Annotated in this window: 37 protein-coding genes and 1 pseudogene; 18 read left to right on the top strand and 20 right to left on the bottom strand. The window is 42.1% G+C overall.

The window, feature by feature from the left end; all coding sequences use genetic code 11:
- The 5 genes and pseudogenes from CZ367_RS15755 to CZ367_RS14380 form a co-directional block, all read right to left on the bottom strand.
- A pseudogene (locus CZ367_RS15755) lies at nt 1-246 on the bottom strand (hypothetical protein); the annotation flags it as partial.
- 321 nt (nt 247-567) lie between these two features.
- Nucleotides 568-912: an IS66 family insertion sequence element accessory protein TnpB gene (gene tnpB / locus CZ367_RS14400; protein WP_077197622.1), complete on the bottom strand. Its 345-nt coding sequence runs from the start codon at nt 910-912 to the stop codon at nt 568-570.
- Between the two features lie 468 nt (nt 913-1,380).
- A complete protein-coding gene (locus CZ367_RS14390; RefSeq protein ID WP_077197620.1) occupies nt 1,381-4,626 on the bottom strand; it encodes a S41 family peptidase in 3,246 nt (1,081 codons plus the stop codon).
- A 65-nt stretch (nt 4,627-4,691) separates the two neighbouring features.
- Entirely contained in the window at nt 4,692-6,479 is a 1,788-nt protein-coding gene (locus CZ367_RS14385) for an aminopeptidase P family protein (protein WP_077197619.1), read from the bottom strand.
- A 701-nt stretch (nt 6,480-7,180) separates the two neighbouring features.
- On the bottom strand, nt 7,181-8,710 hold the full coding sequence (locus CZ367_RS14380) for an OmpP1/FadL family transporter (RefSeq protein ID WP_077197618.1): 1,530 nt from the start codon (nt 8,708-8,710) through the stop codon (nt 7,181-7,183).
- A 660-nt stretch (nt 8,711-9,370) separates the two neighbouring features.
- Here CZ367_RS14380 and CZ367_RS14375 point away from each other — a divergent pair.
- Nucleotides 9,371-10,396: an IS110 family RNA-guided transposase gene (locus CZ367_RS14375; RefSeq protein WP_077195509.1), complete on the top strand. Its 1,026-nt coding sequence runs from the start codon at nt 9,371-9,373 to the stop codon at nt 10,394-10,396.
- 336 nt (nt 10,397-10,732) lie between these two features.
- Nucleotides 10,733-11,725, top strand: a complete 993-nt coding sequence (locus tag CZ367_RS14370; protein ID WP_077197617.1) for a malate dehydrogenase — start codon at nt 10,733-10,735, stop codon at nt 11,723-11,725.
- 184 nt (nt 11,726-11,909) lie between these two features.
- Here CZ367_RS14370 and CZ367_RS14365 read toward each other — a convergent pair whose 3' ends face one another.
- Nucleotides 11,910-12,842 (bottom strand): hypothetical protein, encoded by a 933-nt coding sequence (locus CZ367_RS14365; protein WP_077197616.1) that lies wholly within the window; start codon nt 12,840-12,842, stop codon nt 11,910-11,912.
- Between the two features lie 216 nt (nt 12,843-13,058).
- On the opposite strand from CZ367_RS14365, the gene CZ367_RS14360 reads away from it, so the two are divergent.
- The gene (locus tag CZ367_RS14360) at nt 13,059-13,445 is read left to right on the top strand and encodes a hypothetical protein (protein WP_077197615.1); all 387 of its coding nucleotides are present in this window, start codon (nt 13,059-13,061) and stop codon (nt 13,443-13,445) included.
- 125 nt (nt 13,446-13,570) lie between these two features.
- Nucleotides 13,571-13,960, top strand: a complete 390-nt coding sequence (locus tag CZ367_RS14355; RefSeq protein WP_077197614.1) for a hypothetical protein — start codon at nt 13,571-13,573, stop codon at nt 13,958-13,960.
- Between the two features lie 175 nt (nt 13,961-14,135).
- Here the strand turns inward: CZ367_RS14355 and CZ367_RS14350 are convergent, their stop codons facing one another.
- The 4 genes from CZ367_RS14350 to CZ367_RS14335 form a co-directional block, all read right to left on the bottom strand.
- A complete protein-coding gene (locus CZ367_RS14350) occupies nt 14,136-16,766 on the bottom strand; it encodes a TonB-dependent receptor (protein WP_237581884.1) in 2,631 nt (876 codons plus the stop codon).
- 89 nt (nt 16,767-16,855) lie between these two features.
- Nucleotides 16,856-17,791: a FecR family protein gene (locus CZ367_RS14345; RefSeq protein ID WP_077197613.1), complete on the bottom strand. Its 936-nt coding sequence runs from the start codon at nt 17,789-17,791 to the stop codon at nt 16,856-16,858.
- Nucleotides 17,788-18,336: an RNA polymerase sigma-70 factor gene (locus CZ367_RS14340; RefSeq protein ID WP_077197612.1), complete on the bottom strand. Its 549-nt coding sequence runs from the start codon at nt 18,334-18,336 to the stop codon at nt 17,788-17,790. The genes CZ367_RS14345 and CZ367_RS14340 overlap by 4 nt, the downstream gene beginning before the upstream one ends.
- 18 nt (nt 18,337-18,354) lie before the next feature.
- Nucleotides 18,355-18,978 (bottom strand): hypothetical protein, encoded by a 624-nt coding sequence (locus CZ367_RS14335; RefSeq protein WP_077197611.1) that lies wholly within the window; start codon nt 18,976-18,978, stop codon nt 18,355-18,357.
- A gap of 813 nt (nt 18,979-19,791) precedes the next feature.
- Here CZ367_RS14335 and CZ367_RS14330 point away from each other — a divergent pair.
- Together CZ367_RS14330 and CZ367_RS14325 are read left to right on the top strand one after the other, a co-directional pair.
- Nucleotides 19,792-20,634 (top strand): DUF3737 family protein, encoded by an 843-nt coding sequence (locus CZ367_RS14330; RefSeq protein ID WP_077197610.1) that lies wholly within the window; start codon nt 19,792-19,794, stop codon nt 20,632-20,634.
- Nucleotides 20,635-20,751: 117 nt separating this feature from the next.
- Nucleotides 20,752-21,915: a MalY/PatB family protein gene (locus CZ367_RS14325; protein ID WP_077197609.1), complete on the top strand. Its 1,164-nt coding sequence runs from the start codon at nt 20,752-20,754 to the stop codon at nt 21,913-21,915.
- Between the two features lie 99 nt (nt 21,916-22,014).
- Here CZ367_RS14325 and trpS read toward each other — a convergent pair whose 3' ends face one another.
- The 4 genes from trpS to gltX all read right to left on the bottom strand — a co-directional run bounded on the left by trpS (nt 22,015) and on the right by gltX (nt 26,560).
- The gene (trpS, locus tag CZ367_RS14320; protein WP_077197608.1) at nt 22,015-23,103 is read right to left on the bottom strand and encodes a tryptophan--tRNA ligase; all 1,089 of its coding nucleotides are present in this window, start codon (nt 23,101-23,103) and stop codon (nt 22,015-22,017) included.
- A gap of 131 nt (nt 23,104-23,234) precedes the next feature.
- Nucleotides 23,235-23,720 (bottom strand): DnaJ-like cysteine-rich domain-containing protein, encoded by a 486-nt coding sequence (locus tag CZ367_RS14315; protein ID WP_077197607.1) that lies wholly within the window; start codon nt 23,718-23,720, stop codon nt 23,235-23,237.
- Nucleotides 23,717-24,949, bottom strand: coding sequence for a 3-deoxy-D-manno-octulosonic acid transferase (locus tag CZ367_RS14310; protein WP_077197606.1), 1,233 nt, complete (start codon nt 24,947-24,949; stop codon nt 23,717-23,719). The genes CZ367_RS14315 and CZ367_RS14310 overlap by 4 nt, the downstream gene beginning before the upstream one ends.
- 93 nt (nt 24,950-25,042) lie before the next feature.
- Nucleotides 25,043-26,560: a glutamate--tRNA ligase gene (gene gltX, locus CZ367_RS14305; RefSeq protein ID WP_077197605.1), complete on the bottom strand. Its 1,518-nt coding sequence runs from the start codon at nt 26,558-26,560 to the stop codon at nt 25,043-25,045.
- A gap of 102 nt (nt 26,561-26,662) precedes the next feature.
- Here gltX and CZ367_RS14300 point away from each other — a divergent pair, with 102 nt between their 5' ends.
- A complete protein-coding gene (locus CZ367_RS14300) occupies nt 26,663-28,714 on the top strand; it encodes an HD family phosphohydrolase (protein WP_077197604.1) in 2,052 nt (683 codons plus the stop codon).
- Nucleotides 28,715-29,641: 927 nt separating this feature from the next.
- Here CZ367_RS14300 and priA read toward each other — a convergent pair.
- Nucleotides 29,642-32,059, bottom strand: a complete 2,418-nt coding sequence (priA, locus tag CZ367_RS14295; RefSeq protein ID WP_077197628.1) for a replication restart helicase PriA — start codon at nt 32,057-32,059, stop codon at nt 29,642-29,644.
- Between the two features lie 316 nt (nt 32,060-32,375).
- On the opposite strand from priA, the gene CZ367_RS14290 reads away from it, so the two are divergent.
- The 10 genes from CZ367_RS14290 to CZ367_RS14245 all read left to right on the top strand — a co-directional run bounded on the left by CZ367_RS14290 (nt 32,376) and on the right by CZ367_RS14245 (nt 43,288).
- Nucleotides 32,376-32,993 carry a hypothetical protein gene (locus tag CZ367_RS14290; RefSeq protein WP_077197603.1) on the top strand — a complete coding sequence of 206 codons (618 nt, stop codon included), beginning with the start codon at nt 32,376-32,378 and terminating at the stop codon, nt 32,991-32,993.
- A gap of 12 nt (nt 32,994-33,005) precedes the next feature.
- Nucleotides 33,006-33,563, top strand: coding sequence for a cob(I)yrinic acid a,c-diamide adenosyltransferase (locus CZ367_RS14285; RefSeq protein ID WP_077197602.1), 558 nt, complete (start codon nt 33,006-33,008; stop codon nt 33,561-33,563).
- A 47-nt stretch (nt 33,564-33,610) separates the two neighbouring features.
- The gene (locus CZ367_RS14280) at nt 33,611-33,832 is read left to right on the top strand and encodes a DUF2795 domain-containing protein (protein WP_077197601.1); all 222 of its coding nucleotides are present in this window, start codon (nt 33,611-33,613) and stop codon (nt 33,830-33,832) included.
- Between the two features lie 268 nt (nt 33,833-34,100).
- Nucleotides 34,101-36,203: a prolyl oligopeptidase family serine peptidase gene (locus CZ367_RS14275; protein ID WP_077197600.1), complete on the top strand. Its 2,103-nt coding sequence runs from the start codon at nt 34,101-34,103 to the stop codon at nt 36,201-36,203.
- A gap of 327 nt (nt 36,204-36,530) precedes the next feature.
- Nucleotides 36,531-37,472: a PorP/SprF family type IX secretion system membrane protein gene (locus CZ367_RS14270; protein ID WP_077197599.1), complete on the top strand. Its 942-nt coding sequence runs from the start codon at nt 36,531-36,533 to the stop codon at nt 37,470-37,472.
- Nucleotides 37,473-37,483: 11 nt separating this feature from the next.
- Nucleotides 37,484-38,974 (top strand): T9SS ring complex lipoprotein PorK/GldK, encoded by a 1,491-nt coding sequence (porK, locus tag CZ367_RS14265; RefSeq protein WP_077197598.1) that lies wholly within the window; start codon nt 37,484-37,486, stop codon nt 38,972-38,974.
- Nucleotides 38,974-39,759: a type IX secretion system motor protein PorL/GldL gene (gene porL / locus CZ367_RS14260; protein WP_077197597.1), complete on the top strand. Its 786-nt coding sequence runs from the start codon at nt 38,974-38,976 to the stop codon at nt 39,757-39,759. The genes porK and porL overlap by 1 nt, the downstream gene beginning before the upstream one ends.
- A gap of 74 nt (nt 39,760-39,833) precedes the next feature.
- The gene (porM, locus tag CZ367_RS14255; RefSeq protein ID WP_077197596.1) at nt 39,834-41,423 is read left to right on the top strand and encodes a type IX secretion system motor protein PorM/GldM; all 1,590 of its coding nucleotides are present in this window, start codon (nt 39,834-39,836) and stop codon (nt 41,421-41,423) included.
- 68 nt (nt 41,424-41,491) lie between these two features.
- On the top strand, nt 41,492-42,544 hold the full coding sequence (porN, locus tag CZ367_RS14250; protein ID WP_077197595.1) for a type IX secretion system ring subunit PorN/GldN: 1,053 nt from the start codon (nt 41,492-41,494) through the stop codon (nt 42,542-42,544).
- Between the two features lie 111 nt (nt 42,545-42,655).
- On the top strand, nt 42,656-43,288 hold the full coding sequence (locus CZ367_RS14245) for a porin family protein (protein ID WP_077197594.1): 633 nt from the start codon (nt 42,656-42,658) through the stop codon (nt 43,286-43,288).
- A 142-nt stretch (nt 43,289-43,430) separates the two neighbouring features.
- Here the strand turns inward: CZ367_RS14245 and CZ367_RS14240 are convergent, their stop codons facing one another.
- The 4 genes from CZ367_RS14240 to CZ367_RS14225 form a co-directional block, all read right to left on the bottom strand.
- On the bottom strand, nt 43,431-44,456 hold the full coding sequence (locus tag CZ367_RS14240; RefSeq protein ID WP_077196551.1) for an IS110 family RNA-guided transposase: 1,026 nt from the start codon (nt 44,454-44,456) through the stop codon (nt 43,431-43,433).
- A 525-nt stretch (nt 44,457-44,981) separates the two neighbouring features.
- Nucleotides 44,982-46,397, bottom strand: a complete 1,416-nt coding sequence (gene tnpC, locus CZ367_RS14560; RefSeq protein ID WP_237581882.1) for an IS66 family transposase — start codon at nt 46,395-46,397, stop codon at nt 44,982-44,984.
- Nucleotides 46,398-47,077: 680 nt separating this feature from the next.
- Nucleotides 47,078-48,592 (bottom strand): hypothetical protein, encoded by a 1,515-nt coding sequence (locus tag CZ367_RS14230; RefSeq protein WP_077197592.1) that lies wholly within the window; start codon nt 48,590-48,592, stop codon nt 47,078-47,080.
- Between the two features lie 62 nt (nt 48,593-48,654).
- The gene (locus CZ367_RS14225) at nt 48,655-51,456 is read right to left on the bottom strand and encodes a TonB-dependent receptor (protein WP_077197591.1); all 2,802 of its coding nucleotides are present in this window, start codon (nt 51,454-51,456) and stop codon (nt 48,655-48,657) included.
- Between the two features lie 729 nt (nt 51,457-52,185).
- Between CZ367_RS14225 and CZ367_RS14220 the strand changes: the two genes are divergently transcribed.
- Entirely contained in the window at nt 52,186-53,211 is a 1,026-nt protein-coding gene (locus CZ367_RS14220) for a transposase (RefSeq protein ID WP_237581880.1), read from the top strand.
- Between the two features lie 133 nt (nt 53,212-53,344).
- Here the strand turns inward: CZ367_RS14220 and CZ367_RS14215 are convergent.
- Nucleotides 53,345-53,741 (bottom strand): IS66 family transposase (locus CZ367_RS14215; protein ID WP_144006055.1); only part of this gene is annotated, 397 nt, incomplete at its 5' end.

Below are 53,741 nucleotides of genomic sequence, written 5' to 3'. Positions count from 1 at the left end.
AAAATAGCTCAAAATAAGCTCGCAAATCTCGAAGAAGTCTAACGACCGATTTGGGTTAAAACGCTCTGTAAGTGCAAAAGCAATCCTTCTCACCTGCAAGGCTGTGAGAGAAGGTTCAAAACCAATATTGAGCAGGATGAGCGAATGTACGTGTCCAGCCACGTCACGATACGACTCTTTAAGTCTATAATAAAGAGCCTTTTCACCAGTTGCCGGATTAAAACGTGTCTGTACATTTGCGTGCATAGGTGCAAAGTAACAAAAAAAAATTGATATGCTGGTGTCCTACAAATCAGATTTAGCCCGTATTCAGAAAACGCTACGGCTGATTATTAAGTACTTAGCAAACCTGAAACCCTCAAAACACACTGAAAATTTATGAAAAATAATTATGCCCGTTAAACTTGGGTTAAGTTCAGCATCCCTTTGCTCAAGAAGTTTAACAACAGCTTCCCGAGTGAGAGAATGGTAGTCAGATGTCATTGTGCAATAAGGCATATTCATCACATTATCAGTTCTTTATACGATGTAAAGTTACAAAAAATATCTGATACTGGCAAGAAAATACTAAGATTTATTGTATCTTTTTCTTCGGTAGCAATTAGGATTTATACCTTCTATATAGAGTACCAATTCGTCCCAGCGAAGTTCATAAAATCCAGTTCTCGCCCGTATGATTTTAGGACTCAGGCAACCCTGTGCCATCTGTTTATGATACACGACAAAACCACAGCGTTCCCAGTGCAGCAATTTAATTCGGTTACGGGATCGATTGTAGAAAACGTAGACAACACCATCAGAAGGATTGAAGTCATTGCTGCGTACCAATTGGGACAGGCGAACAATACCCTGACGCATGTCCACAGGAGTGCAACAAACCCGAAAAACATTTGTTTCGTTGAGTACAAACATAAGTTTTTCGGGCAAAGGTAGTAAAGCAAGAATGTTACACAAAGGCGGCTAATATTGGATGCTTACGTTTTATGTCAAAACGTAGACCTATTGTTTTGGGTTTCGAAATAGCCTGTTTTGCGCCACCAAAACCTATTGTTTTGAAAATATTGGCTCTATAACAAATCGTGTGGGTAGGTAACGAATATTTCTCGTCAACGTCTTCAAAAACAACCAAAAACAGCTCAAAATAAGCTCGCAAATCTCGAAGAAGTCTAACGACCGATTTGGGTTAAACCCAAAACCGTCGTTAGACCAGTTTAGCTGTTACTTCAAGTATTATTGAAACTTATGAGATGTCTTTTTGCCTTATTTTGGCTTTATTTTGCCTATATCGGCAGTCACATAGTCCGCTATGATCCTTTGATATATGCAAAATAAGCCTAAAAATACATTCTCATTCTAACGAGCGGTTTAGGTTAAATGTGCCTACTTCTTCATCATTTCTTCCACAGCACGTACCAATTGACGGTCGTAACCATTGATATAGTCTTCTGGTGTGTTGTAAACCTCAATATCAGGGTTGAGTGTTTGGTTTTCAGCAAACTTGCCATTCATATCTTGGCAGCCCACTTGTGGAATACCAAACACCATTCCATTGATGAGTGTTTCCCACCATACGGCAGTCATCGTACCTGCTACTGGCGCACCAATAAGTTTACCAATACCCAAATACTTGTATATCTGTGGGAAACCCTGACCATTACTGTAGTCGTCCTCGCAAATCATCACACACGATGGTTTGTTCCACTTATTGAATGGGTCGCTACCAATATACTTGCCGTGAGGAATAAACTTCTGATACTCCTTACCGCTAAGCAGCGTGCAAAGGTCATCGTGCAACCAACCACCACCATTGTGACGTTCGTCCACAATAACAGCCTTCTTGATTCTGTTCTCAGCACTCAACAATTCGCTATACACCGTGCGGAAACTTGGACTATCCATACCTCTGACGTGAACGTATGCAATCTTTCCACCCGAAATGCTATCTACGAGGGCACGATTACGGTCTACCCAACGCTTATAAAGCAAGTTTTCTTCAGCACCCTTGCTAATGGCTTTCACCGTTACATCAAAACGCTTCTTGGTCTTTGGATTGTAAACCGATACACGTACAGGGCGGTTGGTCTTACCGTCCAACATATAGTTGTAGTCCTTGCCTGCAAGGATAGGTTCGCCATCTATCTTTTCGATGATGCAACCAGCCTCAACTCCTGTTTTCTTTACGGCAAACGGACCACGCTTAATCACTTCTTCTACCTTGAGCCCATCACCCTCGTAAGCGTTATCGAAGAACAAACCAAGCGAAGCGGTATTCAAACTTGCGCCATAAGGACGGAAGCGTGCACCAGTGTGCGAAGCATTCAATTCGCCCAACAACTCTGAAAGCATCTCTTGGAAGTCGTAGTTGTTATTAATATAAGGTAGGAAGCGTTCGTATATCTTCTTATAACCTGCCCAATCTACACCGTGAATATCTTCCACATAGAACTTGTCGTACACTTGCTGCCATACGTGGTTGAAGATGTATTCACGTTCAGCAAATGGTTTGTAATCGAAACGTGCTTCAAAGTCTACATTTCCAATAGAGTTTTTACCAAGGTCAATCTTCTTGATGCTACCACGTGAGCAATAGTAAATGTTCTTGAAGTCTTTATCAGCCTCAAATGCACCACTACCAATGCCCTTCAATACAAGTTGTGTTTTGTTTTCTTTCAAGTCGTGTTTCCACAAGTCGTACCCACCTTCAAAAGCAGCTTGATAATACAATACGTCGCCATCAGGATTGAGCACAGCATCGCCAAGGTCTGACGAATTTACAGTAAGACGCACAACACGGTCACGACAGTTGTCTAAGTCGAACGCCAATGCTTTCACGTCCTCTTTCTTCTCATCTTTCTTGTCGGCTTTTGCGTTTTTCTTGCCTTTCTTCTTGTTCTTCTTGTCTTTTTCCTTTGCAGCTTCCTCTGCCTTCTTCTTTTCCTTTTCAGCAGCATCAGCCAAGCTACGTTCTTCCTTTGTCATGCGGAAACGCTCGTAAGCATCAAGGTCGAAGAACATAATGTAAACGTCATTCTCCGAGCCCCAACTTCCGTGACTGCGATAACCTGCACGGTCGCTGCTAAAGAGCATAGCCTTTCCGCCCAATACCCACTTAGCATAGCCATCGCCATAACCGCTTTGAGTCAAGTTGTAAATAGGTTTCTTGCCTGAAGCGTCCACCAAAGCCACATCAGGGTTATTCCAACCGCCATTGCCCATATAAGGTGCTAATATCCAACGGCTATCAGGACTCCATGAAAACCATATATCGCCATCTTGATAAGAATACACATCTTGACCATCGGTAGCCGTAACAACGTTTTTGCTCTTCAAGTCCATCACCTTCAGCGAAGCTCTATTTTCATAGTAAGCTATCTTCTTTCCGTCAGGACTATATTGTGGCATCTGCGATGTTTGGTTGGTATTGGTCAGTCGTTCCTCCACAAGGTCGGTAGCGTAAGCAAACTCTTTTTCCTTATCGCTCTTAATCTTAGTTTGGTAAATCTGCCAAAGTCCGTTACGTTCTGAAGCATATACAATGCTCTTTCCATCAGGCGAAACATCTACATTGCGCTCTTGTTCAGCTGTATTGGTTATCTGCTTTGTAGTCTTATAATCGAGTGATGTAACATACACATCGCCGTGAAGAATAAATGCTACTTCCTTTCCGTTAGGCGACACCTTGATTTCGGTTGCACCCGATGTACGCAATTGGCGGTCGAGCGATGACACTATCTGGTCGGTGGTGATACTGATGTTCACCTTCTTAGGTTCGCCATTGGCAGAAAGTGTATAGATTTCGCCATCATAGCCGTAGCACAATGTGCCGTTCTTAGCTGCAGTGAGGAAACGCACAGGGTTCTTCTTATGATGGGTCAGTTGTACCTTTCCTGTTCCGTCAATGTTGCGTTTGTACACATTGAATGTTCCATCTTCTTCGCTCAAGTAGTAATAAGCCGACGCATCGTTGCTCCATACGGGTGTACGGTCTTCACCTTCAAAGGTGGTCAGTTTCTTATACTTTCCTTTGCTATACATCCATATATCGCGAGCCACTGGCGAACGGTGGTGCTTTCTGAAGTTGTCTTCATAGCCTTTTTGGTCGTGATAAAGTATATCGCCTGCCGCATTTACGCTCACATCGCACATTGTCAAAGGTGAAAACAAGCGTGGTCTGCCGCCTTTAACACTTACCTCGTAGGTTTGTGGAAATACGCCCGATGCAAAGAAGATAGACTTTGCAGTAGGCATATTTGAAGCTGTAAACAACACTTTGTCGTTTCCAACAAAGGTCATTGGCAACTCGTTGCCGCTATTGGTGGTAAGACGCGTGGGCGCTCCACCTTCTTTCGCCATCACATAGATGTCTAAACTTCCTTCACGTGACGAAGCAAAAGCTATTTTCTGCCCGTCGTTGCTCCATACAGGATAAGCATCGTAAGCAGGGTTGGTGGTCAACTGTCGAGCACTACCGCCAGTCACTGGTACGGTAAAAATATCGCCTTGATAAGAAAAGGCGATAGTCTGCCCATCGGGAGAAATGGCACTATGGCGCATCCATAACGGATTGTTGTCTGCCGAAGCTGCCATTGATACTCCAAGAAGCATCATCGTTAAAATTTTCTTCATTATCTTTCTTTTGTTTTTACTGTTTATTCGTTAAGAAGAATATTATATTGTCTTTTTAAGTCTTTTTATACTGTTGCACAAGCTGCTTTCAACCACGCCTTTTCCTCATCGTTAAGATAAGGCGAAAGGGTATTGTACACTTTCTTATGGTATGCGTTGAGCCACTCTACTTCCTCTGTGGTCATCATTGAGAAGTCGATAGGAGCGGTATCAATAGGTGCAAGGGTAAGGGTTTCGAACTGTAGGAACTCGCCAAAGGCTGTTGTCTTGTAAGGCTGAATAACCAATGTATTCTCTATACGTACACCAAACTTGCCTTCAAGATAAATACCAGGCTCGTTGGTAACGGTCATTCCTGCCTTCAGCGGAGCTGGTCGCCATTCCATACGAATTTGGTGAGGGCCTTCGTGTACATTGAGGTAGCTACCCACGCCGTGACCTGTGCCGTGCATAAAGTTGTAGCCTTCGCGCCACATTGCACCACGTGCAAAGGCGTCAATCTGCGAACCGCAAGCCCCAGCAGGGAATTTGCAAAGGTCTAACTGTATATGTCCTTTCAGCACAAGGGTATATATCTTCTTTTGCTCATCGGTTACATCGCCCAAAGCTATCGTTCGGGTAATGTCGGTTGTGCCGTCCAAGTATTGCGCACCACTGTCTATGAGCACCAATCCGTGAGGCGCTACGGGTATATCGGTTTCGGGTGTAGCCTCGTAATGCACAATAGCTCCGTGCGCTTCATAGCCTACAATGGTATCGAACGAAATGCCTTTAAACAGGTCTTGTTCAGCACGGAATGCGGTCAACTTCTTGTCTAATGATATTTCGGTTTCGCCACCAGCCTCAACAGCGGGTTTCAACCACTTCAAGAATTTCACCATTGCCACGCCATCGCGTATCATAGCTTGGCGGAAGCCTTCCACTTCCACTTCGTTCTTTACAGCCTTCATTGCTGGAATAGGCGATGGGGCAACGAGGGTAAGCACTTCTTCCACAGCGTTGAACACTTGGAAATTGAGCTGATTGCCATCTAAGAGCAAATTGCTACCATTGTATGCAGCCAATTCGGAAAGCACTTCATCGTATCGCTTCACCTCTACGCCTTCGTTAGCCAAATATGCACGTACCTCATCGGTCAACTTATCGGCATCAACAAAGAGTTTAGCGGTCTTTGCTCCAATAAGCAGATAAGCCACAAACACAGGGTTGCAGTGTACATCGCTACCACGCAGATTGAGCGTCCACGCTATTTCGTCAAGCGCAGAAACCATAATGCCATCAGCATACTGAGCAGCCAACGCCTCACGAATACGAGCCAACTTTGAGGTTGTGCTTTCGCCAGCATACGCTATTGGTTGCAGTTCTATCTTATTTTTAGGAATAGAGGGGCGGTCGGTCCACAACTCTGCCAAGGGATCGAAGTCGGTTTGTACAAAGAAGTTGCCCAATTCGCCTAATGCACCCACAAGTTCGGTAACAAAGGCGTTGGAACATACCCAACCATCGACACCAATATTTACATCGTCGCAACCTTCAAACTCGCTTGCCAACCATTCAGCTATTGAGGGTGTGCCTGCAATGCGCTCTTTCATCAGTACAAACTCTGTGTCTGCAAGCTGTTCGGTAGCAGCAATAAAGTAGCGTGAGTCTGTCCATAAGGCTGCACGCTTTAGGGTAACAACTGCTGTACCTGCCGAGCCATCGAAACCCGAAATCCACTCCCTACCCTTCCAATGGTCAGGTATGTATTCGCCTTGATGAGGGTCGGTACTTGGAAAGATAAAAGCCGAAATACCTACACGTTGCATCACGTTGCGCAATTCGGTTATGCGGTCATTGATTGTATTTGTCATATCATTGCTAAATTTAGTAAAGCAAAGATAATAAAAAGGAATGAAACAAGCAAACTGTAAAGCCGAAAATCTAAATACTATGATTCTTTTAACAACTTGTATTACATTTTGTCAATAATCTCTTCGACAGAAATTCTTTAACAAAAAGAAAGGGTGTTTTAACACTTAAAACAGCGAAAGAGCATTGTTTGATACTTCTTATTTTATATTCTATAACACAGATAGCCTACTTATATCGTATCAAAGTTGAACTCTGATAATGCCAAACATATATGTTTGAGGGGCTCAAAGTTGAACTTTGGCACGGTCAGCGTTGAACTTTGGTAGGCTAAAATATCAAAAAAAGAGAGTAAAAATATTCTTTATCACACATTTAGACACCTATATTTCCGCTTCTAAAGACTTGTTTTCTTGCACATTTCATTGCACATATTCATATCTCTCTGTAAAACAATAGCTTGCAATTGCACACGCATATTTCGCTTATTTGCGTACAACTTCCCTTGCGTGCGCACTTACGAGAAATATGATAGTTGGATTTAACACTTTTGATAGTATTAATAGAAGAAAAGAAAAAATAAAGCGAAAAAGAGAAAAAGGTGCAAATGGGTAACGGAATGGGATAGTTAGAAAAAACGCTCTAAGTATCACGAGGAAACTTAGAGCGTTTAATATATTAATTAAAACCGAGATTTAGAGGCTTAGAACTTAATATCGAGACCTACGCCAAGTACCTTATTAGTACGTGTAAAGTCGTCAACATTCTGTGCCTTCATAGGGCCTACGGCAGAAGGAATTGTGGTTTCGTATTCCTTCTTGAAGTTTTCGTAGTCGGTAAAGAAGTAAGCCACATTCAAATGGGCATTCTTTGCCACTTTAATTTTAGCACCGAAACCAAGGCTGTAACTGCTGGTTACATAGCTGAGGTCGGATAAGTACTGACCATCGCCCAAGCCATAACGTGTAGACTGTCCGCCTGCACTAAGGGTAATGGCTGGAGTTACGTCCCATTCTACACCTGCAAGGTATTCGCGTGTGTTGCTCTTGATGAGGCGTTGCTTGTCGTTAGCCATACGTGCGTCCTTGTCGAAATAGTAGTGGAAACTTGCCATAAGGCGCAAATTGTCGAGTACTGAGTATTGTGTACCTACTGCCAAGATGCCAGGAAGGTCGTTAGGGGTGTTCACACCATCACGGAACATACCTGTATCGTCGCGTTTGGTATCGTTCTGAATGTTAAACTTGGTGGTAAACTCGTAGCGTGCACCAAAGTTCCATTTGCCTGTGCGGTAGTCGATACCAATGATTGGAGTGATACCCCAACCACGTTGTGTACAATCGAGATACTTGTCTTTTACCTTTTCTTTTGTCTCATTTACTTCCTTAAGTTTGCCTTCAACCATCTTTGCAGCACCCTCAAGTTTAGCCTTGGTAGCAGGGTCGGTTGCAGCAGCTGCCTGAGAAGCATACTGAGAAGCAAGCTGGGTAAGTCCTACAGCGGTTTCAGAGAAGAAGTCGTAGAGGTTTCTGTTTTGTCCACCTATATTTGCAGAGATGTTGAGGATATTGCCTTCGTACTTATTGTAAATATAGTTGAAACGTGCACCACCATATACAGCGAGGTTGTCGTTCACCTTATAAGTTGTACCCAACTGCAATCCGAAGTCGTACTGCTGACCTTTGATATAACTACTTACGCTATATCCAGGAGTAGGACTCTTGAGATCCTTGCTATAAAGCAAAGCAGGAAGCATAGAAATGCTACGCTCGAATGAAGGCAAACCTGCATTGAAAGTAGCCTTGCCACCGCCACCAACAATTCCAAAACCTAACTGGAAGCCCCACTTATCGTAGTTTTTAGCAATCTGGAAACTTGGAAGCACAGGCACAGATGCCTTACCTACAAATTGCTTTTCACCATTTTCGTTACCACCATTCAATTTGAAAGGTTGATAAAAAGGAGTGCCTTGCAATGCAGGGAGGGTCATACTTGAGGTAATGGTGCGAGTTTGATACACATTCTGAACGTTGAATGATACGTGAAAACCATTCTCAAGGAATGCTACACCAGCAGGGTTGCTATATACACCATCAATACCTATTGTACCCACACGGGCAAAGTTACGATTGAACGCAATGTTGTGATTGGTGTTAGTAAGATAACCACCTGCTTGAACTGCTGAAGCTATTGCCAATAAACCTACAATAGCACACGCTTTTCTTTGTTTCATAATCCTTATAAAATTAGTAATATACTTCTTAAAAGTGGTTGCAAAGTTACATATATTGTTCTAAAGCTCTATTATATTTGCACATTTATTTTTTATTTGTGCAAATATCTGCGAACCATAGACCATATTACACCTTATTATATAATAAGACAAAGAAAATTAGAACAACGATTTTGGGCACTATAAATGTATTAAACCCAAATCGTCATTAGTCCGAAAAGACTTTTTAAAGCGTTTAGATGTTATGCTTTTCTTCGTCTTTGCACCTTATTTTGGCTCTTTTCGTTTGTTTTTTCAGTTGTTTAGCGCGCTAAACGTCTTCAAAAACAAACGAAAATAGCTCAAAATAAGCTCGCAAATCTCGAAGAAGTCTAACGACCTCTAAGTTTGCAGAAGAATGCGACGCAGTCGCATAAACATTAAATAATCAAGGTAAAACTATGATTGCTAAAGACAGTTTCGTACCTTTGTTGTAAAAAGGTAGAATCGGTCTGTCGAAGAGGTAAACCAGCTAATGACCCAGCTAAAAGCTATAAATCGTTTCGGACCTCATCGACATAGTTGCAAAGACCAGATAGAAAGTTATCGACACGAAGCCTATTTAGAGTTCCAGTCCATACAACTATCGACCAATTCTACTTAATAAAATTGTACAAATATATGAAGAATTTATTTATCGGAGTTGATTTTTCGAAAGAAAAAGTTGATGTGGCTATCATTTTTGCAGACGGTCTGACAGAAACGGCCCCAAGAGTGTTCAACGAGTTCAAGACAACAGTGTCTGGCTACAAGCAACTGGTCAAGTGGGTGGAGAAGAATTCCTACGGCATCGACCCCTCCCTGTGGCTCTTCTGCGGTGAAAATACTGGCGACTACAGCAAAGGACTATGCAACTTCCTCTACGGCAAAGGCTACGACATGTGGCTTGAGAACGCCAAGAGCATCAAGGACGCATCAGGTCTCAGACGATTGAAGTCTGACCGCGCCGACGCCTCGATGATTGCAGAATACGCTATGAGAAATCACGACAAAGCCGTTATGTACGAGCCACTTAGCGAGTCACTTGCACAACTACGAGAGCTGTTTCTGTATCGTCAAATGGTGGTACGCCATAGATGCAGCTTTCAGGTGCGTAGAGGCGAGAAGAAGCTCACCATGGAGAAATCGCCTATCAAGACGATGATCTCGCAGAGCGGAAGGCATATCGTGTCAGAACTCAACAAGGAAGTTGCGAAGATAGACAAGCGAATCGCCGAGCTCATTAAGTCGGACGAAGAGCTCACCGAGGTGTTCACAATCGTGACCTCGGTGCCTGGCATAGGAACGCAGAACGCTGTCTGTCTGATGGTGTATACAGACAACTTCCGTCGTTTCAACTACGACTCGCGCAAGATTGCCTGCTATTACGGCTTAGCCCCATTCGGAAAAGACTCTGGCACCAGTGTGCATTCTGATCCGCATGTACATTATATGGCGAACCGCCAGATAAAGGCCATGCTGACACAAGCTGCACTGGCTGCCGTCAAATTCAATCCCGTTATGGCGAGGTACTATATGCGCCTCGTGGAACGAGGAAAGAAGAAGCAAGTTGCATTGAACAATGTCAAGAACAAACTTGTGCATTTGGTCACTGCAATGGTTAGAAACCGCCAAACATTCACCCCTGATTATAAAATCTCAGCATAAATTGAAAATAATGGTCAAAACATTTGGATTTTAACATAGAAAGCGATTTGGGTTAAACAGACAAAAAAGGAGAAGCTTTAGCTTTCATAACGATATTTTTAAAGTTTCATTACAAAACATAAGAGCGAAAAAAAGAAGCGTCTAACGAAAGAGTGATATAAATTAGCGGTGTATAGAACGTGTTTTGATAAGTACAGATAGCAAAACTTAGACTTTTGCATAAAATAACAAATTAGAGTTGAAATTATGCGATTATTTAGTTTGAATTTATTAAATTTGCAGATAATAAAAGAATAGAGGATTATCAATAATTAATAAATAAAAAAACAAACAATTATGTCATTTCTAACAAACGAGAAACTTGTTATCGTCGGTGCAGGCGGTATGATTGGTTCAAACATGGCTCAGAGCGTACTTACACTCGGTTTAACTCCTAACGTATGTCTCTATGACATCTACGAACCAGGACTTCACGGTGTGGCAGACGAAATTGCTCACTGCGGTTTCCCTGGTGCTAACGTTACTTGGACTACTAACCCAGAAGAAGCATTCACAGGTGCTAAGTATATCATTTCTTCAGGTGGTGCGCCACGTAAGGAAGGTATGACTCGCGAAGACCTCCTCAAAGGCAACTGCCAGATTGCTGCTGAATTTGGTGAAAACATTAAGAAGTACTGCCCAGAAGTAAAGCACGTTGTAGTAATCTTCAACCCTGCTGACGTTACAGCACTTACTGCACTTATCCACTCTGGATTGAAGCCAAACCAACTTACATCTTTGGCAGCACTCGACTCTACTCGTTTGCAACAAGCATTGGCTCTTGAATTTGGTGTACAGCAAGATAAGGTAACTGGTGCACACACATACGGTGGTCACGGTGAACAGATGGCTGTATTTGCATCAAAGGTTAAGATTGATGGAAAGCCATTGGCTGAAATGAATTTGTCTGAAGAACGTTGGGCAGAAGTAAAGCACAACACTATTCAGGGCGGTTCACGCATTATCAAACTTCGTGGTCGTAGCTCATTCCAAAGCCCTGCACACAATGCAGTGAAGATGATTGAGGCTGCTATGGGTGGTGAGAAGTTTACTCTTCCTGCAGGTTGCTACGTTAACGACGATAAGCTCGGCTTCAAGAACGTTATGATGGCTATGCCTACAACTATCGACACAACTGGTGTTCACTACGAAATGCCAACTGGCACAGATGAAGAAATGGCAGCATTGAAGGCTTCATACGAACACCTCTGCAAGATGCGTGAGGAGATTGTAGGTTTGGGTATCATCCCTGCTGTTGAGGAGTGGAAGAAGGATAACGCTAACCTCTAACCACAAGAAATTAGGGCTCGGACGAACAAAAGGATTATCGTTATTTAACAGAAGTGGTAGTTTGGATTTCCTAAACACTCAATGTTAATAACGAAAGCTATAGTTCGGACGAACACAAGATAAAACAAAAGGCAACCAAACATCGTCGTTGGTTGCCTTTTTCTATGTATTCTATTTCTAAAAATTAGTGTTGCGAAGTGTGTTTCAACAAGGTTAGTGTTGTCTTACCTGACATTCCGCCAGCATTTTCACCTGGCTCTCCGCTACCCAACTCCATTTTATAAGAGAGAAACTTTAGAAGTCCGTTAGGTAAAAATTTGTAGTCCTCAAATTCGAAGAACGTAATATCAACATAGTCTAACTCGTCTTCACCCTCTGAACCTTCCTCGTTTTCAACCATAGCAAGGTCGATTCCCACGCTTTCGCCATCTTTTCCTTTCATCATATCTATCTTTGTTTTGAGCCAAATGCCGCCATCATCCATCTTAGCAATGGTATAATTGGTGGTAACAGAATCGACTGTTTGCGACCGACCATACATCAATGGTTTGCCATAGTACTTAAACATAGCTGGAATTTCTTCAAACACTGTACTTACTAAGTCGTTGTCCCACTTTTCTCGGATAACACTATCAGCTGCCTCATCTGTTATTTTTTCTTTTGAAAGTTCCTCTGCCCATTTCTTTAAAGTTGGTCGCACCTTTTTAAGACATAGCGTGGTGATTTCTTCAGCATTGTCTATTTTAGCCAATTTACCCGACCTTTCTACCGTAAGATGTATAGGCAGACGAAGCATATCTTTAGTGTAGAACTCCGCAAACTGCTTTAAAAAAGGCATTTCTTTTATTTCGTCAGCATCAAATGCTAAATCTATTGCTTTTAGAACATAGTCTATTTTAAAGTTACCATTCGCATCTACATCTTTCACAATGAGGTCGTACACGTGTTTAGAAGGATTTGTGGGTTCTTCAGAACCTAATATAACGCTGCTTCCAGTAAATTCATAAGTGAGCGTATCACCCACGTTGAACTTGGGAAGGAGCGTAAAAGTGCTCTGTGAAAATGCAGAGAACACGCCTAAGAAAAGGAGTAGTAAAGTAAGATAGGGTTTCTTCATAAATCTTATTTTTAATGTTATGTAAGTTAATAATTCACATCTTGTGCGTTACAAAGTTATAAGATATTTTGCAAACGTGCGCAAAAAGTATTTGTTTTTTCGTTCTATTCAAGTTTTTAGATTATCTTTGCAGCCATTCTCACGAAGCCTTGCAATACTTGCAAAACAAGTGTTAACAGCTTTGAAAGAGATGTTGTAAAATTGATAAATGGAAAGATGAAACAACGTTGGCTACATATAATGCTGCTATTCTTGCTAATGACCATGGGTTGTTGGCAACAAAAAGCGAGCGCAACCAACGTTTCTGACGACCAAGAGTTGGTGGAACACTGGCTAACGTTCAGCAAAAGCCAGCAAAAACAACAAGCTATGATAAGTGATGCATCGCAATTGATGCACCTTTGCAGTTCACGTCCTGAACGTATTGTTTCTACCTCTTACACTTCATTTAGCAATAACACAACACGTACAAAACCATATTTTATTTTTAAAGATGTATTCTTTAGGCATTATAAAGACTTGCAGGCGTCTCCGACAAGTAGAATAATGCTTGTGCCGCAGTCGGACTATTACGTTTTTCGACTTCGGCATTTGATTATTTAGATATTGATTGTTATTGGGGAAACATTGAACGTTTTTGGTTTAATTAGCAATACCAACAGTTCTAAAATCTCAAACTCAAACCATCAATATCACAAATAATCAACAACAAACACTTTAATTTTAAAATGGCAAATATCAATAGTTTACAGATGGGCGATGTCCTATCTACCGATTTACGTATATCTATCAAGAAGTCTTTATTCAGCAAAAAGGCAGTTTATAACCCAACCAATAGCACCATAAAGTGCGACAAGAAGGAGTATTCGGCCGAAGTTGGCAGCAAAATAGCTCAATTCCTTCGTGGCAATAGTTCAGACATCGTAGCACGAGCACAGAATGTTGAACACCTTCAAGAGTCAGGTTTAGGCAATTATCTTTTAGAATTAGCAGTCTCAGACGACCATCAATTTGCTGCAATATGCCTATATCAATTTGATCAATTGCGCTACAAAGCAATCACAGAAATTCTATATTTTGAAGGAGAAGAAGCAAAGGTTATTGCAGAAAAGTTCTAACAAAGCAATCAAATAAGCTTCACTTCTCAAATTAGAACATAGAATTATAAAAAGGAGTTTGTGCAAAGCTAAGTTTATAAAAGCGTAATTTGCATTGTGCAAACTCCTTTCTTCATAGTGCAAAGTTTAACCCTTTTTATCTTAAACCACCTTTTAGAACTCAAAAGTAATCGAATTAGAACTTGAAAGTTATCGACCCAAACGGCACACGCTTTCCATTCACTTTGTACGAGAAGTAGTACAACATTTCGTCTTCGGACGGATTTCCAAAGACATTGTATAAACCTAAGCGTACCAACAGCTTATACCCTTTGAACTCTGTACGATACGAATAACTTGCATCAATGCGGTATCTGAACGGGTCTTTCATCGTTCTAAAGCTCTCCAAAGTATTGCCCAAATCAAGATAGAATGGGTCGTAGAGTATCTTACCCGAATGGAAATTACCCCCTACAGTTACTGCCGAGCATTTTCCTATATCGTATGTTACAACAGCATTTATCACGTGTGGCATATCGTAAAGCGAAGGTAGTTTTCCTCGCTCTTTAATTTTATCGAACCATTCTTTGCTCTTTGACAACGTATAAGACAATTGCCAAGTTAATCGACGCCACTTGTTAAACATATAAAAGTTCAACCCATAAGCCTCTCCATCGCCCGACATTATGTACTTGTCCCATTGACTGTCCAACACGTTGCTATTGGGGCTAAGGGTCAAGATGTTGTTTCTTCGACGGTAATAAGCACTCAATTCCACCGTTCCCTGTGGGAAATAATGCCTCCACCCTGCCTCGTAATGGATAGATTTGCAAGGCTTAAAGTTGTTGATACTTGGCATAAAGAAGTCGAACGATGCGGTTATATCAGCCAAAGGCACGTGATGATGGAACTGTTCCATACGTGAAACACTCACAAAGAGCAAGTCGTTGTTGCCCAATGAGGACTTTAGCGAGATACGAGGCTGAAGACTGCCATATTTACGCGACGACTTTGGCAGATAAAGCACGTAGTTTAAGCCCATTTGTGCATACAGCCAATCGGTCAATCGCAGACGTGTATCATAGAATAAAGACAACTGTTTCACCTCTTCTTTCAATGCTCCTGTGCCCAAGCCAAAGGTTGCCAACTTATATTTCTCTAAACTTGCTTTCATTCCCCATCGCATTGTGTAAAATCCTCCAGGGTGATATGTAAACTCTGTGTTCAAGAAATAAGCATCAATACCACTCTTCAGCTTAGGTATGGTATCGAGCCCAAACTCCTTAGCGTTAGCACTATTGTCATTTACACAGAAAGCCAACGATGTAGTATTGGAGAACTTTGGACTAAGAATAGTGTTGAAATGGAGTGCATACATTTGATTGTTCCAATGCAGCATAGGCGATGAACTGCTCTGTTCAGGGAACTTATAGTCGTTTGTAGAGTTATATACGGTGAGCTTTAACGAGGTAACAGAGTCTATATCCCACGCAAGTTTTAAATTCAAATCGCTGAACGTATGGTTCATTTTTTCCTTACTTGTTAGAAAGCTATCAAAGAAGTTGAGCCAACTATGCCGCCCTGCCACAAGGTACGACAGTTTGTTTTTCACGATAGGACCTTCCAACACTGCCGATGCAGAAGGCATTTCCAAAGAGAGCGTATTGGCAAACTGTTGCTTATTACCATCGCGCAACCGCACATCTGTAACCGATGAAAGACGCCCTTCGTATTGCGTAGGAATGAAACTATTGTAGAACGACACACTCTTAATAGCATCACCATTAAAGAGCGGAAGCATAGAGTTCAAGTGGTTCACATTGTGCATTGGGAAACCTTCCAACAAAGTAATATTTTCGTCCGTACCACCTCCAAACACGTTCATACCCGAATTAGCAGTAGCAATAGATACACCTGGTAAACTTCTAATTTGCGAGAACAAGTCGGAATTAGTAAACGAAATCATATTAGAAGGTGCAACATCGCTCATCTCTTCGTTGCTCTTACGGCGTTGCACTTTCACGTTTTTAATTTCGTAAGGAATAGAAGCCAACTTGATAGAGAGCATCGTGTCGGCATCTACAGAGAAATGTTTTTCGCAAGAAGCATAACCCAAATAAGAGGCTACCAACTTGCATTTGCCTCGCCCAACATTGATATTGAACACGCCATTCGCATCGGTTTGCACAAAGCGCACCATTCCACTGGCATCAGTAAGATATATCTGTGCAGCGTGCAACTTCTCGTTTGTAACCTCTTCGGCTACAACGCCTGTAATATTGACAGCCAACGAGCGAATGACCGAGATGTAAAGTTCGTTCTCCTTACGGTGATGCAACTGATAGTCATAATCCTTCAACAGCACCTTTAAGAGCTGTCCAATGGTGATTTCACCACTGCGTTCGAACTTCACTTCACGACTTAAATTAAGCGAAAGAAAGGCGTATGTTATCTTTACTTGGGTTTGTTCGGCTATAAGCTGAAACCATTTGCCCACCGTAGCAGGCTTATTGTCAATGTGCAACACCCTGTCTTCCAATGCCAAGGGTAGGGCTTCTGTTTTTATAGGTATATCGTTCTTGTCTCCTACCTGAATGAGCAGTTTTCGATCGGGCAATGCTATAAGTTTGTAGTCGTAACCTTGCAGCAAAACAGCCAACAACTGTTCCACCTTCATTCGTCCTGCTACCCCTACCCCAACTTTCTTCTTGGTATCAATAAGCATCGCATTATACGAAAGCGTGATGTGTGCTTGTCGCTCAATTCTATTAAACCAAGTATGCACAGAAGCAGAAGAAGCATCAAACCTGATTACTTCTTCTGCCACTGTGCTTTGCCCTTTCACCGATAAGGAGGAAAAGACCAGCATAAGCATCAACAGAATTTTATGCATTGGCCACAAGGGTTTTCAGCTCATTATCTGTACATTTTAAAGTGCAAAGGAGAAATAGAATCGTACTTACAATTACAGAGTAGCGACAATTCTTTCACCACATTGCTTGGGTTGCTCAAACTTAATCGGGTTGCAATCTTATTATTATCTAAGCCTTCGCCTAAGTCTATCTTCACATCCATCTCGCTTTCAAGTTGGGCTATTACAGTTGTAATAGGTGTATTTTCGAAAACAAGACTTACGTTTGTTACCTTTGCATCGCTCTTTTTCACATCAGAGAGTTTGCCTGCTTCGTAAGACACGCGCTCGCCTTTGGTCAATACCACATCATCGTTACCACTTGTTACTCTTACTCTACCCGTAGCCACCGTAACCTCTTGGTTGGCAGCCTTTTCAGAATTAATAGTAAACGATGTTCCCAAAACTTCTACCTTCAATTCGCCAGTTTCTACAGCAAAAGGCTCGTCTTGGTGCTTTACATCAAAGAAGGCTTTACCCTTAAGTTCTACATTTCTTGTTCCATCGCTTTCCGTGTAAGCCAACTCTGCATTAGGCGAAAGCTTTACTGTAGACCCATCAGGGAGGGTAATGGTTTTAATGGTTTGGGTAGCGTTAGCAAAAGTTACATCAGTGGTGAAGAACTGGTTGTAAACCATTGTACCTATGCCAAAGAGCAAAAGCAATGATGCCGCTACTGCCAAAACTGGATAAAGTCGGCGCAAAAGGGTTGGCTTTTTCTCTACTTCTAATCGAGCCTCAACCTTTTGCCAAGCTGCAGCAGTATCGACGGAGAATATACGTTCTGCGCCTTCAAGGTCGTTCATCAAGCTTTCCATCTTGGCGAACTCGTTGTTATGTTCTTGTATGTATTTGTCCAACGACTGTTGTTCATCGGCTGCCAAGGCTTCACCCACCAATTGGCGTGCCAATATATCGTCTACACATTCCATCGTTCTCATAGTTTATATGTTATGAAGTTTGCGATTAAGTAAAGCAGAATAGTTGCACGATTGGACACAAACGAGCGCAATATCTTAATTGCCTTTCCCATCTGGCTTTCTACCGTTTTTTCAGAGATGTCCAACTTAGCTGCTATCTCTTTATATTTCATCTTTTGTAGTTTACTCATCATAAAGATTTCCCTGCACTTTGGCGACATACGCTCCAACAAATGTTCCAACAGTTCGTTGAGGTCGCGTGTAGGTTCTTCCTCATCGGTTATGGTGGCCAAGGCTGCCGACTCTTCAGCTGCCGAAACCTTATCAAAGGTTCGCCCTTGACGCAAGAAAGTAAGACAATTATTGCGAACAGAGATTTTGATGTAAGCCAAAAACTCTTCTTCCGACAACAAGTCTTTTTCTTTATTCCAAACGTTCACAAAGAGCTCTTGTACAATGTCTTCGCAATCGTCGGCATTGGAAACATACCCGTATGCTATTCTGCACAACATAGAGTAGTATTTCTCAAATCTTATTTTAAACTTTTCTTTTCGTTCGTCAACCATAAATAAATTTATGCTGCGTCAGAATCGAAGGCTTAGTCCGCCTGTAACAAATCCTCGATAGCCTACTCCTGCTTCAAGAAAGCCACCTATGTGGTTGTTTCCTATGCGGAGGGCAATGGGATTTACCTGAAAGGCAAAATCAACATCGGCAACGTGCTTCGTAACGGCATACTCTATACCACGCCTTGTTAGGCCTTTTTCCGATGTGGAAGTGATGTCTATTCCTGTTGCAAGCGAACCATAAAGCTCCACTACACCTCGCTTATAATATAGAAATTCGCCCACAGGCATCACCATAAAGTTGCTCTGTGTGCGTCTTATATCTTCGCTTCCACTTCCTTGCCAGTCGTATGTACTCGTTACTGTGACCAAACCTAAATCAATACCAATTCTGAGTCTGTTTATACTATAACGATAACCTACACTGAACACTCCCGTTGCTTCGTCTTTTTTACGAGTAGTGCCGCTCACAGCATTGCCCAAACCAATCCCCCAAAAACTTGCTTTGCCAAGGGTTTGCCCATCGCTATAACCTATCCGAAACTCGTTCTTGCGAGGCATTTCGGTAGCATCGGTTTGCGCAAAAGCTACGCCGTAAGTCAGTAGGCAGCACAAAGATAGTGCGAAAATTTTAAATTTCATTATCTTTTACTACGTAAAATGTTTATTTTGTCATTTATTAAGCTACACAGTAGGCTGCGCTTTAACTATAAAACGATGAAACATACAAAAACCCCTATATGGTGTGGAAGATTTTTTCATAAAAATCAAATAAATAATAGAGATTGAACTAAAAACTTCATTATTTGATGTGTTTTATAGCTAACTTCCTCATTTTAAGGAAATATAGAAGAAGTATTTTTATCTTCAAAAACGTAAAAGTAAGAAATCTTTCATCATCGTTCATACAACTACATTTTAACATTTAAAAGAGCGAAATAGAAGTTGTAAAATAAATTATATTACGCTTTACGTTTTCACGTTTCATCTTTCTATTTCTCAAAGTTCAACTTTGACAACCCCAAACATATATGTTTTGCACCCTCATAGTTGAACTTTGACAAGGTCAGACATATATGTTTTACGCTCATTTTTAACCCTTTCGTAACCTATACTGTTCTATACGGCTGGTAAAAGCCTTATGTTTCGTTGCACAGAGATACCCCATAAGTGTACAACTTGCAGACTATCAGTTTATTACCAATGCACGCACATATTTTGCACGTGTGCAATAAAAAGTTCAGAAGCTGATTTTGCGACTATTCTCAGCAGAGTATTTAACACTATTAACTTTCATTAAACAAACGAAGTTAGTTGCAGAAAACGAAATTAAAGTTTAAAGTTTTGCAATTCGGGAAATATTTTAATAATTTCCTATGGATAATAGTTTTTTATTCGTATATTTGCAAAATAGATAATAAACTAAAAACTTCAAAAGGAAGATAAATTCAAAAGATGGAAATTATAAAAGATAAGAAGTTTGGCGGTGAACGCCCTCTCTTTGGCGCAAAAAACGTGCGTATGGAGAACATTGAGATTGTTGATGGAGAGTCGGGCATCAAGTGTTGTGAGAATTTAGAGTGTGATAACTCTAAGTTTTATGGCAAATATCCTTGGTGGCACGTTGACAAGAGTGTTATTACCAATTGTTATTTTGCCCCTGGTTCACGCTCTGCCATTTGGTATTCTACCGATATGGTGATGCGCGACTGCGTAATTGACGGCCCTAAGTTCTTCCGTGAGATGAAGAATGTAGAGCTTGAAAACGTGAAAATTACCGATGCTGACGAAACTTTCTGGAAGGTGGACGGCTTGAAGCTCAAGAATGTAGAGTTGCACGATGGCACTTATCCTTTTATGTTCAGCAATAATATATATGTAGACGGATTGGTTTCCGATTCAAAATATGTGTTCCAATACTGCAAGAATGTAGAGGTGCACAACGCAAAGATTACCACCAAGGACTCGTTCTGGGAGTGCGAGAACGTTACAGTTTACGACTCTGTGCTCGATGGTGAATATTTGGCTTGGCACAGCAAGAACGTGAAACTTGTACGCTGTCACATCAGTGGCGAACAACCTTTGTGTTATTTGGACGGTATTGTATTGGAAGATTGCACCTTTGATGCAGCTTGCGACCGTGCCTTTGAAGACAGCCGCAACATTGACGCAAAGATAAAGGGCGCAATTACTGAAATCAAAAATCCTATTTCAGGAAAAATTGTAGCCGAAAAGGTGGGCAAAGTGACTTACGATGAGTTTGCCAAGGGTAAAGATTGTGTGATAGAGGAAGCCTAAAAAGCGTTCTTAGAATTTTTATTGGGTTGGTCAGATAGGTCGGACCCGTCCGACTTGTCCGACCCGTCCGACCCGTCCGACAAGTCTGACATTCCCATTAATTAATCATTAACCAGAATGAAGAAATACAATTTTGATGAAATCATCAACCGTCGTGGCACAAACAGCGTGAAATGGGACGAGGAGAAAGAGGACGGAATTATTCCGCTTTGGGTAGCCGATATGGATTTTGCCGCTGCTCCTGCCATTCGCAAAGCCGTGGAAGAACGTGCTAAACACGGCGTATTTGGCTATGCCCTTGTAGGCGATAGTTATTACGAGGCTATTACAAGTTGGTTTAAGCGTCGCCACAATTGGGAAATAGATAAAGAATGGATTATTTATACCACGGGCGTTATTCCTGCCATTAGTGCCGCTATCCACGCTTTGACTATGCCAGGCGAGAAGGTTCTCATTCAAACACCTGTTTACAACTGCTTCTACTCTTGTATTCGCAATCAGGGTACACAAGTGTTAGAAAGTCCGTTGAAGCGTGAAGGCGATACATACGTTGTAGATTGGGACAATTTTGAAACAAAGTGTGCCGACGAAAAGACCACGTTATTCTTGCTTTGCAATCCGCACAATCCTGCAGGACGTGTGTGGACAAAAGACGAATTGGCACGTATGAACGACATTTGTATGCGCCACGATGTGAAAGTGATTAGTGATGAGATCCATTGCGAGCTGATTATGCCGAGCTATACCTTTACACCTTTTGCCACAGTGAGCAACGAGTGTCAGCAAAACAGCGTTATATGCAACTCGCCAACTAAGAATTTCAACATTGCGGGCTTACAGATTGCCAACATTATTTGTGCTAATAAGGAGTGGTACAGGCGTATTAATCGTGCTATCAATATTTTTGAGGTGTGCGATGTCAATCCTTTCGGGCCAATAGCCTTAGAGGCTGCATATAACGAGAGCGAAGACTGGGTGAACGAACTGATGGACTACGTGGCTGACAATTATGCTTTGCTAAAAGAAACATTCCAAAAAGAATTGCCTGCGTATGAGGTGATAAAATTGGAAGGTACATATCTGGCTTGGGTAGACATCAATGCGAGTGGTTTTTCGGCTGATGCGCTCGCTAACAAACTGGTGCACGAAGGCAAGGTACAAGTAAACGCTGGTACTATCTATGGCGATCGTGATGGCGAGGGGTATATAAGAATAAACCTTGCTTGTCCACGTGCTACATTGGAAGAGGGCTTGAGAAGAATTGTAAAAGTACTGAAATAATCCTCATTCGGTAGACCTTCTCAACCTAAGAGATACAAAAATCCCACTCAAAGTTTGCACCTTGAGTGGGATTTTTGTACGAGTTTATTTTTGTAGTTCTTAATCTTTTTTGAAGCGTTCTGCCTGGCTGCGGATTAGCTCAGCATCATCAAAGTAATTGATTTGCATAGCTGCTTTCACTTCAGCCATTGTCTGTGCTGCGGTTTCACGTGCTGCGTCAGAGCCTTTACGGAGAATGTTGTAGATTTCAGGAATGTCTTGTTCAAATTCATGACGACGTGCACGAATTGGGTCGAGCATCTTGTTGAGAACGTTATTGAGCAACTTCTTACACTTCATATCGCCAATGCCACCTGCTGTATAAGCAGCTTTCAATTCGTCAAGATTGGCAAATTCAGGCCAAAACTCTGCAAAGTCTTCGTCTGTTGAGAAGGCATCAAGATAGGTAAACACAGCATTGCCTTCCACGTGACCTGGGTCTGAAACGTTCAAGTGGGTAGGATCGGTGTACATTCCCCTCACCTTCGACCATACTGTATCAGCATCGTCAGAAAGGTAAATACAATTGCCAAGGCTCTTGCTCATCTTCTCTTTACCATCAGTACCAGGGAGGCGACGAGCCGTAACATTCTCAGGAAGCATAATATTAGGTTCAACAAGCACAGGAGCATAGATGGTGTTGAAACGGCGAACTATCTCGCGAGCCACTTCCAACATTGGTTCTTGGTCTTCGCCAGCTGGAACTGTCGTAGCTTTAAATGCTGCTATGTCGGCTGCCTGAGATACAGGATAGCTGAAGAAACCCATAGGAATGTTTGCCTCAAAGTTGCGCATCTTTATCTCTGTCTTCACCGTTGGGTTGCGCTGAACACGACTTACACTGATGAGATTCATAAAGAACGTGGTGAGTTCGGCTATCTCTGGTATCTGACTTTGTATAAAAAGCGTACACTTGGTTGGGTCTAAGCCTACCGAAAGATAGTCTAATGCCACCTCGATGATGTTCTGACGAATCTTTTCAGGGTTCTCTGCGTTGTCTGTCAGTGCTTGTACGTCTGCCATAAAGACAAACATCTTATCGAAGTCGCCTGCGTTTTGGAGTTCTACACGACGGCGCAACGAACCTATATAGTGTCCAAGGTGAAGTTTGCCCGTTGGGCGGTCACCAGTTAAAATTACTTTTCCCATATCTATATTCTTTCTTTTTCGTTAGTCTGTTTTGGTGGGTTCAAAAGGTTGAAAGTGCTTTCTTGCCTACTGATATTCTTTTGCTTGATGATAAAAGTTGGAAGTATCATTTACCATTGATCAAGTTATTATTACCCAATAGTAGCAGTATCGACTACCTCTTCTTGCACAGGAGCATTGTGTTTGATTGTATCTTTCTTCTCCTCTTGTGGTATTTCGGGTCTCACCATTGTATCGATGGTTTCCACAGGCACAACCTCTTGCTCTATTTGGTAAGGTATCGTGTCTGTAATAGCCGCATTGGGGTCGGGTTCGGGTGCATCTGCAGGTTTCAACCACACAAAGTATGCGGCAACAGCAATTGCAACGACAAAGAGTCCAATGATAACTCCATAGAGCACTGTGCGGTCTTTTTGAGGCGTAGTAGATGATGGCTGAGAAGTAGAAGATGCAACGTTGTTGCGTTGTGCATCAAACTCTTCGCCAGCAGAGATCACAGGTAGCGTTATTTCCATTATGCCCTTGCAGTGCGGACATTGACATTCTATGGTTTCTCCTTCACCTGCATTGATTATAAACTGTGTGCCACAATTGTCGCAAGTTATCTGATATTTCATAATTCGATGGTTGATAAAATCTTTTCGGTTGCTCCTGCGAGGCTCTGCACGTATGTGTGAGCTGCTTCACCACTTTGTTTTAATGTATCAGCATTGGTTGTCAAGGTCTCAAACGTGTGTTCAAAGCTTGCGTAATCGCTCACTTCATAACCTCCACGGGCTGCCTTTAAGCCCTGTGCTTCCACAAATTGCTTATTATTAGGCCCAAAGAGGACGGGCATTCCCCACACCGCTGCCTCAAGAACGTTGTGAATACCAACACCGAAACCTCCACCCACATAAGCCACATCACCATAATGATAAATGGAAGAGAGTAAGCCAAAGCAATCTATAATCAATACATCAGCCTCAGCAGCTTCATCTTCGGTGGTTTGTGTGTAGCGTACCACCTTCTTATCTTTTATCCTATCAATGATTTGAGATAGATGGTTTTCGCCTATAACGTGCGGTGCGATGATGAGTTTCCACGCTTTATGTGTATTGAAATATTGCAAGAATATTTCTTCATCAGGCAACCAAGACGAGCCTGCAACGAACACAGGGCGGTCAGCCTTCAACCCTACAAAGCTTTCAACCAATGGTAGTTTTTTGCTCGCTTGCTGTATTTGAAGCACACGATCGAATCGTGTGTCGCCAACGACCTCAACCGCATCTATACCAATACGACCTAACAGAGCCTTACTCTCGTCATTCTGCACATAAAAGCGTGTGAAACAGCGCAATACAGCTGTATATTGCTTTCCGTACCATTGAAAGAAAATCTGATTGGGACGGAATATACTCGACACACTATACACGGGTACGCCTCTGTGACGTAGAATGTGAAGATAGTTGTACCAGAACTCGTACTTGATAAAGAACGCCATTACGGGGCGCACTATTCGCAAAAAGCGTTGTGCATTCGTTACTGTATCAATTGGAAGATAGGTAACTATGTCTGCTCCGTCATAGTTTTTTCGCACCTCATAGCCCGATGGAGAGAAGAAGGTGAGCAATACTTTGTATTCAGGATATTGCTTTCTTATCTGTTCTATCAAGGGTCTACCTTGCTCAAACTCGCCCAATGAGGCAGCATGAAACCACACATATTTCGCATTAGGGTCAACTTTCTCTCGTAAAACATCAAACGAAGCTCGCTCGCCTTTCCACATTTGCTTCACCTTTTGGTTAAACAAACTGTAGATAGCAATGCCTATTTGGATTGCATACATTATTATATTGTATAACATAAGCTGCGTTTAATCTCTTTTTTATACGAAAGAATTGTTTTATTTATGTGATGAGCAACTCGCTGCAAATGAGCTTTGACGTTTGGAAAGATATTATCCCAAAACTTCGATAGCCTTGTGAAGACGGCGCAAAGTTTCGTCTTTGCCCAAGAAGGCTGTAATATCGAACATTCCAGGGCCTTTGCCAATGCCTACCAAAGCAAGGCGGAACGCATTCATTATATCGCCCAACTTGTAGCCTTTGTCCTCAACCCACTTCATCACAACGGGTTCTTGACCCTCAATAGAGAAGTCTTCTATATCTGCTAAAACCTGCGAAAGCTCTTGCATCTGCTGTCCAGAATATTCCTTCCAACGCTTTTTCACGGTCTTTTCATCATATCCTGTAGGCGGCATAAAGAAGAATGAGCACAGATCCCATAGTTCTGTTACGAAGCTAACACGGTCTTTCATCAAGTGCACCACCTGTGTTACTTCGGTCAATGATGCATCTACACCATTGTTAGCCACAATAGGAGCAAAGAGTTTAGCTATCTCTTCATCGCTCTTTTTCAATACATATTCGTGGTTGAACCACATTCCTTTCTGATAATCAAACTTAGCTCCAGCCTTTGAGCAACGAGTAATATCGAATGCTGCTACCAACTCGTCAAGGGTAAAGAGCTCTTGTTCGGTGCCTGGATTCCAACCCAATAAAGCAAGGAAGTTGACCACAGCTTCAGGGAAGTAGCCACTTTCACGATAACCAGAGCTAATTTCACCTGTCTTAGGGTCTTTCCATTGCAATGGAAAGACTGGAAAACCTAATCTATCACCATCACGCTTGCTGAGTTTACCCTTGCCCTCTGGTTTGAGCAACAATGGTAAATGGGCAAATCGAGGCATACTTTCTTCCCAGTCAAAAGCACGATACAACAACACGTGCAATGGTGCACTTGGCAACCATTCTTCACCTCTAATAACGTGACTGACCTCCATCAAGTGGTCGTCAACGATGTTGGCAAGGTGATAAGTTGGCAATTCGTCAGCACTCTTATAAAGCACTTTATCGTCAAGAATATCAGTTTTCACACGCACTTCGCCACGTATCATATCGTCAACACGCACCTCTTCGCCTGGATTTATTTTGAAACGAACTACGTATTGCTCACCATCTTCAATGAGTTTATCCACCTCTTCTTTCGCCATCGTCAACGAGTTGCGCATCTGCATACGAGTACGAGCATCGTATTGGAAATTTTTTATCTCCTCACGCTTTGCCGCCAACTCTTCAGGTGTATCAAAAGCGATGTAAGCCTTATCAGCTTCCAAAAGTTGATTAACGTATGTTTTGTAAATATCACGGCGTTCGCTCTGACGATAAGGACCATAGTTTCCTCCGAAACTTACACCTTCGTCAAACTTTATACCCAACCATTCGAAAGCCTCAAGAATATATTCTTCCGCTCCTGGGACAAAACGATTAGAGTCTGTATCCTCAATACGGAAGATTAATTCGCCTCCGTGCTGACGTGCAAAGAGGTAATTGTACAAGGCGGTACGTACTCCGCCAATATGTAAAGCTCCAGTTGGACTTGGTGCAAAACGCACTCTGACTTTTCTTTCTGCCATTGCTTAATTTCTATTTTTTGTGCAAAATTAGTTATTTTTTTCGACTATACGCTTTTTTTTGTGTATTTTCGCATATTGAACAAATAAGACAAGATATACACAATGATAAAATTTAATAATCCCGATAGCCTTTTTTGGCGCAATTTCATTTCAAGAAGCATATTGGTACTCATCGTAGTAACGCTGATAGTACTCTTTCTTCCACGCTCGCAAAACCGAATGTACCATTACGATGAGGGCAAACCTTGGGTTTACGGGCAGCTCATTGCAAAGTTTGATTTCCCTATTTTCAAAACCGAGGAAACACTCAAACACGAGCGCGACTCTATTATGCAACACTTCATACCTTATTACAATGCTGACGCAAGTGTGGCTAATAAGAAGATAGAAGAATTTCGCAACAAGTATCAGTCGGGTATATTGGGACTATCTACAGACTATGTAGACCATGTGGCAAGTCGTTTGCAACAGCTATACGATGCAGGTATTGTAAGTTCCACGCAGTCCAAATCGCTCAGAAAAGATACCAACAACGTAATACACGTAGTAACAGGAAAGCAGGCGATAACCAAGTCGGCAGCAAATGTCTACACCACTTTAGAAGCATACGAACAAATATTTGCCGACCCACAATTGGCAGTTAACCGCACCATACTGCAACAGTGCAACCTCAATGAATATATAGAACCCAACCTCATCTACGATAAAAAACGAAGCGAAAGCGAAATGAACGACCTTCTTAGCCTCATTCCACAAGCATCAGGAATGGTTATGGAGGGACAGCGCATCATAGACCGAGGCGATATTGTAGATGCTAAAACATTCCTTGTATTAAATTCGTTTGAACAAGCCACCGCTAAACGCAGCGAAACCCAAGACCAAATCACCACCACCTTTATAGGACAAGCCATACACGTGTTTATTCTTGTCTTCCTCTTTACGGTGTATTTGGCACTCTTCCGCCGAGAATATTTCAGCAAAATACGTTCTACTCTCTTGCTCTACTCGCTCATAGTAATCTTCCCTGTGCTCACCTCGCTAATGATGCGACACAACATTTTGAGCGTGTATGTCCTTCCTTTCACGATGGCAGCCATCTTTATCCGAGTGTTTATGGATACCCGTACAGCCTTCATTTCGCATACGGTAATGATACTCATTTCGGCAATTGCCGTGAAATACCAATACGAATTTATCGTCGTACAACTCGTTGCAGGATTGTTAGCCATCTACTCTTTGCGCGAACTATCCAAACGTAGTCAGATATTCTTAACCGCACTTTTGGTCACAATAGGTTATGCTACAACTTACCTCTCTATACAGTTGCTGCAAGCCAACAACCTCTCTGCTTTGGACGAAACGATGTATATCCACTTCACAGTAAATGGATTTCTTCTTCTCTTTACCTATCCATTGATGTTGGTCATCGAAAAAACCTTCGGTTTTGTCTCAACTGTAACAATGTTTGAACTGTCAAACACTAACAATGCCTTACTCCGTCGCCTTAGCGAAATAGCCCCAGGCACCTTCCAACATTCCATCACAGTGGGCAATCTTGGTACAGAGATTGCCAATAAGATTGGTGCAAAAGGGCAATTGGTACGTACAGGCGCACTCTATCACGACATCGGAAAAATGCAAAACCCTGTTTTCTTCACCGAGAACCAAGCAGGTATCAATCCGCACGACAAGATTTCCGACCTTGAGAGCGCACGCATCATTATCAATCACGTTACAGAAGGATTGCGATTGGCGGAAGAATACAACCTCCCCAAGGTTATCAAAGAATTTATAACCACCCATCACGGAACAGGACTTGTAAAGTATTTCTACATCAATTACAAGAACACCCACCCCGACGAAGAGATAGACGAAGCTCCATTCCGTTATCCCGGTCCAAATCCGACAACGCGCGAACAAGCCATATTGATGATGAGCGACACCGTGGAAGCTGCATCTCGTTCGCTCCCCGAATACACCGAAGAAAGCATTAGTGCATTGGTCAACAAGCTCATCGACAACCAAATGGCCGAGGGATATTTCACCGAATGCCCCATCACCTTCCGTGACATCAACATAGCCAAAAAAGTTCTGATAGACCGTCTCAAGGCTATGTACCACACCCGAATACAATATCCACAGCTTAAAGTGTAGATACAAAGGGGAGTTGACACGTTCAATTCCCCTTTTTATTTTCTACTCTTTCTACACACCTTTGTTTAACTTAAATTTACCTATATCTGCAGTCACATAGCCCGCTATGCTCCTTTGATATATGCAAAATAAATCTCAAAATAATCGCAAAATACATTCTCATTCTAACGACCGATTTGGGTTAAAGAAAGATGTGTATAAAGAGCAGTTTATTTTGCCTATTTCATAAATCGTATACAAACGTTAATTCTGTTAAATCCTTTACTGAGAATAGTCGCAAAATCAGCTTTCGAACTTTTTATTACGTACGTGCAAAATATGTGCGTGCAAATGTAATAGTTTGATAGCCTGCAAGTTATACACTTATGGGGTACCTCTGTGCAATGAAACATAAGGCTTTTACCCGCTATATAGAACAGTATAGGTTGCGAAAGGACAAAAAGCGAGCGTAAAACATATATGTCTGACCTTGCCAAAGTTCAACTATGAGGGTGCAAAACATATATGTTTGGGATTGCCAAAGTTGAACTTTGAGAAATAAAAAGATGAAATGTGAAAACGCAAAACATAATATAATTTATTTTACAACCTTTATTTCGCTCTTTTAAATGTTAAAATGTGGGTGAGGAGGAAATCAACAAAGCTATTCTCGTTCTAAGTTTTATCAATCGCAGAGATAGGATTTATTTTACAGATAAATATACAGTTAAGCCCAAATCGGTCGTTAGACTTCTTCGAGATTTGCGAGCTTATTTTGAGCTATTTTTGTTTGTTTTTGAAGACGTTTAGCGAGCTAAATAACTGAAAAAACAAACGAAAAGAGCCAAAATAAGGTGCAAAGACGAAGAAAAGCATAACAGCTAAATGCTTTAAAAAGCCTTTGCGGGCTAATGAGCGATTTGGGTTAAGCGAGTGTTCTTTTATCCTTTACAATGGGTCAACATCATAATATACGGTCAATGCGCCATAGCGTTTTTCTGCCATCATTGCATCTTTTACTTGACGTAGATAGTTCTTGGCAAGGCGATAGTCTAACCCATTTTCCAGTTTCAATACTATTTTGCGAATATGCAGGGTCTTTATACGTGCTACGGCTGGTTTGTCTGGTCCTAAAACACGAGTACCAAAGAGTTCGCGGAGGCGTGAGCCCATTTCTAAGGCTGCCGAGTTTACTGTGTCATCATTGCGGTGCTTCAGATAGACATACACCAAATGATAGAACGGAGGATAATGAAATTCTTTGCGTTCTTCTAATAATGAGGCATAAAAACCGCTGTAATCGTTGCGTACTACTTGTTGAATAACGGGCAAATCGTGGTTTTTGGTCTGCAAAATCACAAGCCCCCGTTTGCCTTTTCTGCCTGCACGACCACTCACTTGGCTCATCATCATAAAAGCGTGTTCGTAAGAACGGAAGTCAGGATAGTTGAGCATTGTGTCAGCATTGAGTATTCCCACAACCGAAACCTTATCAAAGTCTAACCCTTTAGAAATCATTTGCGTTCCAATGAGCAAGTTGGTTTTCCCTGAAGAGAAATCGTTGATAATCCGTTCGTAGGCATTTTTGGTGCGTGTAGTGTCTAAATCCATTCGTGAGACACGTGCTTCGGGGAATATATTCATTATCTCGTCCTCTATCTTCTCTGTTCCATAACCTCGTCCACGTATTTCCTTGCTTTCGCAGTTTGGACAATGGTCGGGCACACGATAGGTGTAACCGCAGTAATGGCACGTAAGCAACGACATATTCTTGTGATAGGTTAGCGACACATCACAGTTCGGACACTTAGGCACCCACCCACATACGTGACACTCTACCATAGGTGCAAAGCCTCGTCGGTTTTGGAATAGTATGGCTTGTTCGCCATTCTCTAAAGCTGTACGTACAGCCGCAAGCAGTCGAGGAGAGAACATACTCTTCATCATTTTTCGACGTTGGAGGTCTTTCACGTCTACCACTTCTATTTCGGGCATCTGTATGTCTTGATAGCGAGTAGCAAGGGTTACCATTCCATACTTGCCTTGTTGCGCATTGTAGTAGCTTTCCATTGACGGAGTAGCTGTACCGAGCAGGGTTTTAGCTCCATACATCTGTGCTAAGACTATGGCTGCCGAACGTGCGTGATAGCGTGGTGCAGGGTCTTGCTGTTTAAAGCTCGTCTCATGTTCTTCGTCTATGATAACCAAACCCAATTGTTTGAAAGGTAAGAATACTGCACTTCTCGCACCAAGGATAACATCGTATGGGTGGGCAGAGAGCTGTTTTTGCCATATTTCCACACGCTCTGCATCGCTATAACGACTGTGGTATATTCCCAACCGATGGCCAAACACACGCTTTAAACGTTCCATAATTTGCACCGTAAGAGCTATTTCTGGCAAGAGATAAAGCACCTGTTGATGGTCATTAATGGCTTTCTGAATAAGATGGATATAGATTTCGGTCTTGCCCGATGAGGTTACACCGTGAAGAAGCGTAACGTTGTGGCTCATCATTTGCAACAACAATTGATTATAAGCCGTGGTTTGCGCCTCGTTCAGTGGTTTTATGCGTTCTTCGTCAGCTGTCTCTCCGCAACCAAGTCTGCCCACTTCACGCTGATAAGTGCGCAGAATGTGCTTGTCTATAAGGTTGCGAAACAGGGTTATTGTGCTATGTGTGGTGTTCAGAAGTTCTTCTTGTGTAACTCGTTTTAGGCGCAATGTGTCGACATTGGTCGTCGTTACATCTTCAAGAAGTAGGGTTGCATCGGCTGCAATGCCCGACAATTCAAGATAAGCAATGAGTATTTTCTGTTGCTTTGTGGCACGTTTCAAACTGTCTAAAGCTATGTGCAAGGCTTGTTCGTTGCGGTATCGTTCGTCAAGGCAGACGTATGTTTCCATCTTAGGTCGATAGCCGTCTTCTGCTTTTAGCCCTGAAGGGAGCGCAGCCTTGTACACATCGCCCAAAGGAGACATATAGTAGTCGGCTACCCAGTGCCATAAACGCAGTTGTTGAGGCAAGAGTACGGGCTCGTTGTCCATCACAGAAAGTATCTCTTTGTAGTTTACAGACTTTCTTGGTTTAGTCTTTGCTCCTGTTGGTTCAACCTTTGTCGTTGTTAGCTCAACTTTTGCCGTTGTTGGCTCTATCTTTGTTTCTGTTGGTTCAGTTTTTGCTTCTGTTTCATCAATGTTTAAAGGCGCAGGCATCGAGTTGCACACTCCTACATACATCTTAGTTTTGCCAAAAGGTACAAGCACTCGCACCCCAATCTGCACCTTTTTTTCCATTACTTCGGGTACAGCGTATGTAAAAGTTCCTTCTAAAGGAAGTGGTAAAATGACTTCGATGTAGTTCATTGCAGTAAGCACACAACGTTAAATCTGTATATTTCGTGATGCAAATAACCATCTCTCGTTGGTAAAACTTTCAGTTCCACCCGTTATAATGATGTTGCAAACGAGTTCTAATTATGTTAGAAAACAATTATAATGATATTGCGAACAAGTTACAATTATGTTAGAAACGAGCTATAACAATGTTGCAAACGAGGGCAAAGGTACTTATTTTAACTGATAAAATGGGCGGAACACAATGATTTTATCGGTCTGATACTTCTCATTTTCATAATTTTTATGTAAGTTTGCACCACTTATAAAAAATAGAGAAACATAGATGTTGCCTTACGAAATAAAAAGAATAGCGATATGGTTGCAGCGTATGAAGTATGCGCAAGGATTTGGTATACAGTCGCCTTCCGCTTTTTCGTTTGACAGGAAGGTGATAAACGACCATAATAAGTACGAGGCTTACACACAACTATTGGCTTCAGGCAAGGTAACAAGTCGTTTGGAACACAAGAAAGCACGACTGCTTTTTCGGCTTAGTCGCTTTGCTCAAGCTCACTCGTTCGTGTTCTTCCCCTCTGTCATTCCCAATTACGAAAGTTATATCAAGGCTGCCTGCCCCAAAACAAGGGTAGTTTCAGTCGCAATAGAGGATAAGCCAGAACCAATAAAGGATAAGTTAGAGCCCATAGAAGACAAATCAGAACCAATGGTTTATTATCTTTCGCTCGCCGATAACTACCAACAATGGTACGAAACCTTGAGAATGGTGATAAACGAACAAAGTTTTCTTATCGTAGACGATATTAATAAAAACCCCGTAACCAAAACTTTCTGGCAGCGCATTGTAGCCGATGAACGGGTAAGCTTTTCTTACGACTTATACTATTTAGGCATTGCCTTCTTTGATAAGCGACCTAAACAAAATTATATCATAAACTTTTAAAGCTCCAACACGATGAGTAAAGTATATACAAAGACAGGCGATAAGGGTACAACAAGCCTTATTGGCGGAACAAGAGTAAAGAAATGCGACCCGCGCATCGATTCTTACGGGACAATAGACGAGCTTAACGCACAAATAGGGTTGCTCTCAACCTACATTACAGAGGAAGAAACACTTACGTTGATTGCCGAAATGCAAAATGTATTGTTCAACATCGGTTGCAATCTCGCTATGGGTGAAGACTTTAAAAAGGAGCTTAAAGAATCGTCAGTTCCACCTGTACTCATCGAACACGTAGAGCAAAGCATCGATCGTATGCAAGGTATCATTCCCGAGCTGCATTGTTTCGTTATCCCAGGGGGCAGTCGTTCGGCTTCCATTGCTCACGTTTGCCGCACCGTCTGTCGTCGTGCCGAACGCCTCATCATAGCTTTAGATGAGACTTCGCCTGTCGATGCGAATGTATTGACATACATCAACCGCTTGTCAGACTATTTCTTTATTCTCTCACGTTATCTCAACTTTATAGAGAAAGTAGATGAGAAAAAATGGGAAAATCCTTGTAAATAAGAAAATAAGTGTTATTTTTGCACGCAATTACAAATAATATTAAACCTATGTATTGGACATTAGAATTAGCATCAAAGTTAGAGGACGCACCTTGGCCAGCAACAAAAGACGAATTGATTGACTATGCAATGCGTTCTGGTTGCCCACTCGAGGTACTTGAAAATCTCCAAGAAATAGAAGACGAAGGAGATGTATATGAAAGCATTGAAGATATTTGGCCCGATTATCCATCGAAGGACGACTTCTTATGGAATGAGGACGAATATTAAAAAGAAGAAGTAAACCCATCGCAAAGATTTTGTGGTGGGTTTTTGGATTTTAGTCGGACTGGTCAGACGGGTCGGACGGGTCGGACGGGTCTGACCATTCTAAAAAACCGCTAACACCTTATTAAGATGCTCTTTAACACCTTTAAACTTGCCTAAGTCCACTAAAAACAAATATTATTTCTTATCTTTGTAAGCAGAAAAACTTAATCAACAATAAATCTGAGAAAGATAAACAAAGCAATTGAAACAAAAATTCTATAACTAAAATATGAAAAAAACATTATTCTTGTCAGCATTTGTACTGGCATCAACAACTATGATGGGACAAAAGATTACCTATCCTAAAGCACCGCACGACGCAACAGTGGACGAATATTTTGGCACTAAAATAGCCGACCCTTATCGTCCTTTAGAAAACGACCGCAGTGCAGAAACCACCGCTTGGGTAGAGGCTGAAAACGCTGTAACTAACGCTTATTTAAGCAAAATACCCTTCCGTGGCAAACTGTTGAAGCGTCTTAAAGAGGTAGCCAACTATGAACGTGTGCGCATACCTTTTGAGAAGCACGGCAAATGGTATATGTATCTGAACAACGGACTGCAAAACCAAAGTGTGCTTTACCAAATGGACAAACTCGGAGGCGAGAAGCGTGTGTTTCTCGACCCTAACCAACTGAGCACCGATGGCACAGTGGCTTTACAAGGTATATCGTTCTCTAACAACGGCAAATATTTAGCTTACGTCATCTCACGCAGCGGTAGCGACTGGCAAGAAATATACGTCAAGGATGTAGCAACAGGCAAAGACCTTACCGACCACATAGAGTGGGCTAAGTTTGGCGGAGCTGTATGGTATGGAGACGGCTTCTATTACTCGGCTTACGATGCACCTCAAAAGGGCAAAGAGTTTAGCAGCAAGAACGAGGTACACAAGGTGTATTACCACAAGATAGGCACACCACAGAGCGAAGACCAACTGTTTTATCAGAACCCATCACGCCCATTGTGTTTCTATCACGTAAGTGTGAACAAGGACGAAACCGTTATGTTCCTCTACGAAAGTGGTGGTGGCTCGGGCAACAACCTCTTCATACGCGACCTTCGTCGTCCTAACCAGCAATTTACACAGCTCACCGACAATATGGAGTTGCAATACACCCCTGTCGAAATCATTGGCGACAAGGCTTATATCTTTACCAACAACGGTGCGCCAAAGAATAGATTGATGGTAGCCGATGTAAAAAATCCTGCTTTCAACAATTGGAAAGAGGTGCTGCCAGAGGGTGAAAGCGTATTGGAAGATGTAACTTTCATAGATGGAAAGATTGTTGCAACCTACGCAAAGGACGCTGCAAGCCACGCCTATCTTTACACCTTGGACGGTAAACAGCTTCGCGAGATAGCTCTCCCTGGGGTAGGTAATGCAAGCTTCTCTGGAAAGATAGACAGCAAGGAATGTTTTTATAGCTTCTCTTCGTTCACTACCCCTGCCACTATCTACAAGTACGACATCGCTGCAAACAAGAGTAGCGTGTACACCGCTCCAAAGGTAAAGTTTGACACACGTGCTTTCACCACCGAACAAGTGTTCTTCCAAAGCAAGGACGGTACACGTGTACCAATGTTCATTACCTATAAGAAGGGCTTGAAGCGCAATGGCAACAACCCTGTATTCCTCTATGGTTACGGCGGCTTCAATGTTGCCCTTCACCCAACGTTCTCTCCAATGCGCATACCATTCCTTGAAAATGGCGGTATATACGCCCAAGTTACCCTCCGTGGTGGTAGCGAGTATGGCGAAGAATGGCATCTTGCAGGAACAAAGATGAACAAGCAAAATGTATTCGACGACTTTATCTCGGCAGCCGAATATCTCATTGACAACAAGTACAGCAGCAAAGAGCGTATGGCTATTGTAGGTGGTAGCAATGGCGGATTGCTCGTAGGTGCGTGTATGACACAACGCCCCGACCTCTTTAAGGTGTGTATTCCGCAAGTAGGCGTTATGGATATGCTTCGTTACCATAAGTTTACCATCGGTTGGAACTGGGCTCCCGACTATGGAACAAGTGCCGACAGCAAAGAAATGTTTGAGTATCTCCGAGCTTACTCCCCACTCCACAACCTCAAGCCAGGCACACACTACCCTGCTACCCTCGTTACCACAGCCGACCACGACGACCGTGTAGTGCCTGCCCACTCGTTCAAGTTTGCAGCAACATTGCAAGACTGCCAAGGCGGCAATGCACCTACGCTTATCCGCATCGACAGCAAAGCTGGTCACGGTAGCGGCAAACCATTGAGCAAACAATTGGAAGAACAAGCCGATGTGTACAGCTTCATTTTGTACAATATGGGCTTAAAGTACTAAAAACGCTATCGGATTAATCGACAAGCAAAAACAAAGCGTGAACTATCATCGTTCGTAACGAACCTAAAAGTTCACGCTTTATTCATTTGCAGCAACTCATAGCAAGTTCGCAAATCAACCAATATCTCTTGATGCACAATTTATGACCTATATTACAAATAGGACAAACGAGAAGCAAGCAATACTCAATATAGAGCAATAAATAAACCTTTACGACAAGATGAACAAAACAATTTTATGTATAAAAGACTGACGATGTGTACAATATTAAAAATATTTTATTCGCTTCATAATGCAATAAATCTTTTTCCATAACGTTATTTATTCGTGTTGAAACGTTTAATACTCATAATAAGCCTCTTTGTCTCGGCTGCAACAAATGTAGCTTGGGCGCAATACGATGCCTCCTTTAGTCACTATTGGGCTATGGAGCCATCGTTCAACCCTGCTGCAGTGGGCAAAGGCAACAAGCTAAATGTGGTGGGAGCTTACGCAATGAATTTTGCAGGCTATCGCAACAAACCAAAGGTGATGTATGTAGGCGCAGACATGCCGCTCTACTTTATGAAGCAATACCACGGTGTGGGTACATCGATAATGAACGACAAGATAGGTCTGTTCACCCATCAACGCATTGCAGGACAATATGCTTATCGTAAAGATCTTTTTGGAGGTATGCTCTCGGCAGGTGTGCAGTTGGGACTGATATTAGAGAAGTTTGACGGGTCGAAACTCGATTTGGAAGACGCCAACGACCCTGCATTTGCACGTGCAGAAGTGACGGGGCAGTCGCTCGATATGGGTTTCGGTGCTTACTATACCCATAAGGATTGGTATGTGGGCGTATCGGCACAACATGTAAACGCTCCAATGGTGGCATTAGGTGAAAAGAACGATTTGCAGATAGACCGCACCTATTATTTAATGGGCGGATACAATATAAAGTTTAGAAATCCGTTCTTATCTATACCAACCTCTGTATTGGCACGCTATGATGGTAAAGCATATAGAGCTGATGTTACGGCTCGATTGCAATATACCAACGATAAAAAGGTGATGTACGGAGGCATATCGTATAGCCCTACAAACTCGGTTACAGGCTTTATTGGTGGAAGCTTTCACGGCATAAACATCGGCTATAGCTACGAAATGTACACAGGTACAGCTGATGTAGGAAACGGCAGCCACGAACTATTTGTAAGTTATCAAACAGATATAAACCTTCAGAAAAAAGGCAGAAACAAACATAAAAGTGTAAGATTTCTATAGAAATAAGAGATATGAAAATGAAGAAAAGTATATTCACGCTTTGTCTTAGCGCAATAGTACTCGCGTCGCTTAGCAGCTGTTTTGGTGGCAAGTCGGCATCATCATTGGGTAGAGGTGGAGAAGTAACTGGTGTAGGTGGTGGAAAATCGTTCCGCGAACCAGCTCCCTTCGGTATGACGATGGTAAAAAGAGGTTGGTTGAAGATGGGTGTAGAAAAGCAAGATAGCCTTTGGGGAAAAGAAACTCCAACAAAGGACATATCTGTTGATGGGTTTTGGATGGACGAAACAGAAGTTACAAACTCAGAATACAAGCAGTTTGTAGAATGGGTGAAGGACTCTATTCTTCGCACACGATTGGCAGACCCAGCATACGGTGGCGATGAAACCTATATGATAACCGAAGACAAGAATGGCGACCCTGTAAAGCCTCACTTGGACTGGAGCAAGCGTCTACCACGCAAGCCTACAGAAGACGAATTGCGTGCGTTTGAAAGTCTTTATACCATAAATCCTGTAACAGGAGAAAAGAGCATTGATGCAAAACAACTAAACTACCGTTACGAGATATACGATTACACCACAGCAGCACTCCGCCGCAATCGTTTGCGCCCAGAGGAACGCAATCTGAATACTGATGTTACGGTAGACCCTAACGAGGTAGTTATGATTTCTAAAGATACAGCCTACATTGACGATGAAGGCGTAATACATCAAGAAACCATCAACCGACCATTGTCTGGTCCTTGGGACTTCTTGAATACATACATTGTCAATGTTTATCCTGACACAACCTGCTGGGTGAACGATTTCCGTAATTCGGAAAACGAAACTTATCTTCGCAATTACTTTAGCAATTCCACTTATAACGATTTCCCTGTTGTAGGTGTAACGTGGGAACAAGCTAATGCGTTCTGCGCTTGGCGTACCGACTATTTGCTCAAGGGTTTGGGCAAGGAAGCACGCTTTGTACAACGCTATCGCCTTCCTACCGAAGCAGAATGGGAATACGCAGCTCGTGGTAAGAATCAAGACGAGTTCCCTTGGGAAAACCAAGATGTGAAGAGTGGTAACGGCTGTTTCTATGCCAACTTTAAGCCTGATAGGGGTAATTACACCAAAGACGGCAACTTGATAACCAGCAGAGCTGGAATTTATAGTGCCAACTCGAACGGCTTGTACGATATGGCAGGTAACGTGGCAGAATGGACAAGCACCATCTATACCGAGGCTGGCGTAGAAGCAATGAACGACCTCAACCCGCAATTAGAGTACAAGGCGGCAAAGGAAGACCCTTACCGATTGAAGAAAAAGAGTGTGCGTGGTGGTAGCTGGAAAGACCCTGAGAGCTATATCCGAAGTGCTTGGCGCACTTGGGAATACCAAAACCAACCACGTAGTTACATAGGATTTAGATGCGTACGCAGCTTGGCAAGCTCGTCAAGCGAGGCTGCAAAGCAAGCAATGAAAGCAAGTAAGAAAAGTAAAAAACGTAGAAAATAATGACACAGTACAGTAAATATAATGTTGTGTATCGTCTGCAAAAATGGATTGATACCGTTCCTGGGCAAACCTTCTTGAACTATGGTTATAGTTGGGGTGCAGCCGTCGTAATCTTGGGTGCATTGTTTAAGCTTACCCACTTGCCAGGTGCAAACATTTGGTTGTATCTCGGTATGGGTACTGAAGTCATTGTGTTCTTCCTCTCGGCTTTCGATAGACCTTTCGACAAGACTGATGACGGAAAAGAAATACCTACTCACTTTGAAGAAGAAGAGTTGGAAGACGAAGCACAAGCGGCTTACGCCCCACAAATACAGACCAACACAACAGCTATGAACGTGGGTGAAGTGGCTCGACAAACGATGCCAACAGCCGATGCAATTGCGGCAGCTGTAGTAAATCAGCAAAGCCAAGTAATCGCTAATGCGGAACAACAGACTCCTGAAATGGTAGAGGCACAAACCAACTATGTGGATGCACTGAAGAGTCTGACTGATATGTTGGGTAAAGTAAGTCACCAGAGCGAACGCCTAACACGTGATAGTGAGGAAATGGAAAACCTTAATCGTACGCTTACAGGCATTACAAAGGTTTACGAAATGCAACTCAAGGGCGCAAGTCAGCAGATTGGCACTATCGACCAAATAAACGAACAGACACGCAAGATGGCTCAACAAATAGAGCAACTCAACAAGGTTTACGCACGTATGATTGAGGCAATGACCGTGAATATGCGTGTGGCAGCTCCTACAACACCAGCTCCACAACCCACGGGAGAAGAGTAAAAGTAAGCCCAAAAGAGAGGTACTGTAGGTTGCACAGCTACAGAACGTGTTATAATAACTTAGAAACAAGGTAAATGGCAATCATAAAGAAAAAGGTTTCCCCACGTCAGAAGATGATCAACTTGATGTACATCGTTCTGATGGCAATGCTTGCATTGAACGTCTCTACGGAGGTGCTCAACGGTTTCTCTGTAGTGGAGGAAAGCCTAAACCGCACCACGGGAAACTCTACAAAGGAGAATTCTGCTATCTTCAACGAAATAGAGAAGATGATGCAGAAAAACCCTCAAAAGGTGAAGGAATGGTTTGCTATGGCTTCGACCGTAAGAAATATGAGCGACTCGTTGTACAACTACGCTCAACAACTGAAGGTAGACATAGCAAAAGAGGCTGACGGTGAAGACGGAAACCCACTACATATAAAGAATAAAGACAACTTGGAAGCAGCAAGCTACGTAATGTTGGCTCCAGGAACAGGCCAAGGACACAAACTATTCAATGCTATCAACAGCTATCGCACACGCATCTTAAAGTTTGTTACCGACCCTCGTCAAAAGAATTTAATAGCAAGCAACCTCTCAACAGATGTTCCTAAAAGCACACTGAATAAAAACTGGGAGGAATATATGTTTGAAGATATGCCTGTGGCGGCAGCTATTACATTGCTCTCAAAATTGCAGAGTGATATTCGTTACGCTGAAGGTGAAGTGCTGCACACATTGGTGGCAAACATTGGACTAAAGGATTTGCGTGTAAACAAGTTGGAAGCTTTCGTTGTACCAAGTCAGACTCGTCTTTACCCTGGCGAAACACTTACAGCACAAATGTTTATGGCTGCAGTAGACTCTACGCAGCAACCACAAGTGTATGTGAATGGTCAACTCATCAAAGGCAACCAAGTCACAGTGAAAGCTGGTGCACCTGGCAAACACACTCTATCGGGATATATCTTGATAAAAGACCTTGTGGGTAACGTTATCAAAAGAAACTTCTCGCAAGACTATTGGGTAACAGGCGGTCCTCAACCTGAGCGTTACATCAGCCCAGATGGTATGCAAAAGACACCAGCCTTTGAAGGTATGGCGACAATTGCTGCCGACTTGATGAACGTACTGTACGCAGGATTTGATAACCCTATCACCATAAGTATTCCGAACACAGCACAAAGCGAGGTGCAAGCAACAATGACAGGTGGATCCTTAGTGGCTCGTGGCGGCGGTAAGTTTGTGGCACGCCCTACAAGCGTTGGAAAAAACGTTACCATATCGGTATCGGCAAAAGGACGTGCAATAGGCAAATACGAGTTCCGTGTACGCAAATTGCCAGATCCGTCTCCTTATATTACTATGGGTAGCGACCGCTTTAAGAGTGGCGCATTATCAAAAGCTGCACTAATGGCAGCACCTGGCATCAAGGCTGCTATTGACGATGGCTTGTTGGACATCCCATTTACAGTAACCAGTTTCCGCACCGTATTCTTCGATAATATGGGCAATGCAGTTCCTTTAGCAAGCAATGGCGCACAATTCTCTGCACAACAGAAAGAGCAGTTCCGCCACTTGAGCCGCAACAAGCGCTTCTATATAACCAATGTTGTGGTACACGGTCCTGACGGCACAACACGCACGCTCAACGGACGCAATATGGAGGTAATAGTTCAATAATAAAAATAGATAATCAACGTTCATTCTTCGATTGTCGAAGTACTAACGATTTATAGACGATATAGACAATGAAACGAATAGCATTAATAGTATGTGTTGCTTTAGTAGCTTTAGGTGTGAGTGCACAACCTGCACGCCGTCGTACAGAGCAACAACAGAAAAGAAAATCGAATACAAACACGATAACTACTCGTGCACAGATTTCGTTCCCTACCACTACTCCAATGAACGAAGATGTGGTGTGGAGACGTGACATCTATCGTGAACTAAACCTCGTGGAAGATGCTAACGCTGGGCTCTACTACCCTACTGAACCTGTAGGCTCACAAATGAACCTGTTCACCTATATCTTCAAATTGATGATGATGGGACCACGCAATGGAGGTATCTCGGCATACGAATACCGTATGGATGGCAATGAGGTATTTACCGATTCTGCACGCATCAAGCCTTTGCAGTTCTTGGACAACTATCACATCTATTACGAACGCACCAATCGTGGTATTCGTCTTGACAACAGCGACATACCATCTGCAGAAGTGAAAGGTTACTACCTAAAAGAAAGTGCATATTACGACCAAGGTACATCTACATTCCATCGCAAGGTTATAGCCCTCTGCCCTATTATGGCACGTGCCGATGAGTTTGGAGACGGCGAAGTGAAGTATCCACTCTTTTGGGTGAAATATGACGACTTAGCACCTTTCCTCTCAAAGCAAACCATTATGACGAGCAATCTCAATAATGCAGCAACAATGAGTGTGGAAGACTACTTCACAATGAATCGTTATCAAGGCAAGATATACAAAACTACCAATATGCTCGGCAGAACGCTTTCGCAGTATTGCCCAACCGACTCAGCAATGACAGCTGAACAAAAGAAGATAGAAAAAGAATTGGTAGACTTTGAAAAGAATATCTTTGGCGACCAAGCAAAACGTGACAGTTTGGACAGCATTGCAGCAACAAAAGAAAACGTCAAGACTACGAAACGTAATCGTCGCACACGTAGAGGTGGAGGAGAAACAACTTCAGCGACTTCAACTAAGAAGAGCAAAACTACACGCAATACTTCTACCAATAATTCAGCACGTGTTTCGGTACGCCGTCAGCGACATTAAGCCAAAGACAAGATGCAATGAGAATAAATTCAAAGGAAATATAAGTTTAATCCAAACGCTCTTAGCAGCTACCCAATAGTAGTTGTTAAGAGCGGTCTTATTTTTAGTAATATGAAGAAAATATTCACTTTAGCCCTCGTTTCATTGGGCTTATTCGCAGCAATAGCAGCAAACGCACAAAGCGTTAAGTTTGGTATCAAAGGTGGTTTGAACGTTACAGATATGCACCTTAGCAGCAAAGTATTCAAGAAGTCTAACCAGATGGGTGGCTTTGTTGGACCAACCGCTAAGTTCTCACTTCCTATCGTAGGTTTGGGCATTGACGCATCTGCACTCTACGATTACCGCTCAGCAAAGGTAAATACTCCATTAGGAACTGAAGAGACTATCAAGCAGCAACAATTGGCAATCCCTGTAAACCTCCGTTATTCTATTGGCTTGGGAAGCACAGTCAACTTACACTTCTTTGCAGGTCCACAATGGGGACTTAATATTGGTGATAAAGATTTCAAATGGGATAAGCAAAGCAGTTACTCATTGAAAAAGAGCAATTTCAGCGTAAATGCAGGTCTTGGTGTTACCGTTATGGGTAATTTGGAAATCAGCGCAAACTACAATATCGCTTGTGGAAAAACTGCTGAAATAGAGCCTTTAAAATTGGCAGAAGACCTTACAAAAGACCTCGTTAAGAAAGAAAGCAGCCGCAATAATTCTTGGCAAATTGGCATAGCTTACTTCTTCTAAGAAATTGCTGAACAGTACAAATAAAAGAACCTATTTTCAAGGAGAATGGGTTCTTTTTTTATGCTCAATAGAATTTAGAACATCATTAACCCCAAATCGCTTTCTATGTTAAAATCCAAATGTTTTGACCATTATTTTCAATTTATGCTGAGATTTTATAATCAGGGGTGAATGTTTGGCGGTTTCTAACCATTGCAGTGACCAAATGCACAAGTTTGTTCTTGACATTGTTCAATGCAACTTGCTTCTTCTTTCCGCGTTCCACGAGGCGCATATAGTACCTCGCCATAACGGGATTGAATTTGACGGCAGCCAGTGCAGCTTGTGTCAGCATGGCCTTTATCTGGCGGTTCGCCATATAATGTACATGCGGATCAGAATGCACACTGGTGCCAGAGTCTTTTCCGAATGGGGCTAAGCCGTAATAGCAGGCAATCTTGCGCGAGTCGTAGTTGAAACGACGGAAGTTGTCTGTATACACCATCAGACAGACAGCGTTCTGCGTTCCTATGCCAGGCACCGAGGTCACGATTGTGAACACCTCGGTGAGCTCTTCGTCCGACTTAATGAGCTCGGCGATTCGCTTGTCTATCTTCTCTACTTCCTTGTTGAGTTCTGACAGGATATGCCTTCCGCTCTGCGAGATCATCGTCTTGATAGGCGATTTCTCCATAGTGAGCTTCTTCTCGCCTCTACGCACCTGAAAGCTGCATCTATGGCGTACCACCATTTGACGATACAGAAACAGCTCTCGTAGTTGTGCAAGTGACTCGCTAAGTGGCTCGTACATAACGGCTTTGTCGTGATTTCTCATAGCGTATTCTGCAATCATCGAGGCGTCGGCGCGGTCAGACTTCAATCGTCTGAGACCTGATGCGTCCTTGATGCTCTTGGCGTTCTCAAGCCACATGTCGTAGCCTTTGCCGTAGAGGAAGTTGCATAGTCCTTTGCTGTAGTCGCCAGTATTTTCACCGCAGAAGAGCCACAGGGAAGGATCGATGCCGTAGGAATTCTTCTCCACCCACTTGACCAGTTGCTTGTAGCCAGACACTGTTGTCTTGAACTCGTTGAACACTCTTGGGGCCGTTTCTGTCAGACCGTCTGCAAAAATGATAGCCACATCAACTTTTTCTTTCGAAAAATCAACTCCGATAAATAAATTCTTCATATATTTGTACAATTTTATTAAGTAGAATTGGTCGATAGTTGTATGGACTAGAACTCTAAATAGGCTTCGTGTCGATAACTTTCTATCTGGTCTTTGCAACTATGTCGATGAGGTCCGAAACGATTTATAGCTTTTAGCTGGGTCGTTAGCTGGTTTACCTCTTCGACAGACCGATTCTACCTTTTTACAACAAAGGTACGAAACTGTCTTTAGCAATCATAGTTTTACCTTGATTATTTAATGTTTATGCGACTGCGTCGCATTCTTCTGCAAACTTAGAGGTCGTTAGACTTCTTCGAGATTTGCGAGCTTATTTTGAGCTGTTTTTGGTTGTTCTTGAAGACGTTTAGCGAGCTAAACAACTGAAAAACAAACGAAAAGAGCCAAAATAAGGTGCAAAGACGAAGAAAAGCATAACATCTAAACGCTTTAAAAAGCCTTTGCGGGCTAATGACCTCTAAGTTTGCAGAAGAATGCGATGCAGTGTAACTACTCAGTACCCCTATAGAAATAGGTATGCTGCCTTTACCCTTGCAAATTAGCAAGGGCGAGCAGTACGTCAAATTTGGAATTGCCGTTTTTCTTGGCGGTGTCAGTCACCGAATGCAGTTTCATGTAGATGTCAGCACCAGCGTCTGTTCTGAAGCAACCACTTACTTTCTGCTTGACTTTTATGTTCCTCACGCCTCTCTCACTGGCATTGTTGTCATATGGAACTCGCTTATCGGTGAGGAAGGTGAAGATGTAGTCATGGCATTTGTAGAGTCCTTTTTTCAAGGCGTTGAAGTCCTTGTGTAAGTGATTGGTGCTTTCTTCAAGCAGTCTGTCGAGCCTTTCGTAGAAACCGGCTGCAGCCTTTTTGACTTTCTCCATCGTTTTGCTTTTCCTTAGGTGAATCGCATTCTGCAACAACTCCGTAAGTCTCGTTGACCATGTCTGGTTCTTATCCAGGTCTGTGAGATATTGTATGTTCCTCAATAGATGCGCAATGCATACCTGATGTCCTTTGACGTTCAGCCTGAAATAGGTACTGTGCCTGTCCGTCACGAGCGTGACATCAGGAAGGTCGTTGGGGAAATGCTTCCTCGTTGCGGCCTTGCCGCGGGATTTGTCCTGGAAGAGATAGGTGAGATTGTCGTTCTGGAAGACCCATGCCCAATGGTGCTCCCCACCGACGTACAGCCCAGTCTCGTCGGCGCCAGCGACTTCGGCCTCTTCGATACGGTCGCGTATTTCCCTATAGGCATTCTCCGATTTCTTTCCCATCCGGGTCAGTATGTTCTGCACCGTTCCCTGGCTGATATGAAGATGGAATACATCGCGCAACATCTCGCACAGCCTTGCAAAGGGGATGTACTGGGAATGTCCGAAGTAAGCAATTATGGCATTTAGATTAGGGCCGTATGAAATGCGGCTGGTATACTTCTTTGAGGCTCTGCACTTGTTCGTGTGCCCGCATTTGCAGCGTTTGCCGAGCAGCACGTGCTCCGTAGTGGTGGGTTGTATGGAGGGAATGTCGACAACCTGCGACTTGCCAATCACCTCGGCCTCCACATCAGCGAGTGACTCGCCACAACACTCGCACACATCATCAGGATGGTGGTGGACAATAAAATCTGGATCTTCATTGGTCTCAAGGAAATGCCCCTCATGCCCGGGCTGACCGCCTGTCTTCCTGTCGCTCTTCTTCCTGAGCGACTTAGTGTGACGAACAATCTGGTTTCCTATTGAGTCTTGGGTGGGCGGAATACTACTGTTGCTACTGTCCTTTGGTGGTTCCTCATACTTTGACAGGCGTTGCCTCAGATCCCGTATGGTTTTATCCTTCTGGTTTACGAGACGGTTGAGACGGCTTATTTCGGTATCCTGGTCGGATACCTTCTTCTCCAACGAAGCAAATCTGTTTTCTATCGTCTGGAGTACATCTGCCTTGTCTGTCACTTGCTCATTCACGCTGCAAATATACTACGTAAATTCATTTCCTGCAAGAGTATTAGAAAACTTAAACAGTTGAGATACAGATTGTTAAATGTAATATGGCGACTTTTAACAAAGCCTACCCCAAGGCGCGTAGGGGACTATGTTGAGTCTCCGAAAATAGATACAAAACACTGGTACATAGGCGAATAAGCGTGCTTTTGCTACCATCAAAAGGTATTTCACATCCTCTCGGGCAGCCGTTCGTTTACTATTTGGAGCGGTTAGTTTTAACACTTCGGATTACTCTCTGATGGATTTACCATAGGGGTACTGAGTAGTTACTAAAATACACAAATTCAACATTTTGTTGGGCATTTTTCGCTTTTGTGAACTTTATCGTAACAGTTACCAATTGCAAATAGAATAAAGTTTAGAAATGCAAATATTCATTTACTATCTGATATTAATGAAATTAGAATAACTGGTGCATTTTGTCAAACGTTATAATTTTTCGTTGGGATTCAGTTTCGACTCTATCATAAGATGATAGTATTGTCCAAATCTGAATCCGACAAATTCTATCAATATAGGCTGTTTTGTCTTTCAAACAATATATTAGAAAAGCAAGCAAACTTGGTTTTAAAACCTCACTTGCTTGCCTAAAAAATTGAATTATGTCAGTTAAAAATTATTCTTGCCCATTAATAGTCTGCATTCTGTGGGTCGAACTCAGTCCAACCTGCTGTCCAATCGTCGTTTGCAGAGAAAGCTCCAACGTAAGGAACAGAGATGAAACCTGTAAGATTTTGGAATGAAGCTGCATTGAGGATAGGACTTGCTGCAAGTGGTGTGTAACCGTTCATTCCTACAAGTGTTTCCCATGTTGGCAAGATATTATTGCCACTTTGAGCCTTAAAGAAAGTTGATGTGAATGAAGGCTTTGTTGGGTCGGTTACCTTGTTTTTGTAATCAGTTACCAACTCATCTTTGTAGATTTTGTTGTAATCTGAACCAACAATATCCATACCTGCAAGCCAAATGTTGTTCAATTTCAATGCACCAGCTGTTGCTGCTTGTTGGGTTGCACCCTTTTCATTATCTAAGATGACACCAATAGGATAACCAACTGCCAAAGAGTTGTAACAACTCAAGCGAGAATTTCTACGAATGTGCATGGCTGCTTGGAATTTTCCGAGTGCTGAACCATTGTTTGGATTCATTGTACCACCATTAATATAATCAACAGAATTTACAAAACTTTTGTCCATCTTTGGACCAACGAATGTTATATTAGAGAATTTTGCTGTTGTGTAAGGTTTTACGTCTGAACCAGAAGCATTATTATCGCTTTCAAAGCCGTTACTCTGTGAAGTATCAGCAATTTTAGAATCGCGAATTACTAAACCAAACTGTACGTTACCACTAAATCCATTGTCTGTATCAAAATCATCGTCCCAACCTCTGTAAGCTATAAGATATTTTGCATTAACTGTACCACCAAACCATTCGTAAGAGTCATCATTTGAGTAAGAAACTTGAATATGGTCAAGTTGAGTTTTGCTACCTACTGAGCCAAGTGTCAAGCCATTGATTTCCTTATCTTTCTCGAATGGGAAGCCAGCAAACTCGATGCGTACATAACTCAACGCTCCTGAATTATCTTGATTGTCATTTCCACCATGTTTTGTGCGAGGGCCGCCTTCAATTTGCATTTCCGTTTGGTTGTTCACAGCACGTCCACAAAGAATAATTCCTCCCCAATCGCCAGGTTTTCTGCTACCTTTTGCTTGCGCAGATGTAAATATAATTGGTGCTTTTTGATTTCCTATGGCTATCAACTTTCCGCCTCGTTCAGCAATCAAAGCAGCCTTTGTAGCTTTATCACCCTTTATAATCGTTCCTGGCTCAATGGTAAGTTCAGCTCCTTCAGCAATATAGACCCAACCTTTCAATAAATAGGTACCACGCTTCAAGGTTTGTTTTCCTTTGAAAATGAATTCTTGGTCGCCATTACCGATTTCTTTTCCATTAGCATCTTCTTTGCCATTGGTAAACAGAACGTTGCTACATGTTTTGATAGAGCCCTCTGTACCCCATTGATAAGCGGTTGGCTGGGTTGGTGTTACAACAGTTTCGTCATCGCTACTACATGCGGTTAATCCTGTTGCTACGGCAAGGATTGCCATGAATCCTAAAGTTTTCAAATTTTTCATCATAATATTTGCTTTTAAATAAGAGATTTTATTTATGAATTTTATTTCCTTTTTTAAGTTTTATCTTAGAAATTATAGATTGCAGAGATACCTATGTTTTGTCCAGGTTGGTATGAACGTGAAACTTCTGTTATCTCTTTATGGTCACCATTTGGATAAGTAACGTTCGCAAATTGTTTGTAATAAACCTTCTCTGCCAACAAATCACGAATGCTTAACTTCACTTCAAAATGTTCACCAAATTTCTTTGATGCAGTAAGGTCTATCATGTTGCGAGGCATTTCGTAGCTATCAGGAACACGAGAATTTACATCGTTACCTGAAGAAGTGCCTTCGCTGCGTCCCACACCAATGATTCTTTTTCCGATTCTGTTATAAAGCAAAGCAATACTAAGCTGATTTTTTGTATCATTATAAAATATTCCCGTGTTAATTAAGTAAGGAGATTGACCTTGCATTGGACGGTTTTCTTCTTTAGCACCTTTCTCAAAGTTCACTTTACTCTTTATCAATGCTCCATTAAACGACCAACTAAAGTTAGAAAGTCCGATGAAATCAAGTGTCTTTTTAATATCAAGTTCAACTCCAAAGTTATTGGCTGAAAGCGCATTCTTGTAAGAATATATCAAATCAGTACCACCTGCAACCGTATAAGTCCACTCAATAGGAGAGTCGAAATTCTTATAAAATGCTGCAAAAGAAATTTGTTCACCTCTGCTTGGGTAATATTCGTAACGTAAATCAACGTTGTTGATATAAGCATTGGTAAGATTTGGATTACCTTGAACATTGGAAGCGAGGTCGAAATCATAGAATACTGATGAAGAAACTTCTCTAAATTCAGGTCGGTTAATACTTCTTCCGTAAGACAATCTCAACTGATGTTTGTCGTTAAACTTATACGTTGCGTTGATAGAAGGGAAGAAATCATTGGTTTTATAGTAAGTACTTACATGACTTATTTCCGTGTCTTTTGTGTTCGAAACCAACTCCATATTGTTGTGTTCGAAGCGAAGACCAGCATAAACGCCTAACTTTCCAAAAGGCAAAGATACCGTAATGTAGCCTGCTCCCAAGGTGTTGTGTCCGTCATAATCATTGCGGAAATGCATTTGTTCTAACAAATGGAGCTTATTCTCACCAAAGTTAGCCTCATCGCTCAGCAAGGTTGGTAAATCCATATATCTGAATCCAGCGGGCATTTCATTGTATGCTACATTCCAATTGTAAATAAATTCGCGCGTTTTATACTTTCTTGTGCGATATTCTCCATAGCCTCCCACTTTCAAAAATGGTTCCCAACCATTAAAATTAAATTGGTGTTTGTAGTTTACTCCAGTTGAAACGATATGCTCATTTAGCTTCGTCCATTCGCGAGAAATATCGTTTCCAGTAGAAAGTCCCATTTTATCAGTTTCAATAGCATCGTCGATCAAGTAACGACGACGGTCTGGTATGTTTCTATTTGCAAAAGCATATCCTACACTCCAATCTAATTCGTCTTCATTCAACAAGTGTTTTCCTGTCAATTGCGTATTAAAAATACTTCTACTACGATAGTACTCTTCAGCAGCATTTTCCTTATTCGACTGTGCATTCACGCCCTCTCGCCAAGTATAACGCTGATTGCCGAGCTGATTAAAGATGTTTTTTAAATGAAATTTGTGATTTCCATTGGCAGATAGATAGGTTAAATTCAACATACCACCTAATCTCACGTTGTGATTAAATTGTTCGTCTTTCGAATGCCTTAGATAATTTTCCTTATCGTTTTGGGCATCGTAAATTCCAAAAAGATTATTTTCCATGTTTCGGTAACTTCGGTACTCGTTGTTATAACTTACCACTGCAATCATACCCAACTTGTTGTCACCAATATGCCACTGATGGTTCCAATTGGCAGAAAACTTAAAGTCGCCTAATGGCTTTTTAGTCCTAACTAACCAATTATTATTAAAACCGTTATTCAAAAGGTCGGTCAAATCGCCTGATAACTTCTTTAATTCCCCATTGATTCCACCTTTTAAACTACGTAAACCACCATCAAATCCTAAAAAATCTGTACTCGAACCTTTGTTACTTTTAAAATCTTGAAAGGCCGATTTTGTATTCCAATTACCACCAAGGCTCAACGAAAATGAGTTTTCTGATGGTATTTCCTTTGTATTAACGATGATAAAGCCGCCACTGTAATCAGCAGGATACTCAGCTGAGGGAGTTTTTACCACTAATAAATTATCAATTTGTGAACTTGGAATAATATCGAACGAGAAAGCGCGTGAGTCTGCTTCCGAACTTGGCACAGCTCCCCCATTTATCCATACGTTATTGTATCTTTGCGATAAGCCACGCACCATTACGAACTTATCTTCTATCAAACTGATTCCTGGAACACGTCTGATAATTTCACCAGCATTGGAATCTTGTGTTTTTGTTATTTCTTGTGCCGAAATGTTACTCATCATAAATGGACTATTCTTTGCCATTTGTACAACCGATGCTTGGGTTGTTTGTCGTCCATTAGCTGTTACCGTAACCCCAGCTAACATTTGTTCGTCTTGGTCTAACTCTATATTAAGAACTTGTGTACCGTCTTTTTCTGCTCGTATGCCACTTACTTTTTTTGGCTTATACGACACATATTTAATTACTAATACATAGCTTTGCTCGTTCAAATTGGTGAGCAAAAACTTTCCATCAATATCGGTTACTCCTAAAAGTTTACCCCCTTCCATTTCTATAGTAGCCCCAATCAATGGTTCTTTTGTTTTAGAATCCTTCACCATGCCACAAATCTCTTGTGCCATAGCATTTAAATTTACCAAAAGTAGCGTAGCGATTGCTACTAATTTTTTTTTGCTTTTCATTCCTTATTTATCGAATTTTTATTGACGATGCAAAGGTACGAGAGCAATATTACAGAATCGTTACTATGATTTTATCAAAATCCTACAAAATTATTACATATTTATTACAGATATAAAAATGGTTTGTTTTTCCGTAATAATAAGATTTTATTCATTAAAAGCTAATAAGATATGATGTTCCAATGGCTAAAAATGCATGTATTCACCACTCTTTTTGCTATTTGGAGGCAGGAGGTCGTAATCAAATAGGACACGAACGGCATAACTTTTACTGGCTTTATAAGTAAGCGAAAGACCTGTCCTATTCCAATTCTTGAATGAGTACTTGTTTCTATGGATTTTAGGTTGGGGCGATAATGTACAAATTCTGGTAACAAGCGACTTCCCACTAACCAACGATTAGAAAGTGGGTAAGAGAAATAGGCTCCTATGCCCAATTTCAAGGCATCAACTGAATTATCTTCAGTTTTAACATCATTGACAATAATACGCATGTGACTAAGCGAAGCCCTACCTCCAACTCCAAAATAAGGATTTAGGAAGTAAGCGCCCTCAATTCCAACCAAGCAGTCTGACGAGGTTTTCAATTTTACTCCTTCAATCAACACTCTGTTAATAATCACATAATTGTTTGAAAATGAGCGAGTTGACTAACCAAACATAACTAAATAAATCTGGCTAAGTTCCTAATTTTCAGTATCCTTATAGTTTATTCAAGACTTAAAAAGTATGACATTTTCAGAGCCACTTAGCCAATATGAGGAGATCCTCAAGAATGCAATCCGTACATCAATGAAAGAATCTGGTGCAAAGTTAGCAAAAACTTTCCAGACTCTGCTCATCGAGATACTGACTTCATATATGATTTTACCCAGAAAGATAAACTTCGCACAGATGGCTCGCTACGGCAAGCACGGCGAGCAGACCTATCGTCAGAATTTCAACCGCAAGAAGAAAGACTGCATCGATTGGCTTCTGTTGAACCTGTCTCTTGCAAGGCGTGTGTTGGAAATGGAAGGCTTACTTGCCATTGCCATAGACCCATGCTATATCAGCAAGGCCGGGAAGAAGACTCCTCATATCGGACGGTTCTGGTCGGGATGTGCAGGGGCGGTGAAGCACGGACTTGAAATCATGGGCATCGGCTTGCTGGATGTTGCCAACAACAAGTGCATGATGCTGCGTGCCCATCAGACAATAGGGAACTCCGCGCTGAAGATGAGGAACAAAACACTCGTCGAATATTACATCAGTGTTATGAAGCGGTATTCAAAGAAACTGCTGAGTATCACTGATATAGTAGTGGCTGATGCATTCTTCTCCACATCCACGTTCGAGAAGGGCATATCGGAGCTTGGCTTCTATCTGGTCAGCCGCTTCCGTGACAACGCTTGTCTGCATTACATTCCCAAGGGGAAAAAGAGGCGTGGACGACCAAGAGTCAAGGGAGACAAGATTGACTTGGCAAACCTCAACCTCTCATGCATAGAAGAACTGCACATTGATGGACTGGACGGAAAGGCTCTGAAGAAGAGGGTGCGACTTGTCATCTGGCGAATGCCCGGTGGAAAGTGCAAGTTGTTCTTCTCGACAAAACTCTCAATGACGGGTGAGGAAGTATTGAAGACATACCGCACTCGTTTCCAGATAGAGTTCTGCTATCGCGACAGCAAGCAGTTTACGGGACTTATGGATTGCCAGGCAAGACACAAGAGCCAGCTGGACTTTGCGTTCAAGCATCGTTCGCCTCACTGAATGCCGCCATTGTCTTCATGAAAGACAATGGCATGGACAATTCTATGGCAAAAGTTAGTAAGCATCCAATATTAGCCGACTTTCACACCAACAAATAACCCTTATATGTCTGGCAGCATATAAGGGTTATTTGTTATTTGAAGTTTGAAGGTAGCATTTTCGTGAGTTCCTCCTCCGTCATATCTAGCAGGGGCTTTGAAAGGATTTCCTTCATCCATTTGTATGGCTCTATGTCTGCCTCCCTGCAACACGCCATAAAGGTATAGAAGATGGCGTTGTTCTCCGCTCCCTCATTGTTACCACAGAACAGGTAGTTCTTTCTTCCAAGCGTGATGGGTCTGATGGCCTGTTCCATAAGGTTGTTGTCTATGTTGAAGCGTCCGTCCTGCACATACCTGCCAATGCGTATCCATACGGCGAAGGCATAACGCAGTGCCTTCTCCATAGCTTCGCCTGGGGTGTACTGTTTGTGTACATCCAACATATAGGTCTCCAAATACTTAAGAATAGGGTAAGCTTTAGCCTTTCGT

Origin of the sequence: Prevotella ihumii (assembly GCF_900155655.1) — a bacterium.
GTDB classification, from domain to species: domain Bacteria; phylum Bacteroidota; class Bacteroidia; order Bacteroidales; family Bacteroidaceae; genus Prevotella; species Prevotella ihumii.
Note: the sequence above shows the minus strand (reverse complement) of the source record. Positions and strands in the feature narration are given on the sequence as shown.

Coding starts and splice junctions, on each gene's coding strand:
- tnpB (WP_077197622.1), bottom strand. CDS start 912: ATGTTTGTACTCAACGAAACAAATGTTTTTCGGGTTTGTTGCACTCCT.
- CZ367_RS14390 (WP_077197620.1), bottom strand. CDS start 4,626: ATGAAGAAAATTTTAACGATGATGCTTCTTGGAGTATCAATGGCAGCT.
- CZ367_RS14385 (WP_077197619.1), bottom strand. CDS start 6,479: ATGACAAATACAATCAATGACCGCATAACCGAATTGCGCAACGTGATG.
- CZ367_RS14380 (WP_077197618.1), bottom strand. CDS start 8,710: ATGAAACAAAGAAAAGCGTGTGCTATTGTAGGTTTATTGGCAATAGCT.
- CZ367_RS14375 (WP_077195509.1), top strand. CDS start 9,371: ATGAAGAATTTATTTATCGGAGTTGATTTTTCGAAAGAAAAAGTTGAT.
- CZ367_RS14370 (WP_077197617.1), top strand. CDS start 10,733: ATGTCATTTCTAACAAACGAGAAACTTGTTATCGTCGGTGCAGGCGGT.
- CZ367_RS14365 (WP_077197616.1), bottom strand. CDS start 12,842: ATGAAGAAACCCTATCTTACTTTACTACTCCTTTTCTTAGGCGTGTTC.
- CZ367_RS14360 (WP_077197615.1), top strand. CDS start 13,059: ATGAAACAACGTTGGCTACATATAATGCTGCTATTCTTGCTAATGACC.
- CZ367_RS14355 (WP_077197614.1), top strand. CDS start 13,571: ATGGCAAATATCAATAGTTTACAGATGGGCGATGTCCTATCTACCGAT.
- CZ367_RS14345 (WP_077197613.1), bottom strand. CDS start 17,791: ATGAGAACGATGGAATGTGTAGACGATATATTGGCACGCCAATTGGTG.
- CZ367_RS14340 (WP_077197612.1), bottom strand. CDS start 18,336: ATGGTTGACGAACGAAAAGAAAAGTTTAAAATAAGATTTGAGAAATAC.
- CZ367_RS14335 (WP_077197611.1), bottom strand. CDS start 18,978: ATGAAATTTAAAATTTTCGCACTATCTTTGTGCTGCCTACTGACTTAC.
- CZ367_RS14330 (WP_077197610.1), top strand. CDS start 19,792: ATGGAAATTATAAAAGATAAGAAGTTTGGCGGTGAACGCCCTCTCTTT.
- CZ367_RS14325 (WP_077197609.1), top strand. CDS start 20,752: ATGAAGAAATACAATTTTGATGAAATCATCAACCGTCGTGGCACAAAC.
- trpS (WP_077197608.1), bottom strand. CDS start 23,103: ATGGGAAAAGTAATTTTAACTGGTGACCGCCCAACGGGCAAACTTCAC.
- CZ367_RS14315 (WP_077197607.1), bottom strand. CDS start 23,720: ATGAAATATCAGATAACTTGCGACAATTGTGGCACACAGTTTATAATC.
- CZ367_RS14310 (WP_077197606.1), bottom strand. CDS start 24,949: ATGTTATACAATATAATAATGTATGCAATCCAAATAGGCATTGCTATC.
- gltX (WP_077197605.1), bottom strand. CDS start 26,560: ATGGCAGAAAGAAAAGTCAGAGTGCGTTTTGCACCAAGTCCAACTGGA.
- CZ367_RS14300 (WP_077197604.1), top strand. CDS start 26,663: ATGATAAAATTTAATAATCCCGATAGCCTTTTTTGGCGCAATTTCATT.
- priA (WP_077197628.1), bottom strand. CDS start 32,059: ATGAACTACATCGAAGTCATTTTACCACTTCCTTTAGAAGGAACTTTT.
- CZ367_RS14290 (WP_077197603.1), top strand. CDS start 32,376: ATGTTGCCTTACGAAATAAAAAGAATAGCGATATGGTTGCAGCGTATG.
- CZ367_RS14285 (WP_077197602.1), top strand. CDS start 33,006: ATGAGTAAAGTATATACAAAGACAGGCGATAAGGGTACAACAAGCCTT.
- CZ367_RS14280 (WP_077197601.1), top strand. CDS start 33,611: ATGTATTGGACATTAGAATTAGCATCAAAGTTAGAGGACGCACCTTGG.
- CZ367_RS14275 (WP_077197600.1), top strand. CDS start 34,101: ATGAAAAAAACATTATTCTTGTCAGCATTTGTACTGGCATCAACAACT.
- porK (WP_077197598.1), top strand. CDS start 37,484: ATGAAAATGAAGAAAAGTATATTCACGCTTTGTCTTAGCGCAATAGTA.
- porL (WP_077197597.1), top strand. CDS start 38,974: ATGACACAGTACAGTAAATATAATGTTGTGTATCGTCTGCAAAAATGG.
- porM (WP_077197596.1), top strand. CDS start 39,834: ATGGCAATCATAAAGAAAAAGGTTTCCCCACGTCAGAAGATGATCAAC.
- porN (WP_077197595.1), top strand. CDS start 41,492: ATGAAACGAATAGCATTAATAGTATGTGTTGCTTTAGTAGCTTTAGGT.
- CZ367_RS14245 (WP_077197594.1), top strand. CDS start 42,656: ATGAAGAAAATATTCACTTTAGCCCTCGTTTCATTGGGCTTATTCGCA.
- CZ367_RS14240 (WP_077196551.1), bottom strand. CDS start 44,456: ATGAAGAATTTATTTATCGGAGTTGATTTTTCGAAAGAAAAAGTTGAT.
- CZ367_RS14230 (WP_077197592.1), bottom strand. CDS start 48,592: ATGATGAAAAATTTGAAAACTTTAGGATTCATGGCAATCCTTGCCGTA.
- CZ367_RS14225 (WP_077197591.1), bottom strand. CDS start 51,456: ATGAAAAGCAAAAAAAAATTAGTAGCAATCGCTACGCTACTTTTGGTA.
- CZ367_RS14220 (WP_237581880.1), top strand. CDS start 52,186: ATGACATTTTCAGAGCCACTTAGCCAATATGAGGAGATCCTCAAGAAT.